The sequence below is a fragment of the Candidatus Afararchaeum irisae genome (assembly GCA_034190545.1).
GTDB classification, from domain to species: Archaea; Halobacteriota; Halobacteria; order Halobacteriales; family Afararchaeaceae; genus Afararchaeum; species Afararchaeum irisae.
On the sequence record JAXIOF010000097.1, the window covers coordinates 1 to 42426 of the forward strand.

The following is a 42426-nucleotide window of genomic DNA, read 5'->3' on the forward strand; positions in this document are numbered from 1 at the left end:
TCACGGTGAGAGACATCTCTACCAAAAAAGGGATAACTCCTGCTATCCGAATACACATAATAGACGAACTGTCTCGAGTATTGGAGTACGATCGACTTGGTCTGACTCCCGACGAAAGGCAGTCATTCCTCGAGATAGTAGTCACCGAGTTTCACGTTGTGAGACCCGATCCAGGTCTCGATATCGACGCAGTCGACGACCCCGATGACAGTGTGTTCTTGGAGTGTGCTGTCTCAGTCGACGTGGACTATGTTATTTCGGGAGACAGACATCTTCTGGATCTCACGGAGTACGACGGTATCCCTATCTTAACTCCTGACGACTTTCTAAAAAGAGACGTCTGATTCTACGCCGACTGCCATTTCTGTATCCTGTCAGCCGAGACGCCGTCGACCTTCTCGGCTAGCTCCTCGGGGTCTGCCTCCTTGAGGTCGTCGACCTCCTCTATTCCGGCGTCGTTGAGCTTCTCCTCTGTCACGTCGCCTATCCCCTTTATCGCCTGGAGACCCTTGTCCTTCTCCTGCTGTTTCTTGTAGTTCTCGTAGTTACAGATAGGACAGCCGAGCTCCCACGGCTCGCTTCCCGAGTGTATCACCATCTCGGGGAGGTCGTGTTCGTCACAGATCTCGTCGGTGATCTCGAGGTCGCCACGTCTCGGTAGAGGGAGTGAGTAGTCACAGTCGGGGTACCGCGTACAGCCCACGAGACGTCCTCCGCTTCTCGTGCGTTTGACCGCTAACTCTCCGCCCTCGTCGTCTCCACATTCGGGACAGTCGCCGATCACCGTCTCCTCGTCGTCCTCCGCTTCCTCCTCCTTACATATAGGACAGCCGTGTATATGTGTCGAACGTCCCGCGAGCATCTTGACCTTCTGGAGCCCGTGTTCGTCACACTCGTCGTCGACTAAGACGGGGTCGCCCTTGTTCGGAAGCGGGTAGGTGTTCTCACAGTCGGGGTAGGCGTCACAGCCTATGAACTGGCTTCCGCCTCTCGTCCTTCTTATCACGAGGTCTCCGCCACACTCGGGACAGTCTCCGAGTGTCCTGTCCTCCTTGAGACCCTCACGGAGAGACTCGCCTATCTCCTCCTCCTTCTCCTCGAGTATCTCGAAGATCCTTTCGAGCATCTCGCGTGACTCCTCCATGACCTCTTCCTCCGAGATCTCCCCTTCGGCTATCCTCTCCATGTCCTTCTCAAGACGTCTCGTCATCTCGGGATCTGTGACTACGTCTGCGTACTCCTCCATCGCCTCTATCACGGCGCGCGCGAGACCCGTCGGACGCGGCGGATCTTCCTCTATGTAGCCGCGGTCGTAGAGTTTCTGTATCGTATTGTGGCGTGTACTCTTCGTCCCGACCCCCATCTCCTCCATCTTCTCGACGAGACGTGACTGACCGTACCTCTTCGGGGGCTGTGTCTCCTTCTCCTCGATCTCCGAGTCTACGACACTGACTGTGTCGCCGGCTTCGAGGTCAGGGAGGCTCGTCTCCTCAGTCGAGAAGTAGGGGTAGTAGGCGTGGTAGCCCTCCTCTATGAGACGTTTTCCGTTCGCCTTGAAGCTCTCGCCGTCGATATCGAAGACAGCCTTGACGTGTTCCCATTTCGCAGCGTCGGCGAGAGTTGCGAAGAACCGTCTCACGACTAGCTCGTATATCTTCCACTCGGCGTCGTTGAGCTCGTCACGTGAGGCGAGCGAAGTGGGATATATCGGGGGATGGTCTGTCGTCTCCTTGTCTCCCGACGTCGGCGTCGGGTCGCTCGCGAGTAGCTCCTCGGCGTCGTCGGAGAAGTCGTCGTGGTTGGCGAGGACTTCTAGGACGCCGTCGATCTCCACCTCGTCGGGGTAGACGGTGTTGTCAGTCCTCGGATAAGAGATGAAACCGTTGGTGTAGAGATCCTCGGCTATGCTCATTGCGTTCGAAGCCGAGAAGCCTATCGCGCCCGCCGCACGTATGAACTGGGTCGTGTCGAAGGGCGTAGGAGGATAGTCGTTTCTCGTACGCGTGTTGACCGAGTCGACTACCGCCTCTTCGGCGTCGGAGACCTTCGAGTAGACCTCGTCGGCGGCGTCGGAGTCCCAGATCCTCTCTTGCTCCTTCCCGTCCTCCTTGTAGAAGTACTGCGACTCGACCTCCTCGTCTCCCTCGTCAGACGGATCGACGTCGGCGTATATCTCCCAGTAAGGATCGGGGTCGAACTCCTCTATCTCCTTCTCCTTGTCGACGAGTATCTTGAGAGTCGGAGACTGAACCCTACCCACCGACAGGAATGCGTTCCCGAGACGGTTTGACGCCAGAGAGATGTACCGTGTCAGAGCCGCGCCCCAGATGAGGTCGATAATCTGGCGCGCCTCACCCGCCGCAGCGAGGTCGTCGTCTATCTCCCCGGGGTTCGAGAAGGCGTCCCTTATCTCACCCGGAGTGAGCGACGAGAAACGGACGCGTTTGACGGGTATGTCGGAGACGTCCTTTATGATCTCGTACGCCTCCTTTCCTATGAGCTCCCCCTCCGAGTCGTAGTCAGTCGCTATTATAGCCCTACGGCTCTCACGTGCGACCTTCTCGACAGCGCCGACTATGTCCTTCTTGCTCGGCTTCTTGGTGACGTCGGCGTCTATGAGGTCGGAGGGATCTGTCGAGTGCCAGTCGTTGTACTCCTCGGTGAAGTCGACCTCGACGACGTGACCCGCGAGACCGATACACCGTCTGTCGTCCCACTCGTAGACGGGAACACCGTTGACCTTCGTCGTCGAGAAGTCCTTCTGACTCAGAACCTCGGAGATACGCCGTGCGGCGTTATTCTTCTCGGCAACTATTAGTTCCACGTTCGTAGCTAAGTTGGGATCGGTATAAAAACATACTGACGCTCACGAGACAAGCCTCTCCCGTGTCGAGGCGTCTCACGCGTGCCGCCGATTTGTAAACGTTTATAGTTAGACAAACCTGATTTGAGAACCCAAGGTGAAACCAATTGTCCATACGTGAGCGCGCTCTCGAACTCCACAGAAAGCGCCAGGGAAAGATATCCGTCGAAAGTAAGGTTCCCGTAGAAAACGGGGACGACCTGTCTCTAGCTTACTCTCCGGGAGTAGCCGCGCCGTGTGAGAAGATCGACGAGAACCCCGACTCTGTCTACGACTACACTATAAAGGGCAATACCGTCGCGATAGTCTCCGACGGAAGTGCCGTCTTAGGTCTCGGAGACATCGGTGCGGACGCCGCCCTCCCAGTCATGGAAGGTAAGGTGGTTCTCTTCAAGGAGTTCGCGGGAATCGACGCCTTCCCCGTCTGTCTCAGGACTGAGAGCGTCGACGAAATCGTCGAGACGGTCGAGAGGCTCGAACCCGTCTTCGGAGGCGTCAACCTGGAGGACATAGGCGCACCCGAGTGTTTCGAGGTCGAGAACCGTCTCAGGAGTAGCATGCAGATACCTATCTTCCACGACGACCAGCACGGAACCGCGATAATCACACTCGCGGGGATACTCAACTCCGCCGACCTCATCGACAAGGACGTAGAGGAGATGACCGTCTCGATAAGCGGCGCGGGTGCGAGCGCGACCGCGATAGCACATATTCTCTTAGATGCTGGAGTCAAGGACGTCTTCATGACTGACTCGACCGGAGTCATACACAGGAGCCGGAGGGATCTCAACGAGGAGAAACGTAAGCTCGCGGGTCTCACGAACGACGAGGGACGTACGGGAGACCTCGAAGACGCGATGCGTGACACAGACGTCTTCATAGGACTCTCTGTCGGAGGAATCGTCGACAAGGAGATGGTCGAGGAGATGGCTGACGACCCCATAGTCTTCGCTATGGCGAATCCCATCCCCGAGATCTGGCCCGAGGACGCCAGAGAGGCTGGAGCACGTATAATAGGTACGGGAAGAAGCGACTACCCCAACCAGGTCAACAACGTCCTAGGCTTCCCGGGGATATTCAGGGGTGCTCTCGAAGTCAGGGCGAGCGACATAAACGAACAGATGAAGGTCGCCGCCGCCGAGGCGATAGCCGAGATTGCCCGCGAGGAAGTCCCCGAGGACGTCCAGGATAGATACCCCGACGAGGATCTGGAAGAGGGCTTCAACGAGGAGTACGTCATACCCAAGCCTTTTGACTCCCGCGTCGTGCCACGTGTCGCCTCCGCAGTCGCTCAGGCTGCTATAGACACAGATGTCGCGCGTCTCAAACGCGACCCCGACGAGATAGAGGACAAGGTTAGACAGAAGATAAGTGAGATGGAGTCGTCCCAGACAGCTACGAGTGCCGACTGACTAACTAAGCTCCGACACCATTCCCTTCTGGAGATGCCTAAGCTCGCGGTTGAATATCCTCTTGAACGCCGACTCGACTCCGGGAATACGTGAGTCGACCTCGAAGACGACTTTGACCTCAACCTCGTCGTCGTCTCCCTCCTCGCGTAACTCGTTGACGCCTCTGAGTGAGACTATCCTGTGTTCTCCCTTGAACTCGACTCTTTTTCCCTCGATTCTCTCTATGTCGTGAGTACGGAAGCTGATAGTGCCTCCCACGACAGGGATATGTATGTCCCACTCGAACTCGCCGTCTCCGAGCGAACGGTAGCCCTTGACTGACGGAAGGAACCTCACCCTGTTGTTGGGATCACTGATGAAGTCCCAGACGCTCTTCTTGGGCGCGCTTATCCTGAAGCTACGTGAGACTTTCACCATACCTGTAGTAAGTCATCCGGAGAAATCAAGCTTGTCCCTGGCTTCGACTACCCTACAACGTCGTTCACGGCATCTCGCTCGCCTGTGACTGGGACTCCGACTCGCTCATCACGCTTATCATACGGTCTACGTCGATGAGGACAATCAGGCTCACCTCCTCCTCCAACTCCTCCGTCTCCTCCTCGTTCTCCTCCGCGGCTCTTATCTCGTCCTCGTTTTCGAGCTCACGTATTATGCCCTTCACCATCTTCTCCTCTATGCCGTGGGTCTGTATGTCCCTGAGCTGTCCGTTCATGTCGACGCGGTCGGTCGTGTAGTCCCTGACCTCTATGACCTCGTCGACACGTATCCCGACCTTCTGTTTGTCGTCGTCCCTGTCGAGTACGAGTATCTCGTAGCTGTCGTCGTCGCGCGTCTCGACGTTGAGGAGCTTCGCGGGGTCTATTATCGCGGTCGTCTCACCTCTCAGGTCGACTATGCCGTCGACTGCGTCTGGAGCCCTCGGGAGACGTGTGACCTTCTTCGACTCCATGTCGACTATGCTGCTGACCTTGTCTATTCCGAGTGCGTAGGTCTCGTCTCCCATCAGGAACTTGACCACGTTTATCTCGTCGGCGTCGCTTGAGGCGTGTGACCCTGTTCTCGTCTTAGAACCTGTCCTAGCTGCCATTACTCCTATATATCCGCGTGTCCATAATAAAGTAAGGGACAAGAGTATTATATACTCGGAACGGGTATTTGTACTACTGCCAGGCTTCGAGGATGTCCGAAACTACTCTGTATAATCTCGAAAAGGACGGAGACGTCGAGGGTCTGATCTCCTACATAAAGGAGAGTTCGAACCCGGCGGTCAGGGCACGTGCCGCCGAGATACTCAGCGACGTCGACGCTGACGGCGATCTTCAGGAGAGGAAGTTCGAGACTCTCATAGACGCTTCTCTCGACGACGAGGACGAGAGGGTACGCAAAGCCGCGGCGGAGTCGCTCGCGTGGTCCGACGACGTCAACGTTGTCAAGCTACTCATAGACAGATACAGAGGCAACTCGGACACCCAACTCTCCGAGACTGCCGACTGGACTCTCGTCAAGCTACTCACCGACGCACTCGAAGACGGGGCTGCGGTTATAAGGATGGACGCCGCCCTTGGACTCGGACGTATAGGCGACGACAGGGCTTTCGAGCCACTCGTCGACGCCTTAGACGATCCCGACCCACAGGTCAGGGAGAACGCCGCATGGAGCCTCGGTGAGCTAGGCGACGAGAGGGCTGTAAAGCCGCTCACTAAGCTACTCACCGACTCGAACCAGGAGGTTCGGAAGCAGGCGGCGACGGCTATAACAGACCTCGGGGGCGAGATGGCTGTCGACTCACTCATAGACGCACTCGAAGACGACTACACCTACGTCCGGAAGCAGGCGGCGTTCGCTCTCGGAACCGTAGGAGGCGAGAGGGTCATAGAACCCCTCCTTGACGCACTCGAAGACGAGGATCTGACTGTGAGGGAGAGTGCGGCGTTCTCACTCATAGAGGTGATGTCGAACGCCCCCGCAGACAAGAGCCACGAGATACGTGAGACCGTCTCGTCACGTCTCGAAGACCTAGAATCCGAGGTAAGCACACAGCCCATAATCTCGGCGCTCGAACAGGCTACTGAGAAGCCCATAAGACGTAACGCGGCGTGGCTCCTCGGACGTGTCGGCGGAAGCGAGGCTGTCGAGCCCCTCGTGTCGGCGCTCGACGACGACGAACAGGTTAGACGGTTTGCGGCTACGAGCCTCGCCGAGATAGGCGAGCACGCGGTCGACGATCTGATAGAGTCGCTCGACCACAAGAACCCCGAGGTCAGGAAGATGGCGGCGTTCGCGCTCGGAAAGATAGGTGACAAACGCGCTCTGGGTCCTCTCAACGAGGTGATAGAGGATGAGGACGAGGAGGTTCGTAAGTTCGTGTTCCGCGCGGTTAACAAGCTCGGAGGTCAGGTAGAGTGAGCAAGTCAGAGAAGAAAGTCGCAGACATAACCGGCAAGTTCATACATCCTCTCATACGCGGCTCGACACAGCGTAAGGACGCCTCTTGGACCAACGGACGCATAATACTCTCGAACAAGAACATCTGGCTCATAACCAGCGATAAGAAGCAGAAGGTTCCCCTGGAGTCACTCAAGAAGATAGGTGAGAGCTTCGACCTCAACCAGTCGATAGTCAGGACGACCAACTACGTCAGCCTCGTCTATGAGCGCGAGGGCGAGAGACACGTCTCACTCGTGACTAGCTCGAACGAAGACAGCCTCTCCGAGCTACGTGACTCGCTCTACAACGTTCTCCTCAACGGAACCATTGTCTACCTCAAACATCCCGTCAAGAGAGGCGGTGTCATACAGGACACGGCTGACTGGCAGAAGGCACAGGCAGCCCTTTCGAGCGAGTCGGTTCGTTTTGCGACTGAGGACGGCGACATAATCAAGGTCGAACTCGACGAGGTACAGAACATAGAGGCTGAGGAGAAGACGATAAAGGGAGACAGGAGGAAGGTACTCGTCGTCGAACACGCCGAGTCAGACGGAACGACCGTTGTCTCACACATCTATGCACCTCCGCGTGAGATCAGTGCTCTCAAGGGATTTATAGGCGCGGAGTTCGAGGAGGAGGTCGAGTCCGACATAGAGCTCAGCGACAGGGACAGACAGGTTCTCACAGCACTCTACTCGGGAGTCTCGCCGTTCGACATACCCGACTTCATAGGAGCCGACGTCGACGAGGTCGAGGAGATTTACGAGGAACTCATAGAGCTGGGTGTACTCAACGAGGTCAGGAAGAGACGTGAGGTCACACTCACTACACGTGGACGTAATCTCGCCTCGAAGTCGATAGGAGAGGACTGACGTGCGTTTGATTTATGTTGCATCCGTGTCTACGGTGTTACAATGAGGTTCAGAGGGTCACGACAGCCACGAAGGGGGTCTGAGTAGATGTCGACGCAGGCTCAGTCACAGGTTCTGGAGTTCGACCTCGGATCTAAGAAGTACTGTGTCGACATCACGGAGGTCTCGGAGATAATAGACAAGGGAAGCCTGACTCCTATTCCCAACTCGGCTCCTCACGTCGAGGGTGTCATGGATCTACGTGGACAGACTACCAAGATAATAAATCCGAAGAAGGTTCTCGGAATCGAGGGAGGAGACGAGAAACGTATAATTGTCTTTGACGGATCGGGGTCTGAGTCTGGAACCGACGAAACCCAGACCGACCTCTCGGGCTGGCTAGTAGACGAGGTTCACGAGGTCATAAAGGTCTCGGAGGACGACCTCGACGAGTCTGTCGGCGACGACAACGTCAAGGGCGTCATAAGAGACGACGGCGACTTCGTTATCTGGATAGAGCCCTCCGGCATAAACTGAGACAGTGACCCGAGACGAGCAAAAAATGTTAAATACAAACACGGGGAAATACGACTTATAGACAGATGGACAGCGGAGAGAAGAAGCTCGCTGACTTCATGGGCGAGTACGTGGCTGGCTCCGAGCTCAATAACACGAATCTTGAGTTTGAGAAGGCACGTATTCTCCTGAGTAACAGACGTCTCGTAGTCGCTGGGAAAGACGACAGGACTACTGTCCCACTCAAGTCGGTTCTAGACGTCGGGAAGAGTAACCTTCCCCCGAGCGTCCAGGACTACATGTCGAACGCCATCTCAGTCGGCTACAAGTCGAAGAAAGACGGGAGACAGCGGTCTGTGATAGTGCGTGGCGACGAGGAGAGGCTCGAGAAGCTACGTGACCTACTCTACAAGGCTATACTCAACTCCGCCGAGGTATACATACAGCATCCCGCGAAGGTCAGCGGACGTGTCATGGGAGCCGACTGGAAGAAGTCGAAGATAGTCGTCAAGAGGGACTCTATAAAGGCGAAGGGTGTCACCGAGATAGACCTCACGACCGTACAGGACGCCGAGATATCCGAGAGGGAGATAAAGGGGAGTAAGAAGACCGTCATAGGAATACGTCACACGACCGACAGGGGAATAGTCACGACACGTATCTATGTCCCCGACAGGAGACATCTCAACATACTCGGACGTTATCTCAGGAAGGAGTACCAGGAGATAGTCAAGGAGGTCGAGGACATATCCCTCTCGGAGTCGGAGAAACGCATAATCGTCGCGCTCTTCTCGGGGGCTACGGAGGATCAGCTTCCGATGGTTCTCGAGGAGGAGGCGAGCGAGGTGAGGAGACTCGTAAACGGTCTCATTGATAAGGAGATACTCATGGAGTCGGACGACGGACTCGAACTCACGAGCAAAGGTAAGGTCTTCTCGAACAGAAACATAGAGGAGGTCAACGCAGGCGCGGGCTCCTCAGTCTAACTAAAAAGAAAGAGAGGTGACTACAACAGATGATTCCGAACTACTACATCCAGACGCAGACGCAGACGCAGACGCAGACTCAGACTCAGACTCAGATGCGTAGAAGAGACAGACTCACAGACACGTATGCCGAACCTCCAAGGGGGGACTACTAATGGCAAACGAAGTAATGGTCGTCGACGACTCGGAGTTCATGCGGAACCTCCTCAAGCAGATACTCGAAGACGAGTTTGAGATAGTCGGTGAGGCGGAGAACGGAGTCGAGGCTGTCGAGATGTACGAGGAGAAGAAGCCAGACCTCGTTATGATGGACATAGTCATGCCTATACGTGACGGCATAGAGGCGACAGCCGAGATAAAGGACAAAAACCCCGATGCTAACGTCATAATGTGTACGAGTGTCGGACAGGAGGAGAAGATGAGGAAAGCCGTCGAGGCGGGCGCCGACGGCTATATCACGAAGCCGTTCCAGAAGCCGAGTGTGATGGAAGCCATAGACGACGTCGTCTGATCGTCTAATGACAGACCTACGCGCGGTAGTCGTCGACGACTCCCAGTTCATGAGGACGGTGATCTCCGACATACTTGAGGACTCGGGGATAGACGTCGTCGCCAAGGCTAGTGACGGCGAGAAAGGCGTCGAGTCTGTCACCTCGGAGAAGCCCGACGTCGTCACGATGGACGTCCAGATGCCGCGGATGGGCGGAATAGAGGCTGTCGAGAAGATAATGGAGGAGGAGCCGACACCTGTTCTGATGCTGAGTGCCTACACAGAGGAGGGAGCCGACGCCACCTTCGAGGCTCTCGACAAGGGAGCGGTCGACTTCCTCCAGAAGCCCGGGGGCGAGGTCTCTATGGACATACAGGATCTGCGTGACAGCCTAGTCGAGAAGGTTAGGACTGTAGCCGAGGCAGACGTCGGGAGACAGACACAAAAGACCACCTCCCGATCTACTTCCACATCCACGTCCACATCCGCGACCGCGTCGCAGAGACGTCCAGAGACACGCGAGGAGTACGTCGACAGCCCCACGGTAGTCATAGGAGCATCGACTGGGGGTCCGAGCGTCCTCGAAGACGTCGTCTCACATCTCCCCGTCGAGGCAGAGATGCGTCTCCTAATAGTCCAGCATATGCCCGACGAGTTCACCCGACGTTTCGCGGAACGTCTCGACTCTGTCACGGAGTACTCGATACGTGAGGCTCAAGACGGAGACAGGATAGGCGGCGGAGAGGGTCTCGTCGCCAAGGGCGACTACCACATGGAGGTCTCGGGATACTCGGGAGGACGTCTGCGTGTGCGTCTCAACCAGGAGCCCAAGATACATGGTGTAAGACCCGCTATAGACGTAACAATGGAGACGGCGTCCGATAGGATCTCCGACAGACTCGTAGGAGTCGTCCTGACCGGTATGGGAAAGGACGGTGCCGAGGGGATAAGGTCTATAAAGGAAGCAGGAGGACATACGATAGCTCAGGACGAGGAGACCTCGAAGGTCTTCGGAATTCCGGCGAGAGCGATAGAGACGGGATGTGTCGACGACGTTCTACCCATAGACGAGGTTGCTCAGGGGATAAGAAGACGGATAACGACAGATAGATGATACGTAACGTAAGAAAACTCAGGAGGTTTCCCAACCCATGGACGACTACCTAAAGGACTTCATACGTGAGAGCGAGGAACAGATAACAGAGCTCAACAACGCTCTCCTCGAACTCGAAAGCGATCCCGGGAATGAGGAGGCGATGGACTCTATATTCCGTATCGCCCACACTCTAAAGGGCAACTTCGGGGCGATGGGGTTCAACGACGCGAGCGACCTCGCCCACGCAGTCGAGGATCTCCTTGACGAGATGCGCCAGGGGGAGATAGAGGTCACCCCCGACGTGATGGACACTGTCTTCGACGGCGTCGACGAGATAGAGGCTCTCCTCGACGAGATAGCCGACGACGGTAATACCTCGACAGACCCGACCGACTCTATCGAGGAGATACGTGGCGTGATAGAAGACGAGGAGTCGGAGTCCGACGGTGACGAGACTCAGGCTACCGCGACCCAAGAGGGCGGTGACGACGAAACAGACACAGATACGGATCCAGATGCTGACTCGGGCGCAGACGTAGACCTCGATGAGGCTCTCGGTTCGGAGTCGGTCGACGTCTCACATATCCGTGATGCCGAAGAGGTCGTCTACGCCGAGGTCAGTACGAAGGCGGGAGAGATGAAAGGCGTCGATGCTATGCTTGCCCTCGACGAGATTGACGGAATCACAGAGATACTTGAGACAACACCCGAGACAGACGAGATACAGGAGGGCAGCTTCGACGAGAGCTTCGGCGTCTTCGTGACCCCCGTCGACGACGTCTCGGGGACACGTGAAGAGATAGAATCGATAGGCAAGGTCGAGTCGGTCGGTGTCGTAGAAGTCCCCGACAGCCTCGAAGAGGGAGCCGAAGAAGAAGACGAAGCAGAGACCGAGTCACCCGACGACTCCGACTCTTCGTCCGAGACGGAGACGACAGAAGAGACCTCAAGCGGCTCCGACGACAAAGACAGTTCGAAGACGAAGACCGAGTCGGTCGATGAGGTACAGTCGATACGTGTCGACGTCGACCAGCTCGACAAGCTTCTCAACCGTGTCGAGGAGCTAGTCACTAGCCGTATAAAGCTCAGACGTGCTGTCGAACACGACGAGCTTGAGGACGCCGAGGACGAGCTAGACGAACTCGACAAGATCTCGTCGAGCCTCCAGGACACTGTGATGGACATACGTCTCGTCCCTCTTGAGAAGATAGTCGGCAAGTTCCCGCGTCTCGTGCGTGACCTCGCGCGGTCACAGGACAAGGAGATAAACCTCGTTATGGAGGGGAAGGACATAGAGCTCGACAGAACCGTCCTCAACGAGATAGGCGACCCTCTGATGCATCTCATACGTAACGCAGTAGACCACGGAATAGAGTCTCCCGAGGTGCGTGAGGAGAAGGGGAAGCCGCGTGAGGGAACCGTCTACCTCCGTGGTGAGAGGGAACGCGACCGGGTCACTATAGAGATAGAGGACGACGGACGCGGTCTCGACAAGGAGGCTATAAAGTCGAAGGCTGTCGACGAAGGGATAATGACGCGTGACGAGGTTGAGGCTCTCGACGAGTCGGAGGTATACGAGCTCATCTTCCACTCGGGGTTCTCGACCACCGACGAGGTCACCGAGGTCAGCGGACGCGGCGTCGGAATGGACGTCGTGAGCAACACGATAAGAAGCCTCGACGGCTCCCTCGAAGTCGAGAGCGAACCCGACGAGGGCACCCTCGTCCGTCTCACACTCCCCGTCACAGTCGCTATAGTCAAGGTACTCCTCGTTGAGACGGGCGACGAGGAGTACGGAATACCCGTTAAGAACGTCGAGGAGATCGGCAGGATGGATGACGTACGTACAGTCGAAGGGGAGGAGGTCACTGTCCACGACGACCAGGTCTACTCTCTCGTCCGTCTCGGTGACGCACTCGACGTTCCCGCAGAGACGAAGAACGGCGACGGAATGCTCGTACGCATAAAGGACTCGGTAAGACAGATCACCGTACACTGCGACTCGGTGTTAGGACAGGAGGAGGTCGTCGTGAAGCCGTTCGAGGGAATTCTGAGCGGAATCCCCGGGATGAGCGGTGCCGCAGTCCTCGGAGAGGGCGATGTCGTCACCATACTCGACGTCGAGACACTCTGACACAGAACACAATACACGACACACGACCTACCATGAGCCTGATGATAGACATAAGGAAGCTGAGTACCTTCAACCGGATGGCGAAGGAGGGAGCCAACACCGTAGCCGACCATCTCAGTCAGATGACGGGAACTGAGACGAGGATGGAGATTACGAAGATCAACTTCGTCGAGACCGACGACCTCCAGAGACACGTCGGAGACGACACTGAGGTCGGCATAAACATACAGCTCACTGAACCGCCGTACGGATACGTCCTGATGCTCTTCACTGAGACGAGCGCGAAGAACATAGCCGACCTCATGATGGGTGGAATGGGAGGCGGAGACCACGACGGCTTCAGCGAGATGGAGATGAGTGCAGTCCAGGAGATAGGCAACATAATGACGAGCGGATTCATCGACGGCTGGGCGAACGTCTTAGACACCACGATAGACATGACTACACCCGAGTTCTCACACAAGCCCGCCGCCGAGATAGTCGACTCTCTCGTGGGCGACAGGGACGACGAGATAGCGATGGTATTCGACTCGCACATATACGCTCCCGACGCCGACGTCGAGGCTAAGATCTACTGCTTCCCCGAGCTAGAGGAGCTAGTCGAGATGATGAACTCGTTAGAGGTGTGACTCGGTGAAGGTAGACGTAGACTCTCTTGGAACCTTCAACCGGATGGCAAACGAGGGTGCCGAGACAGCGGCGAGGTCGCTGTCACAGATGACGGGGATAGAGACACTTGTAGACGTTACCAAGATAAACTTCATTCCGACTTCCGAACTCGGTGAGTCGCCGGTAGAGCCCCCGGGCTCCGACTCCGAAACGGCTTCCGAAGAAACCGACTACGTCGGAGTACGTATAGCCCTCGAAGGCGTCCCGAGCGGTGACATGGTGGTTCTGTTCGAGAGGGACTCAGTCTCACACGTCGTTGAGCTACTCACAGGAGCCTCCGCGGATGAACTCGACGAGATGGGACGAAGCGCAGTCCAGGAGGTCGGAAATATAATCACGAGTAGCTTCATCGACGGCTGGGCGGACGTCCTCGGCACTACGATAGACATATCCACTCCCGACCTCGTAGACGGAAGCCGTTCAGAGGTCTTCTCCGACGTCATCGACAGCTACGACGACGAGTACGCCGTCTTCTTCGAGAGCGAGATAGACTCGCCCGAGACGACTGACACCGACATAGGCTTCGGCGTCTACATGTTTCCCGAACAGAACTCGATGGAGGAGGCGGCGTCGCTCGTCGGCGGCGACCGGAGCATAGACACTAGCCAGCTTGTGACCTTCAACCGGATGACACGTCTCGGAGCCGACCGGGTCTCGGATCACATGACACAGATGACAGGGATCGACACCGACGTCGAGGTTACCTACGTCAACTTCGTGAGGCTCGAAGACGTCCCGAGCGAGGTCGAGGAGGGACGGAAGGTTGGCTTGGTCTTCGAGTTCGAGGGCTTCCTCGGGGGTTACATACTCATACTCCTCGACGACGAGTCGGCGAAGGAGATCACGAGGCTTCTTCTCCCGTCCGCCGCTGAGAACGACAACGACACCGATGTCGGCGACGACGGCTTCGACCCCACTGAGAGAAGCGCTATACAGGAGATGGGCAACATAATGACGAGCGGCTTCGTCGACGCGTGGGCGAACGTCCTAGACGCGACGATAGATATCTCGACTCCCAAGTTCGTCCACGACATGGGACGTGCTATAGCCGACTCGATCACCGCACGTCTCGGACAGAGACAGAAGTACTCGTTCGTATTCGACACGAGGATCAACGCCCAGGATCACGAGTTCGACTGTGAGGTCTATATGCTTCCGTACCAGGACGGCTTCGAGGAGACACTCCAGAGTCTCAACATCGAGGAGGTCGACAGATCCGAGATAGAGCCCGACGACAGCCAGATGATATAGAGATGAAGGTATACGGACGAGACGACTCCCCGCTCGACGACGAAGACGAGTCCTCGGCTACGGGTGAGACTTTCGAGAAGACTGACGCCTCGAAATCCACAGTCAAGGTCGGAATAGCCGACTACGCAGTTACCGACTCGGGCGACTTGCTGACTACGAACGGACTGGGTTCGTGTGTGGGTGTCGCTGTGAGATCGAAAGACAGCTCTGTCTCGGGTCTAGCCCATGTCATGCTGCCGTCGTCGGAGGAGGTCGACGACGAAAATGAGGCGAAGTTCGCCGACACAGCCATACAGGCGATGGTCGACGAGATGAGACGCAAGGGAGCCTCTATCGGCGACATGACTGCGAAGATAGCCGGCGGGAGTAGTATGTTCGACTTCTCGGGCGACGAGAGCATAGGCGAGAGAAACGTCGCCGCAGTGAGACGGAAGCTTGACAGCCTCGGAATACCTATCGAGTCGGAAGACGTCGGGGGTGACTCGGGGAGGTCGATAGAGTTCGACCCCGAGACGGGTGGCTTAACTATAAAGAACGCAAACAGAGAGGTGAAGGAGATTTGAACACAGACAAGACCGCCAAAGACGGAGAACCGGAGGAAGAGAGCTTCGACGAGATACTCGGCTTCGTGGAGGATGAGATGGGCTTTGCCACGAGCCATTACGAGACGAGCTACCTCGACAGACGTATATCTTCGAGGATGAGACGCACGGGTTCTGAGAGCTACGCCGACTACCTCGAAGTCCTCAGAGCCGAGGAAGACGAGAGAGCGGCTCTTCTCGACGCTCTCAGCGTAAACGTCACGAGCTTCTTCCGCAACCCCGAAGTCTGGGAGAAGATACGTGAGATTCTGAGAGATATCACCGACGACCGCAGGTCGGTCAAGCTCTGGAGCGCGGCGTCGTCCGACGGCAGAGAGGCGTACTCGATGGCGATGCTCTCGCTCAAAGACCACGAGATAGACGCCTCTAAGATCTCTATTAAGGCAACCGACATAGACGCCGAGATAATCAAGACTGCGAAGAAGGGGGTCTACGAGACCACGAAGACCGAGGACATCTCCGAACAGCTTTGTCCTCTCGACGACTACAGTCAGTACATAGACAGAGATGGCGACTCGTTCGAGGTTACAGACGAGGTCAAGGAGATGGTGAGCTTCGAACAGCACGACCTCATAAACGGACGCCCCAAGTCGGGGTTCGACCTCGTCGCGTGCCGTAACCTCTTCATCTACATTGACTCCGAGTACAAGGTTCCTATACTCACGACGATAAGGGACTCACTCGTCGACGACGGCTACCTCGTCATAGGAAAGACCGAGTCGCTACCGTCGGATCTCAAGAACGACTTCGAGTCGGTCAACAGCAGACTACGTGTCTACCGTAAGTCGACTTATACTGAAGGATAAGATAGGCGGACTCTCGAAGAAAGTCGGATACGTACCCGACGTTCTCTGTATCCCATTCAGATCACTCTGTCCTTCAGTATAGAAGCTCTTTTCTCTTCCCCGGTAGATTTAATAAAGTTTGGAGCGAATAAGTAGTAGGTCTAACTAAAAAGTGAGTCCTTCATGTCATCTGTAGATGAGATAGCACAGCGTATACGCGGAATGATCTCCGACGGCGAGGAGTCCGAGGACTCTGCTGAGGAGAGCGGTGACGACTTCATGGACGACGACATGGGAGATGATGACCTCTTCGGGGACGAAGGCGGCGAGGCGGACGACGACGACTTCGGCTCACTCGACGACGGATTCGGAGACGAGGGTGACGAGAGGATTACGGAGCTAGAAAACCGCGTCGACGACCTCGAAAACGAGGTCGGGAGCATCTCATCTACGGTCTCGACAGTCAGAAGCGAGAACGAGTCGATAAGCGAGAGCGTCGAGGAGGTCGAGGAGAACGTCAGAAAGCTTCTCGACATATACGAGATGGTGACACGTGGAGTCAACCCGTTCGTCGACGAGGCAGGCGGAATGGGGGAGGGAATCGCAGCCGAGGGTGACGGAGGATTCGGACTCTTCGGGGGCGACGACGACGAAAACGACGAGATCGACGAGGAGCTAGCCGATAAGGACGCCGACTACTTCTTCGAGGAGGACTTCGAGGATCTCGAAGACGACGATGCTATGGGGATGGGTATGGAGGAGGAGTCAGACGACTTCGACGACGAGATGGCTGGCATCGACGACGACATGGGAATGATGGAGGAAGACATGAGCATGGACGAAGGAGGCGAGTTCGAGGACGACATGATGATGGAGACCGACGACGAGATGGGCATGGGGATGGAGGAAGAACAGGAGCCCGAGGACAAGTTCGAGGAGATGAAACAGGAGTTCGAGGAGGAGTCTCAGGAAGACGAAGAAGATCTCGAAGCTGAGGAGGAAGAACAGGAGCCTGAGGACAAGTTCGAGGAGATGAAACAGGAGTTCGAGGAGGAGTCTCAGGAAGACGAGGTCGAGGCTCTCGAAGAGGCTGAGATAGAGACGTCTGAGACCGAAACTCAGGCTGAGACAGATACGGAGACAGAAGACGAGGAGGCTGTTGAGGCGGTTAAGGATGAGACGGAGACGGAAACAGAAGCCGGAGCCTCTACACATACACAGTCGGCTGCCTCTTCCCCCGACACCGAGTACTACCTCGAAAGCCTTTCGAAGAACTACGTCTCCGACATCGTCGCCATGAACTGGGTCGACTTCCTCGTCTGGCGCGTCGGAATCGTAGGTTTCCAGGACACACTCGACTTCTACGTCGACATAGGCTGGATATCCCCGGGAGTGAGGGATCACCTCTCGAAGTACACACGTGCTCTCTCGACTTCGAAACGCCGTCAGTCCGAACGCGACGAATCCCAGACAGCTACTCGGGAGTACGACGTCAAGACGAGACACGGTGACAGCATGGAGGTCGAAGTCGAAGCCGACGACACGCTCAGCGTCGAGGATCACGTCAGATCGCTCCTCTTCATATCGAAGCTCTCACAGCTCGATGTCTCCGACGGATCGAACGGAAGCCTTGAGGGCGACGACCTCTCGGGCGACGTAGACGACATAGAGGAAGAGGTAGAGGAGATTCTAAAGTTACAGAAGTATGGGCTTTAGTGTATCAGCCTCAACCGCGATAATCTTCATAGGAGTCTTAATTGCCGCTAACTCGGTCTACGGCGCGTGGTCCTACTCACAGAAGCAGCTTGAGACTGCACGTGACGACGAGGCACACGACTTACTCGAAAAGCGTCAGACTTCGGTCGAGATAGTCGCGACATCTTACTCCTCGACCACCGACACCTTGACAGTCAACGCCTCGAACACCGGGGAGACGTCTCTCTCGGCTTCGGAGACTACGGCTATAGTAGACGGGGAGTTCGCTCCGAAGGAGACCGTGACTGTCAAAAACTCCTTCGGGAACGAGAAGAACAGTAAACTGTGGCTCCCGGGCGACTACCTCGTTGTCAACGTCACGTCGCCGACTAGCCCTAATAGAGTAAAGCTGACTGCCGAGAACGGTTTCGGCGATGTCGAGGTGAGATAGATGGCGAGTACGAGCATAGACACCATGATAATATTCATCGCCTCGATGCTCGTCGCTGTCTCTGTCTCAGCTGTCTTCACGACGGAGGTTCAGTCGATGGCGGACGCTTCGAGGGACTCAGCCGAGGATCTCTCGGAGAAGATACGGAGTGACATAACCATAATAAACGACCGTACCAACGTTCCCTACGACGACACCGACGGCGACGGAACCAACGACAGTCTCGTCTTCTACGTCAAGAACACGGGCTCGTCGACGTCTCCCGTCGACCCGGATCTGTTCACAGTCCTTATAGACGGTCAGTTCGAAGACGTGAGTAGCGTCAGCTTAATTCAGGGGTCGGGAAGCTGGAGTCCCGGAGAAGTCGTCAGGCTCAATGTCTCGGCTAAGGGACTCTCAGGAGACCACACCGTCAAGATCGACTCCAGGTCTTCGAGCGACACCATAGATATAAGACTCGGATAAACTAAAACCATGCCAGGTAGCAAGCTTTACGACATAGGTCTTGAAGACCGCGACCGTCTCAAGGAGAACCTCGGCGGAGGGGTTCCGAAGGGCTCCATAGTCGTGATAGAGGGCGAGTACAGTGCGGGAAAGAGTGCCCTTTCACAGAGATTCACCTACGGCTTCTGCCGTGAGGGATACACGACGACTCTCCTTTCGAGCGAGCTTACTGTCAAGGGATTCATCGACCAGATGCACTCTCTCGGCTACGACATAGAGGAGTACCTCCTCAACGAACAGCTTCTCTTCCTCCACGCCTATGTCGACCAGCAGAACGAGGATCAGGATCTCCTCTCGCGTCTCATGAACGCCGACACTATGTGGCAGAGTGACATAGTCATAATCGACACATTCGACGCGATACTCAGAAACGACGGAACCTTCGACAGCCTCGTGAGACAGAACGAGGAGCGTCAGGGCGCTCTCGAAATAATCTCTTTCTTCAGGGACGTAATCGGAAACGGGAAGACGATAATACTCACTATCGATCCCACTACACTCAACGAGGAGGTCATGTCACCCTTCCGTGCTATAGCCGACGTACATCTCGAACTCGAGATGACCGAGATAGGAAACGAGACGAGCCGTTCGATAGTCGTCAACAGGTTCTCGGGAATGGGAGAACAGGTCGGAGACATGATTGGATACGGAGTCCGTCCCGACATAGGTATAGTCATAGAGTCGAGAAGCGTCGCATAGACCCCGACTCTGACAGCCGTAAAGCTAAATAAACTCAGTTATTTAAATATACAAAAGGATGTCCGTAACCTCATCTCAGGGAAGCCGTGACATCTCCCCAGAACTCCGCGAGCTGGCGTCACGTAACTCGCATCTCCAGAGCCATCTCGCCGAGTTCAAGAGGATTACGGGCAAGTTCCCGATGCTCGTAGAGGAGCCCGACGACGAACACGAGGTCAGATACCCCAACATACTCTACCAGACGGGCGATGTCCTCTTTACTCACGTCTACGGAGCACAGGGACAGGACACCAAGTACTACGCAGTCGAGCCCACTCTCAACGAGGACGAGGCTGACATATACGACAAGACACGTCGCGCGATCATAGACGAGAGTGTCAACCTCCCCGCCCCGACAGAGGACTCCGAGTTCGACGAGAAGATAGAGACATTACTCGACAGGAACACAGTCATAAAGGACGAGGTCACCGAGGAGAGTCTCTGGGAGAGGATAGTACGTATTCTCAAACGCATAATAGGAGAGGAGAGGATCGAGCTCACGAAGGAGGCGTATAGGAAGATACGTTACCGCCTCAACAGGGACATCATAGGACTCGGTCCTCTCGAACCCATAATGCGTGACCCTCACAACGAGGACATACACGTCGTCGCACCCGATGAGGTCTTCGTCGAACACGACATATTCGGTCTGACGGGCACCACGGTTGACTTCGGCACTGACGACGAGTACGACCAGTACCTCAGGTCGATGGCGGAGCGCATAGGAAAGCCCGTGAGCGACTCGAATCCGATTATAGACGCGACGATGCCCGACGGCTCGCGTCTCAACCTCATATACAGCGACGACGTCTCGATACGTGGACCCTCGATGACACTACGTCAGCAGGAGGAGACTCCTCTGACGATAGCTCAGATTACGAAATGGGGAACATTCTCGCCAATGGCAGCCGCTTACATGTGGATGGCTCTCGAAAACGACATGAGTGCTTTCGTCGTCGGAGAGACTGCTTCGGGTAAGACGACGACACTCAACGCCATCACGTCGTTCATACCTCCCGGCTCGAAGATTTACACCGCGGAGGACACCGCCGAGGTCGTTCCACCCCACGACGCGTGGCAGCAGCTCCTGACACGTGAGAGCGGCGGTGACGAGGAGGAAGCCGGAGACGTGAGCATGTTCAACCTCGTCGAGGCGGCACTGCGTTCACGTCCCGACTACATAATAGTGGGTGAGGTTCGTGGTGAGGAGGGACGTATGGCTTTCCAGGCTATGCAGACGGGACATCCCGTGATGCTGACTTTCCATGCGGGAGACATAAAGAGCCTCATACAGAGGTTCACGAGCTCGCCCATAGAAGTCCCCGAGACCTTCTTCGGCACGCTCAACATAGCTATATTCCAGAACTTCGTACTGCGTAAGGGAGAGGGAATACGACGTGTGACCTCGATACACGAGATAGAGGGCTACTCCGACGAGCTCGACGGAATCGTCACGCGTGAGGTCTTCACATGGGATCCCGTCGACGACGAGATAATCTTCAAGGGAATGAACAACTCGTACATACTTGAGGACAAGATAGCCGAGAAGAAGTCGTACGAGGACACCCGCCGTATTTACGACGACCTCGAACTCCGTAGACGTATAATGGAGAAGATGATACAGGAGGGGATACTCGGCTACAACGAGGTCAACGAGACCATCAACACCTTCCAGCGTGACGGCGTCGAGGGACTCCCCTTCGAAGTCGAGAAGCCCGAAGGGGCGGGTATGTAATGGCAGAGGCTGACTCCGACGCCGAAGCCGAGACGGAGAAGATACCCGACGGAGTTCCGTGGAAACGTGCCCTCCGAACCACGACGGGTGAGTCGGTCTCGGGCTACCTCCTCAAGTACGTCGCTCCGACTGCCCTCGGCGGTCTCGTGGTTTCTGTGGTACTTCTCTTTCTCCTCGGCGACCTACTCGGGAGTCTGAGTCCCGTCGTCTTCGTGATACCCCTATTTCTCACCTTTGTAGTCGGCGTCTATCCCAAGGTGATCGCCGACAGGAGACGTGTCGAGATCGAACAGATGCTCCATCTCTTCATAACAGACCTCGGTGTTCTGAGTTCGACCAACATACCCCGTGTCGATGTCTTCACCGCGTTCGCAGAACAGGAGGAGTACGGCGCGGTCGCCGAGGAGATGAGGAAGATCGTAGAGCTCGTACAGACGTGGAATATGTCTCTCGACGAGGCGGCGAGGTTCCAGGCGAAAAGAACCCCGTCTCCTATTCTCTCCGACTTCCTCGAACGTCTCGCGTACAACATAGGCGCTGGACAGGACATGGAGGAGTTCCTGATGGAGGAACAGAGCGTCGTGATGTCGCAGTACGAGACGATGTACAAGGGGTCTCTCGACAACGTCGACATAGTCGTCGACCTCTTCCTCTCTATGTCTCTCTCGACCTCCTTCGTCATAGTCTTCGCGACTATAATACCTATACTCACGGGGTCGAGCCCTCTGATGCTCCTCGGAGGCGGCGTCGTCCTATATGCCTTCATAGAGGTCGGCTTCCTCTACGGAACCCTCGTCCTCATACCCAACGACCCCGTCTGGTACCATCCCGAGAAGACGACCGATCTCGACAGAAAGATACTCCTCGCACTCGGCGTCGGAATCGGTCTCACGGCTGTCACCTTTCTCGTGGCAGCCGGGGCTTACTTCGGCTACATACCCGACCTCCTTCCGTTCCTCAACATACCTATACCGTTCTACGTCGCGCTTCCGGTTACTCCTCTGATATACCCCGGCGCAGTCGTCTACCTTGAGGAGAAGAAGATAAAGAACAGGGACGAGGAGTTCCCGTCTTTCCTGCGTTCTCTCGGAGCGAGTGAACACGCTAAGCAGTCGACGACGACAAAGGTTCTCGAGACGCTCTCGAAGAAGGACTTCGGAAAGCTCACCGATGAGATAAGGAACCTCTATAACCGCCTCAACATGCGTATCGACCAGGAGCTAGCCTGGGAACATTTCTCGCGCGAGACGAGGTCGTATCTAGTCCAGAAGGGAAGTGAGATGTACAGGATAGGAAGGTCGAACGGAGGAAACACCAAACGTATCAGTAACGTCATATCCGACAACCTCGAGACACTCCAGGAACTCCGTCAGAGCCGTAAGCAGACCGCGGTCAACTTCATGGGTGTGATGTACGGCATGACCGCCGCAAACGTCTTCGCCTTCTTCATAGGAATCGAGGTCGTAGATCTCATGGTACAGATAACCGCCGAGGTGAACCTGCCACAGGACGGTCCCACGGGACAGCTTCTCCACACACAGGTATACGACATAACCTCTGTCACCTTCATAATACTCGCGCTCATACTCGTCAACGCGGTTCTCGGGTCTCTCATGATAAAGGTCGTCGACGGAGGAAACAAGATCAGCGCTTTCGTCCATCTCGTAGCTCTGACATGGGTCGGAGCCTTAGTCGCGACAGTCACACGTATATTCGTCTCTGGCTTCATCTCTGTCGGCTGATCTTTTTATACTCGGAGTCCAACTAAGGAACAAGAACATGAGAGTCCTCGTCACGGGAGCCTCAGGCTTCGTCGGGAGTAACCTGATACCCTCACTCGTCGAGTCGGGACACGATGTCCGGGCGATGGTACGTGACCCCGAGACCTACGAGCCGCCGTCTGAGGTAGACGACGAGATCGAGGTCGTCGAGGGAGACCTCCTCGAACCCGAGACGCTCGAAGGCAACTTCGACGGAGTCGACGCGTCTTACTATCTTGTCCACTCGCTCAAGGCGGGGGAGGAGTTCGCCGAGCGCGACAAGAAGATAGCACGTAACTTCACGCACGAGGCGGAGTCGGCAGGCGTCGACAGGGTGATATACTTGGGCGCGCTCGCCGAGGTCAAGAGAGGTCTCTCTGAACATCTCTCGTCGAGGCGCGAGGTCGAGGAGGTTCTCGAAGACGCCGACTACGCCCTCACGACACTACGGGCGGCGATAATCGTAGGCGACGGAAGTGCGAGCTTCGCCATAATACGTCAGCTTGTCGAGAAGCTCCCCGTGATGGTGACACCCAAGTGGCTTCTCACTCCGTGTCAGCCCATAGGAATTGACGACACAGTCGGCTTCCTCGTCGGTGTCTTGGAAGAGACCCAGACAGAAGGCGAGTCGTACGACATCGGCGGACCAGACGTCTTTACTTATGCGGAGGTTCTGAAGAAGACGGCGAGGCTCACGGGGAAGAGGCTCACGCCTCTGATTCTACCCGTTCCCGTCCTCTCGCCGTCGCTCTCGTCGTACTGGGTAGGCTATGTCACCGACGTCCCGAAGTCGGTCGCCTACCCGCTCATACTCGGTCTCAAGAGCCCCGTCGTGGCACGCGAACAACGTATACTCGAACACGTCGACGTCAACCGGACACCAATCGATGTCGCAATACAGCGCGCTGTTCTTCCCCTCGACGAGGACAAGGACGAGGAAGAAGCAGAATGAACCGCGGGAACGACACGTGGGTCTACGAGAGCATAGTCAGCGAGTTCCCGGGTCTGTCAGTCTCCGAGACGGGTGCAGTCGTCGTCCAGTTCGCAGTCTTTGAGGCTGTCATCGTCTTTCTGGCGTTCGTATACGAGCTTCCGCGTATACTCGTTCCGGGCACCCTCTCGGTCATCGTCGCAGTCGTGGGTAGCGGCTTCATGCTCTACCTCGGTGAGTCGGTGCGTTCTCTCGACTCTCCTGAAGAGTACAGGGCTCTCCTCTTCGACACTAGCATAGAGGTCGTTCTCGGCTTGCTCGCTTTCACTGGCTTCGTGACCTACGTCTTCGTCGTCGATCCCGTCTTCCTGACCTCGGTACTCGGCGAGAGCCCGCCAGCCCCCCTCGTCTATGTCGCCCTCCTCATAGCGTGGGACATCTGTTACCGTATAGGAACAGCGTGGTGGGCTAGCCTCGTAGGACTCTGGAGGTCATACTGGTACGTCTCGGGGTACTCCCTCGACTCTCCGCGTGAGTACGCCTACGCCGACACAGTCAACATAGGCTTCGCCGCCGCACAGCTTCTCCTACTTCCTATAATCTCGGAGAGCCGTCTCCTAGTCGTCGCGCTCGTGGGACACGTCCTCGCCGTGGCTACCGTCTCGGGTATGTCGGTCGTCCTACTCTGGTACTCTTCCACATACTTTAAGTAGATCTGAGTACAAATACGTTTGTACTACATAAAATGGATTTGAACTCGGGCGATGCGACTCGTCGTGAATGTGTCCTTCTCGTCGGACACGGTTCGAGGAGGGAGAAGTCGAACCAGCAGGTTCGTCGGATGGCTTCGATGCTACAGGACAGCCTGGGGATCGAGGTCAAGACGGGCTTTATAGAGCTCGCCGAACCCTCTATAGAGGACGCCGCAGACGAAGCCGCCGACGAGTACGACTCGGTGACAGTCCTCCCGCTGTCGCTCTTCGGTGCTAGCCACGTCAAGAACGACGTACCTCTTGAGGTCAACCAGGCGCGTTCGCGCAACCCCGAGACGGAGTTCTACTACGGACGCCATCTCGGAGTCCATCCCTCGATGGCTAAGATAGTCGACGACCGCGTCGCTGCTGTCGAGGACGAGACGGGTATCGACAGAGACGACGACTTGACCGTCGTTCTCTGTGCGCGAGGGTCGAGCGACCCAGACGCAAACGCCGACGCACACAAGCTGTCACGTCTCGTCTACGAAGGTAGGGAGTACGGTGTCGAGACGTCTTTCATAGGGGTCACCGAGCCCCTCTTAGACGAGACTCTACACACCGTCTCGAAGTCGCGCCCAGACGCCGTCGTAGTCGTGCCTTACATGCTCGGCGACGGCGTCCTGACACAGAGGATACACGATACCGCTGAGGAGTTCGACTCGCGTTACCCCTACATGGACGTTGAGTCGGGCGGACACATAGGAACTGACGATAAGGTAATCGAGGCTCTGATAGACAGATGGGAGGAGGCGAGGAGTGAGTCGGTCGAAATGTCGTGTGACACGTGTAAGTATAAGGTAGAGCTCGAAGGATTCGAGGACGACTTAGGCGGCGCGCGAGCCAGAATGCGCGCCCTCTCGAACAAGGTCGAACACTCATACAGGGACGAGGTCGACGACGACCCACACGTCCACGACAGACAGTCAAAACACGCCGTCGTCTGTACCAACCAGACGTGTGCGAAACAGGGCTCTCTCGAAGTCCTCGAAAGCCTGAGGAACGTGTCGGACGACGACGTCAAGATAACACGGTCGTCGTGTCTCGGGAGATGTGGCGACGGTCCGATGGTCGCCGTCTACCCTGATGGAGTCTGGTACAGCGGTGTCGACGGGGAGGACGCCGATGAGATCGCCCGGAGCCATTTCGAAAACGACGAGGTCGTCGGAAGACTCGTGGATCAGATAATATAATAGACAACACACAACATAAGACAAGACAAAACCAAACTATGTCCTGCCAAGAGATAGAAGCACTCAGACTCGGACTCATGAACGTGATAGGTATAGAAGACAGGTCGGCGGAGAGACACGCCGAGAAGGAGCTCGGAGACGCACTCGAAGAAGACGGTCCTCTCAAGGCACTCGCGAACGCCGAGAGCCTCTCGGAGATACAGAGACATCTCGACGCCGCGATAGTCGACCTAGAGGACAAGGTCGCAAACGCCGACGAGTCGCGCGACGTTCGCGAATCTGAAGATTCGCGTGCACGCGAGGACTCTATGACTCCTCGGGATGACTACGATTACCTCCGCGGTCTCTTACTCACTCTGAGAGAGGCCGAGAAGACTGTCGAACGTCTCTCCGAAAACGCCGAGACCTTCTTCGAGGGTCTGAGCGACTCACACGAGGAGCTCCACGAGACATTTCCTGTCGAAGAGTAAGAATAGTCAAAAAAGAGAACCGATCTTCTTCCTACTCCTACTTAACACTCGGAGTAGCCGCACTCCTCGCACTTGACACAGCCCTCGCTGTAGGTGAGCTGTGATCCGCAGTCGGGACACTCGGGGTTCATGCCGTTCTGGACGAGCTGTTCGAAGTCCGACCTTCCGCTGTCGTCGGTCTCTGCCTCAGTCTCCTCCGTCTCCTCCGTCTCCTCGTCCTCCTTCTCTTCCTCTACGGGAAGCTGTGACTGGACGGGTGAGACGTCTATCTCGTCGTTGCGGTGTCTCTGCATCGCCTTCGCAATCGCGTCGGGCACCGAGTGTATCTGTTCGCCCCTGTCCCACGAGACCTTCGGCGAACGTATGCCCTCAAGCTGGTCTATGACCTGTTCGGCGGGTATGCCCGACCTGAGACACAGCGACAGGAGACGTGCTATCGCCTCTGTGAAGGACGCCGTGTATCCACCCGACTTGCCTATCTGGGTGAAGACCTCGAACATACCTTCGTCGTCCTCGTTTATCGTGACATAGAGACCGCCGTACGACGTGTCGATCTTCTGTGTCGTTCCCTGTATAGTGTCGGGACGGGGACGCGGCTCCCTCTCTCCCGCGCTTATGCTGTCGGTCTCCGTCTCCCGTATCTCGACCTCAGTCGAGTCGGTTGCGGCTATCTCCTCTATGACCTCCTCGGAGTCTATCTCGCCCGTCTCGACGCGGTCACGTAGCTCCTGTATCAGAGCGTCGTTGTCTGCGTCCGAACCGAGCTTGTTGTCGGCGCGCGTCGTGAGAACCTGCTTCGACCTGGTTCCGTCGCGGTAGACGGTGACTCCCTTTCCGCCGTTCTCGTAGATGTAACGGTAGACCTCCTCCATCTCGTCGACTGTGGCGTCGTTGGGGAAGTTACACGTCTTAGAGATCGACGAATCGACCCCGTCCTGGAGAGCACACTGAACGCTTGCGTGCTCCTTGCCCGTGAGATCCTGTGTAGTCACGAAGAGGCTGCTGATCTCGTCGGGGACTGTCGAGAGACCGTCGATTCCGTCGAAGTCGTTGTTCGACATCTGTTCCTTCGCTTCCTCCTTGACCTCATCGACGTCTATGTCGTTCTCCTCAAGCGTCCTGAGGAAGTAGTCGTCGAACTCGACAAGCATCTCGTCTCCCTGGACGTCGTCGCTCACGTTCTTGTAGTAGGCGACGTTGTAGATCGGCTCACAGCCTCCCGTAGTGTTTCCGATCATCGAAGTGGTATTGTGGGTCACGAATCCGTTTGCGACATACGTGTTGTTCGACGGGACACTGATGTCTTTGGTGTATGCAACCTCTTCAGTAACCGACTCGACGGGTGCGGCGTAGAAGTCAGTCAGACGCCGACCGTCGACACGTACCGTCTCGCCTGTCTCCTTCTCGACGTCACGCACGAGCTTCCGACTGACTGAGCCGTTTATGACTGACTGGTTTACCCTGTGTTTCGTCTCTTCTCTGATCTCCTCGTAGCCGTCGAGGCTACGGAGATGTTCGACCACAGCAGGTGGGTACGTGTCGTTTTTGTACGACTGGGATGTGAGCTCTATCTCAGTCGTCTTCGTTATGAAGCCGATCTCTTCGAGGAAACGCTTATCCTCGCGCTTGTTTGCCCCCCGGACAGTATACTGTGGTCTGTCACCGTAGTGGTCGTCTCTCTCTTCTGTCTCAAGCACGTCCTGCACGAAGACACAGCCGAGCGAGAGGAGAACTGTCTGTACCTCGTCGGCAAGCGTCTCCGAGACAGTCGAGAGTTCTACTTTCCGTGAAGCCGTACCGTCCGCCTCGAAGAGCCCGCGCAAGAACGCCTTCGCGCAGTCCTCGTCACTACTCAGAACCTCGTCGGGCACGAACGCAGTTGCGGCACCCTCACCTCTATTTCCGTCGTCCTTCTTCCAGCCGTTGTTCTCGAAGTACCGCGGGAGATGCCGTCCGCCGAAGGTGAGTATGTGACGCGTGTCACGTCTCTCGACGGTCGGCGTCACTCCGAAGACTGACTCACCGAGGTCACGCAGGTATTCGTCGAGTTTCTCGGCGTCGGACTCGACGACGAGCTTCACACCGACCCCTTCGTGGACATAGCCGTCGCCCATGAAGTAGCCTAAGAACTCGGCTAGCTCGGGTGACATCTCTTCGGGAAGTACGAGACTCTCGTCTGTGTTGTGGTGGAAGCTATCACGTTCGCTTGTGTCGAGTCTCGCGCGCGAACTACTGTCGAAGGTGTTACGCTGGAGGACTATCCTGTCACCCGGCTCGAAGCTGTCTGCTTCCTTCCACGTGTACTCGGCTTCTTGAGTGAGTGTCCGGAACCTGTGGTTCGGAGTCGCGGCGACACTGAATCCGCCTTCTGTCTCTAAACGTCGCACGTCTGCGAAGCCGTTGTCGTAGACTGCAGTTGCTGTCTTCGTACCTCCGTCTGTGGTGACACCTTCGTCTATCTCACCCCACTGTTCGAACTCCGCACCTGTGTTATCGAGATCCTTGATGGAGCGCAGACCCTCGTCAGTCGAGACGAGCGAGTCCTCGTCGACACATCCCGTAGGGGCGATTGTCGTCGTGTTGTGGTTCCTGAGGGGATAGCCGTCCTCCCAGTCGTCTGCGGACTCTCCAGTCTGTTTCTCGAACCAGTCGCGGTACTCCGTCGGGTTCGCGTACTTCGAGTTGTCCCACTCGTCGAACCTGCCGCGTTCCTGTGCGAGTTCATGTGACTTCGACTTCGATCCGTGGTTGATACGCGTCATTATCTGACGCGCCATCTCGTTGGCGGGCTCGCTTCCGTACTCGACTCCGAGCTGTATGTAGAGCTGTGCGAGACCCATTATTCCGAGTCCGATCTTCCTCATCGAGGAGACCTTCTCCTCTATCTCTTCTATCGGGAAGTCGGACATCGTGACGACGTTGTCGAGGAAATGGGTACTCGTATCTATACGTCTGTCGAGTTCGTCGAGATCGACGCCCTCCTCGATGAATCTCCCGACGGCTTCTTCGAGGTCGAGGTCGTCGTGGCTCTCACGCCAGTCCTTCCAGTGGGGCGCGTCCTCCGCCGCGAGCGTCGAGAGGTTGATGTGTCCGAGGTTACACGCCTCGTACTCCTCCAAGGGTTGCTCCCCGCAGTTATGAGTTACAATACCGTTTGCGACGAACGAATGTGTGTCGGGCTCGGTGAGGTCGTAGACATCCTCGTGACCGTCGTACTCTACCGACTCGACGGTCGCCTCGAACTTCTCGGAGTAAGGTCCTCTGTCGTAGCTTTCGAGACGCTCCTCAACTGCGTTGTTCTTGTAGTCGAGAAGGAATCCGATCTCCTCGGCGAAACGGACGAGGTTGTCTTTGACTATGACGAGTTCGTGCTGATCTTTCGTCTCGTACTCCCTACTGCCGCCCTTTCCGTCGGGCATTTCCCTCTTACCGGCTTCCTTCCTGTCCTCGTATATCTTCGATGCGATACCGAAGTTGAGGAGGAGTCTCTGTGTATCCTTCAGGAGATCCTTTTGGGTGCTCCAGAGACGTACCGAGACACCTTTCTCGACAGTTCCCTGGACGCTTCCGTCGGCTGTGAAGAGTGCCTGAAGGAAGCCACGTGCCATCTCCTCGGAGCCTCTCATGACGGAGTCGGGAACCTGATGTTTTTCTTCGACGAGACCGCTCTCTTCGGCGATCTCGTACAGACGTGACGACCTAACCCTCTGTTCTACGGCTTCTGCACCGCGGTATCCGTCACCGCGTTTTATCTCGTTGACACCGATCTCGTAGTTCGAGTTGCCAACGGGATCACGTACGACTTCGTTGACGTCCTCGGCGAGGCTCTCAGACAGTTCGGCGTCCTCGTCGTAGAAGTTGAGGACTGCGCGTTCCTCACCGTGTTTGAGATGTCCGTCTCCGACGAGCCATCCGAGGACACGTCCCTCCTCCTCTCTACCGTGGCTGCCGAACTCCCCCTTTCTGTTGAGTATATGTACTGTGTCTCCCTCGTCGAGATTCTGGGCTTCCTTCCAGCCTTCGTGAGTCATCACGCGGTGGTCTGCTGTGAGACGTAGCTCGTATCCCTCGTCCGTACTCAGGCGGTAGACGTCCTTCTCGCCTGTCTTGTAGACGCTGCTGGCTTCCTTTACCTTGTCGTCACTCAGGCGTCCGTCGACGACTACGTCCTGTGCGACGCCTTTCTCGTACAGCTCCTCCGCGGGAACCAGACCGTTCCGGGTGCTTATGACTGTATCACCAGTCACACACGGATTAGTCGCTAGAATACGGTGGTCGGGGTTCTCCTCGACGTCGAACGAGTGTTCCTTGTTGACTCTCTCCAGGTAGATAACTCCGGGCTCTCCGTTCTCGTGGGCACCCTCGACTATCCTGTCCCAGATCTCCTGTGCGGGGACTGAGAGCTCCTCGCCGACCTCGACGTACTCTCCTAAGCCGAACCTGTCGTAGAGCTCCTTCGTGTGTTCGGTGGCTATGTGGGGCTCCTCGGTTCTCGGATTCGTGAAGGTGAACTCCTCTCCGTTTTCGAGAGCCTCCATGAATCCGTCGGTGATACCCACAGAGATGTTGAAGTTCGAGAGATGTCCCTCTGCGGCGTTCCTGAGATGCTCGGGGACACGTCCCTCGTCGTCTATGAGTTCGCGCGCCTCGTCGAGTGCCTCGGTGAAGCTGTTGTGTGTGTAGTCGTCGGGGTCGTTGAGACGTAACGTGTGTGCGAGAGAGACGTCCTTGTTCTTCGCGTGTATGAACTGGATCACGTCGGGGTGTGAGACCCTCATCACTCCCATCTGGGCTCCTCTACGGGTGCCTCCCTGTGCTATCGTCTCACAGTTGTGTACGACTATGTCCTCGGCGACGTAGGTGTGAGTGCCCTCGACCTCGGCGTTGTGGACGGAGCCTTCGTACTCCACCCGGTCAACCGACTCTACCTTAACGACCTCACGTCCGTGTTTTTGGTTGGTTCTGTCTACGGCTCTGAATCCGTCGGGGGTATCCTCGAAGAGGCTTTCGAGAGGAGTGCCGAGTGCCGTACTCACACTCACACCGACGGAGTAGGTCGGCTGTCTCTCCTCGGGCTCACGGTCGTGGCGCGAGAACTGGACGCCACACCGGAGACCCGTCTGGAAGACGAAGTCTATTATTTCCTCGTTGACAAGCTTGAGAGTCGCTCTCTGGCTGTCGCCTCTTTTTTCGAGACGCCCGTCGCCGTCAAACAGGGCTTTCGTCACACGTGCCTGAACCTCGACGGGAGCTTCCCAGAGACCGTCGGGGATCTCTTTCTCCGACGCTCCTGTTCCGAAGGCTCCCTCTATGAACTGGGCGAAGCTAGTGTTCTTGACGTGGACGTGAACCGTGTTTCTGTCCTCGACCTCACGTACGCGTGACGAGACACCGAACGAGTCGAGAGCCTCACGTATCTCGTCGACGAACTCCGTTTCATCGCTGTTGAGTGTGAATGTCACCGTCCCAGGGATGCCGCGCTGGTACCGTATGCTACCTTCGGCGAGGTACCATCCCGCTATCTTTGCGAAGTCATCGGTCGGAACCTCTGAGTCGAACTCGACAGGTGTGGTTCCCTTAGACGCTCCGTAGTACTCTCTGTTGACTCTCAGACCTCCGTCAGTGAAGACGAGTGGCCCCGAAGCGATCCGGGTCATGTCGACTGTGCCGTCGTCTCCTAAGTCGTTCTCACGGCTAGAGTGTCCGAGAACTAAGTAGTCACCCTCGTGTACGTCGCCCGCGTCCACCCACTCGAAGCCGTCTTCACGTGCCACCTTGAATGGATGTTCGCGCGTTGTTCTGAGAGGCTTGTTAATCCTCTCGGGAGTAATCTCGACTATCTCCTCGTTGACGTGTCTCTCCATCGTCTCGGTGACACGCTGTTCGTTGCCGTTTTCGTCTATGACTAGATCGCCTTCTTCGAGACTCTCTATCTCAACCTGTCCTGATGGGGTCAGAACCTTGGTTCCGGGTACGAAACACATCTGATCGTATGTCCGCATAAACGTGATCGGACCCGATGCGATGCCTCCGGTCGATCCAACGGGATCGCCGTACGGACGTAGCTTCCAGAAGGCATACCCCATTCCGCCGCCGCTCTGGAAGACAGCCGCCGCCTCCTTCTCGGTCTCGTGTATGTCGAGTATGTCGTCGTCGGGCGAGTCGACGAAACACGCCGATAGCTGCTGTAGCTCGTCGCCCGCGTTCATCAGAGTCGGCGAGTTGGGTATGAACGAGAGTCCCTCCATAGCCTCCTGGAACTCCTTGCGAGTCTCCTCGACCCTCTCACGTATCTCGTCGTGAAGCTCGGGTACTACCTCGTCGTAGGCGAACTTCTTGACGTTGTCCTCGGTCAGCTTGACGACTGACTCTCCGTCGTCGTCGTCGTCGAAGACCTCGTCTATTATCCCCTCGCGGTTCGAGTGGTCGGGCTTGACCTGGTCGGGCGTCACATAGATCTCCCTGTCTAGCTCGTCGGCGGCATAGACCGCGTCGGCGAGCGCGATGTTCTTAGCGACGCGCTCGAAGAGATCCTCCGGCTCCTCGACTATCTCGCCGTCCTCGTCCTTTTTGAGGTATCTCGCGGGAAGAATCCTGTTGTAGGCGTTCTCCGTAAGACGTTCCTCTAAGCTGTCCCCCGTAACTCGTTTAATAGGTAAATCGACAGACTGCTGGCTCTTGCTCAAATTTACACCTCGTTAAGATCCATCTAACCATGATTCTCAGCCACTATATATCTTGTCTGACTCGTCTAAATGTGTCAGAAAATAGATATGAATCCGGGCTGATAGGCTCCGACCTGCCTAAAGACCTATAGCGTCGTCCGTCTTACGTATACTCTCCTCGGCGTCCTCGAATCCCGTCATGGCTCTTATCGCGTCGACGTTCTCGGGGACGACGTCGCTCTCCTGGTGTATCGCCTGGAAGAGGTAGAGCTCTCCGTCCTCGACAGTTATCGAGTCCTTCCAGACGCAGTTCTCCCACGCGTCTCCACGCGGACGTCCGATGTCTTTCATCATCTCCTTTATCTCACCTGTGCTCGAAATTCCGTTTTCTTCAGAGACAAACCTTATACGTGACTCGTCTTCGAGTGTCTCTATTATCTCTTCCTCGGTCACGTCTCCGACCTCTATGTTGACCGAGTGCATGTGCATCAGTGTCGCGGGAACCTTGAGACCCGTAGTGAATATGTCGACGTCGGGAAGAACAGTATTGACGTCAGGACCGTGGTGAGACGGGAGTCCTATCGGATTCGGGAGTATGTCGTTTATGGGTCCGCGTCCGTGCTGTGGGGGGTCGCCACCCCGTCTCACGAGTGTCGCTCGTACAGTACCGACGCCGAAGCTCTCCTTGAGAGGCTCTATGAGACGTGAGAGACCCGTGGTGTTACACGAGACGACACGTAGAGAGTCGGCTTCGACACAGTCGTCGTAGTTGACCTCGGCGACGAAACTCTTCTCAGCTATTCCGTCGTCCTCTCCTCCCTGGAGTATGTACTTCGTGTCGGCTTCCTCGTACATCGAGGCGTTCTGTTCGCCGACTCCCGAGGGTGTCGCGTCGACTACGACGTCCGCGGTCTCGACCATCTCCGACACCATGCCCTCTATCTCTATCCCCGCGTCCTCGAAGAGGTCGGCGCGATCCTCGACGGCTGCATAGAGCGGATAGCCCTTCTCGACAGCCTGACGAGCCTCGAAGTTGGGCTTTGTCTTGGCGACACCGACGATCTCCATGTCGTCCTGTCGGTCGACAGCGTCGGCGACTCTCTTCCCTATAGTCCCGTAACCGTTGACAGCGACGTCTACCATACTCACGTATCTACACCAGAAGGCTTTATATTTTCTGAGGTGTTCCGGTCACGTCGCGTTATACTTCAGTATCAGTATCGGTATCGTATAGTCACCATCTCCTGAACTCGATGTCGTCCTCCTCCGTCTCTTCTTCTTTCTCCACGGATGACATCTGTATACTCGGAGGCGAAGCGAAGTCGTGGTTCAGCTTCCACGAGACGTATCTACGTGTCTGTCTGCGTATACGTCTGTTAGGATTCGAGTAAGTCATTATCTCGAAGAGGACGTAGAGACCCACAGTTGCGACTACTAAAAACGAAGCCAGGGCAACTATCTTAACTGCGAGAACGTCTCCCTTGGTTTCGAGGTTCCCGTCCTTCCGAGTTACGACATCCGACTCGGTGAAAAAGACCAGACTTACGTAGAAGACCGCAGACAGAACTAGTATTATAGCGAGTATATTTATAACGCGCCTCTTCTCCATCTATAACTTACTTTAGACAGGTCATAGGTATATAAATCTTCGCGCGGCTACGTATCTCAGGCTGAACAGTTCAGATCTTATCCGAGGTTTACGGGTCGACCGACTCGACCATGCCCTCGAAGACACGTCTGCCGTCGTCGCTTCCTATTAGGGATTCACTCGCGCGCTCGGGATGTGGCATCATCACTCCGACGTTTCTGTTCTCTCCTAGGACGCCGGCTATGTTGTCGATGCTTCCGTTGGGGTTCGCCTCGTCTGTCGCCTCTCCGTTCTCGTCGACGTACTTGAAGAGTATCCTGTCGTCGTCGTAGAGAGAGTCGATGTCTTCGGGTATATAACGTCCCTCGGCGTGTGCGATGGGTATCTGTATCACCTCGCCCTCCTCGAACTCCGAGGTGAAGGGTGAGTCGGTCGTCTCTACACGCAGGTTGACCCACTCACACTGGAACTTCGCCGAGACGTTCTGGGCGTACGCCCCCTCGACAATTCCCGACTCACACAGTATCTGCGCGCCGTTACAGATTCCTAGGACGGGCTTTCCGTCGTCGGCTATCTCAACCACGTCTTCCATTATGTCCGTCTCAGAGGCTATCGCGCCCGCTCTGAGGTAGTCTCCGTAAGAGAATCCACCGGGAAGAACGACGCCGTCGTGTCCTTCGAGGCTTTCCTTGTACCAGACCAGCTCGGCGTCCTCTCCCATTGAGTCGAGAACCTTCTTGACGTCGATGTCACAGTTCGAGCCACCGAACTTGAGGACTCCCACGGACGTGGACTCGGACACGGATTCGGATCTGTCTGTCGCAGTCATCTTTATCTATCTATGTCTATGTCTATGTCTATGCGGCTCTTATCTCGACTGTGTAGTCGTGTATTACGGGGTTCGTCAGGAGACGCTCACACATCTCGTCGACCCTCTGTCTCGCGTCCTCCTCCGAGTCGGCTTCGAGGTCTATTATGTACTCGTCGGCGGTACTGAGGTCTTCGAGGTCGAAGCCGAGACGTTCGAGTGACTTCTGTATAGTCTTCGCCTCGGGATCGAGGACGCCCTTCTTGAGTGAGACGCGGACAACAGCCTCGTACATTAGACGTAGCTTCGGGGGTTGTGACAAAAACAGTTGTGTTTCTACCCGTCGAACCAAATCTATAATAGCCTTCTTCCCCTGATATTCGTCTATGTACAACGTGTTACTCGCCGTCGACGAGAACGAGGACAGAGCCATAACAGAGGCGGAGACGATCTCGGAGCTTCCGGGTAAGGAAGACCTCAAGGTCACAGTCCTCTATGTCTTCACCGACAACCCGAGCGGTGCCTCTGCGACACAGATCGCCACGGTGAGGGACGCGATAGAACACCTCGAAGACCACGGAATCGAGACTGAGGTTCTTGAGTCGAGCGGAGATCCCTCGACCGAGATACTCGACACCGCCGAGGAGGAGGACGTCGACATGATCTGTCTCGGTGGCAGAAAGAGGTCTGCGACAGGAAAGGTACTCTTCGGAAGCGTGACTCAGTCGGTGATACTCAACACCGACAGACCCGTGATGGTCACCGGAACTAAGGAGTACGACGAGGGCGAGGTCTAAGTCCACCTCACGTATAAAAGTCCTCGGACTCCGAGATACTTATACTGTAGAGGCTTACGAGGAAGAGACGCCGACTCGTTATAAGAGAAAAGCGATCTAGTAGACCGACTCGATGATCTCTTCTACTTCGTCGGGGCTCGTGTATCCCTCAGTCTTCTCGACGAGCTCGCTGTCGGAGAAGAAGAGAAACGCGGGAGCCACGTCGACCCCGTACTCACGTCTGAAGTCGGCGACCTCCTCGCCGTTTACTCCCGCGAAGCGAACGTCTGTCTCACCTACTACATCTACATCTACATCTGCGAACTCCTCTTTCATCTCGTCACACGGCGCGCAGTCGAACTTCCAGACTGTCACGACTGAGTCGGGGTTCTCGTCGAGGAAGTCGGCGTAGGTCTCGTCGTCTATCTCGTCGATGTACTCGGGAACTGCAGAGACCGGGCTGACCTCTCCGACTACATCCGCCATCACGGTTAACTCGGTCTGGGGGAGGTCGCGGCTGACCTCCGACTTCACAGCCATGTAGGTGATGAAGTCGTCACGTGTGACACCTATCTCCTCTATCCTCTCTGCTGCCTCGTCCCTACTTATACCGAAGACGTCGGCGACGGATCTCTCGAACTCGTCGTCGGAGACCTCCGAGTAGGTGTTGTAGTAGACCGACCGAGTCTTCTCGTACTCCGACGTCGTCGTCACGGTTCCGCCGTCTCCGACTCTCAGAACGCCCTCGTCTATGAGGACGTCGACTCGTTCCTCGGCTCTGTCTCCATCTTCTCCGTCGTCGGTGTCTGTGTTCGTTGACATCTTATACACCCAGGTACTCCTCTCTCGTCTCTGTGTCTTCACGTAGCTCGTCGGCGCTGCCCTCGAAGACTACCTCTCCGTGGTCTACGACGTAACACCGGTCGGCGATCTTCATCGCCGCGACGGCGTTCTGTTCGACGAGTAGGACGGTCTTCCCCGACTCGCTTATGTCGGTGATCGCGTCCTCGACGTTGTCTATTATCTGTGGCGCGAGTCCCTCGTAGGGCTCGTCGAGCATGAGTAGGTCGGTGTTCTGCTTGAGGGCACGCGCTATCGCGAGCATCTGCTGCTCTCCTCCCGACAGAGTCCCGGCTTTCTGTGTCTTCCTCTCTCTCAGACGTGGGAACTCGTCGTAGACCTCGTCGGTTGACATTCCCGTCTTCTCTATGTCGAGTGATCTTCCGAGCGTGTTCGGAAGGTCGGCATAGACCTCCGAGAGATGGAGGTTCTCCGCGACAGTGAGATCCGCGAAGACACGTCTCTCCTCGGGTACGAGTGAGATACCCTTCACGGCTATGTTCTCGGCGGGCTGTCCCGTGATGTCTTCTCCCTTAAACTTCACCGATCCTCCACGTATCTCGGGAGGCGTAGCCCCGGATATCGACCTGAGTGTCGTCGTCTTTCCGGCTCCGTTACGTCCTAGGAGAGCACATATCTCTCCCTCCTTGACCTCCATCGAGAGATCACGGAGTATGTGGCTCTCTCCGTAGTACGAGTCGAGTGAGTCGACTTCGAGAAGGCTCATATCTCAACACCTCCTAGGTAGGCTTCCTGAACTTCGGGGTCTCCCTTCACCTCGTCAGGGGTTCCGTCGGCTATGACCTCTCCCCTGTTGAGGACTATTATACGGTCGGATATGTTGAAGACTATCTCCATGTCGTGTTCGACTAAGAGGAAGGTAAGGTCGAGTTCCTCGTAGACCTCCTCTATAAGTTCGACTGTCGAGGCGGTCTCGTCGGGCGACATTCCCGCTGTGGGCTCGTCCATCAGGAGGAGATCGGGCTCTCCGGCTAAGGCGAGCGCGATTTCGAGACGCCTCTTGTCACCGTACGGCAGATCCTTCGCCGTGACGTCTTTCTGTTCGAGAAGACCCACTGACTCAAGAGAGTCACGTGCGAGTCCGTCGACGTTTCCGTAGTTCCTCCAGTGCTTGAGGAAGTTGAAGCCGAAGGGTCCCTCCTCCGACGCGAGTGCGGCTATCTTAGCGTTCTCCTCGACTGTGAGATCGGGGAATATCGACGCTGTCTGGAACGACTTCGAGACTCCCTTCTGGACGACCTCGTGGGGTTCGAGATCCGTTATGCTCTCGCCCTTGAAACGTATGTCACCCTCGGTGGGGTCGAGACGTCTCGTTATGAGGTTTATGAGGGTCGACTTACCGGCTCCGTTGGGTCCTATGAGGCTGACCCTCTCTCCCTCTTCGAGAGATATATTCACGTCGTCCGTTGCCACGAGTCCGTCGAAAGACTTGACGAGGCTGTCAGTTTCGAGAAGTGCCATTATCTATCACCTCCTGACCGCCGTACTAACGAACGTATCTTCGTGATTGCTCCCCAGACTCCGCTCGGGAAGAAGGCTATCGTGATGACGAAGACGACACCGAGTATGAGGTGCCAGAAGTCGCCAATCACGGGAAGACTGACCACGACGTTCTCGATGTAGAGGTAGACTCCGGCTCCGAATATCGGACCGAAGAGCGACCCCGTTCCTCCGAGTATCGACATTATGACGACCTCACCGCTCGTGGTCCAGTAGAGTGACTCAAGCGGAACGTAGCTTCCGTGGATAGCGAAGAGGCTTCCGGCGACCCCCGCGAAGAAGCCCGATATCACGAACGACATCAGCTTGTACCTTCCGACGTTGAGTCCCACGAACTCCGCCCTCTGTTCGTTCTCGTGTATAGCGTGGAAGACGAGACCGTACGGCGAGTTGAGTATTCTGTAAGCTATTCCTACACAGATCACGCCTATGATCGCCACGAAGACGTAGAGCCAGCCTCCTATGAAGTCTCCTAAGACTATGAACTCGCTTCCCAGGTCGTAGGTTCCGAAGAGCTCTCCGACCTTCATGTTGGTGAAGCCGTTCTCTCCGTTGGTTATGAACGAGAGTGGCGAAGACGCAAGGTAGAACATCATCTGTGCGAAGACGAGTGTGAGTATCGTGAAGTATATGCCTCCACGTCTCAGCGAGAGATAGCCGAGTAGCCACGCCGTCAGAACTGCGACTACGGTTCCGACTACGACTATCAGAATCGGGCTCGACGAGACGTGGGCACTGAAGTATCCCGCCGAGTAGGCTCCGACTCCCCAGAATGCGGCGTGTCCGAACGAGAGGAGACCCGTGTATCCGAGGAGAAGGTCGTATCCCATAGCGAAGATACCCCAGATAAGTATCAGAGAGGCTAGCTCATCCCAGCCTCTCATGTTGTCGAGAAGGCCGGCTATGCCTTCCATTCCCGCGGATTCGAGCGACTCGACTACCATATTCATCACGAAGAAGTCGGTGAGTAGGTACGGGAAGACTGCGAAGACCACCAGAACCGCACCCATCACGAAGAGCTCTCTCTCCTTTATGCTGTCCCAAGTCTGTGCGAGACTCATGCTTCCACCTCCTTACCGAAGAGTCCCTGAGGACGCACGAGTAGGACTACCGCGGCGACTGCGTACATTCCGACCTGTGACCACGGTGCGAAGTTGAGCGTGAACGACCCGATTGTCAGACTTGGAAGAGCTATCAGAGTCGACTCGACGAATCCGAGTAGCAGCCCTCCAACGATGGCTCCGCGGGTACTACCCACACCTCCTATCACGACAGTGATGAACGCAGGTACGAGTATTCCCGTGCCGACGTTCGGGTTGACGAGTTCGAGGGGTCCTCCGACGACTCCCGCGACTCCCGCGAGCGCGGCACCTATTCCGAAGACGATGAGGTACTGTCTGTCGAGTCTGACACCTAAGAGACGTACCATCTCGGAGTCGAGCGTACCGGCTCTGACTATCAGACCGAAGTCGGTGTACTCTATCAGACCAATCACAAGGATCACGAGTAAAGCCGTGATACCTATGACCCAGAGACGCCACTCGGGGAAGTTACCCACCACGGGGAGATTAACTGCGCCGCTCGCCCACTTGGGCTGGCTGAAGTTCTGGGAGTTTCCGCCGAACATCGCTCTGAAGAGCTCCTGGACGATCACTGCGAGACCGAACGTCACGAGTATCTGATCCGTGTCGGGTCTGTCATAGAAGGGTCGCGCGACGAACCTCTCCATAAGGAGCCCTATCACGAACACGAGTATAGGAACCAGAATTAGGGCGGCGGCGTAGCCGAGGTCGAGTCCGATAGTCGACATTCCCCACTCCTGTAACTTTCCGTTGCTCAGACTCATCTCTCCGGCTATCAGAATACCCGCGTACGCGCCTATGAGGTAGAGAGCACCGTGAGCGAAGTTAACAAACTTCAGGGTTCCGAGTATAATCGAGAGACCCACGGCGAGCAAGACGTATATGGCTCCCGTCTGAAGGCTGTTGAGGAGAACACTGGCGATATCGGCTGCCAGACTCATGGGGTCACCTCCTTACCTCTGTCTATACGGCTGTTATGATAGTTCTCTGACATATTTGCTGTTAGATAGATGTATATCTATGTCTATAAATGATGTATTTGGTGGTTTTTGGAGTAGCTACGCAGTCTACTTGTATCCGCCAAGTTCACACTTAGCGGCAGGACCTTCGTCACATCCGTACGATATGTCGTCACGCGGTGTCTGGTTGACTAGCTCGAAGTACTTGCCTTCTTCCTGCTCCGACTTGGGGAGTCCTTTGACGACAGGGATCTTGTGGAACGCCTGATGGTCGCACTTTCTCATCTCTTCTTGACCGTATCCTACGTTGTCGTACTGATGACCCTCAAGCTGCTTTATGACCTCGGGCGGGTAGAAGGTTCCGGCGCGCTCGACCGCGGCGGCGTACTGGAGCGTCTGCGCGTACGCGAGGAGAGCGGGACCCGAAGGTATACGCCCATTGTACTCGTTTCCAAATGCCTCGGTGAAGGCGTTCGAGTACTCGTTGTCTATCAGCGAAGTCCATGCGACTGTGCCGTAGACACCCTCTATCGAATCCGCGGCTGCCTCAGCCATCAGACGGTTATAGAGGGGGACGACTATCTTCATATCCTCCTTGATTCCTGCGTCAACCGCCTGTGGGAGCGAGTTCGCGGCGTCGAGTCCGTAGTGGTTGAGTATGAGCACGTCGGCTCCTGAGTTCGCGGCGTCTGAGAGGTAGTTCGAGAAGTCGCTCGTACCGAGAGGCGTAGCGACGCTGTCGACCTGTTCCCAGCCTGCGACATCTGTGAGGAACTGTTTCATCGAAGCTTGCTGTGTCTGTCCCCACGAGTAGTCGGCGTAGAGCTGGTAAAACTTTAGACCCTCACCGTATTCCTCCTTCAGGACTGGGGCGAGTGCCTTTCCTGTCATGTATGCATTGAAACACTCACGGAACGAGTAACGCACACAGTTCTTACCTGTGGTGTCGTTCGAGTGAGTCATACACGCCATGAACTGAACCTTCTCCTCCTGCGCTAGCCCCTGCTGAGCTATAGCGACAGCACTCGAAGATCCTCCGGAGAACATTATGACGTTGTCACGCTGTATCATACGCGACGCCGACTGTCTTCCGGTGTCGGGGTCTGTTGCTGTGTCTCCGTTGACGGAGGTAACCTTGTTTCCGAGGACACCCTCACCGCTGAGGTTGTCCCAGTCGTCGACCCATCCGCCACCGTTGTTGAGGTGCTTGACAGCGAGCTTATAGGCTCTGAGTTCGTCCTCACCCTCTGCGGAGTAGGATCCTGACTGAGGTACGTTGAATCCGAAGACGACGTCTTCCTCTCCGGCGTCGAGTCCCGGCGTGTAGTTTCCTATCTCGGGGTACTCGGAGCCTCCTCCTCCGTCACTGCCTCCGTCTCCACCGTCGCCGCCGTTTCCGCCGTCTCCTCCGTCACCGCCGTCGCCACCTTCACCGCCACCGCCTCCTCCGGTACAGCCTGCGAGTCCGGTTATTCCTGCGACACTCGTTGCTCCTGCCATCTTCACTACGTCTCTTCTCGAAAGCCCGTCTGAATCTCGAGCTTCGTTGTTATCTCGAGCCATGTGACAAAAAGAACCGGTCTAGGTATTAATAATTACGGTTATGTACGACATTTTATATGATAATAGACGTTTAGGTTAATTGAAGATAATTTAAATTATCGGACTCTATTATAATATTGAACTATTATAAATACGTCTAAAAAAGAGGGTGTTCACTATCCCTGACCGACCATGCGGTCTTCGTCCTCCCACTCCCTCTCACGTAGCTCGTTTTTCTTGACCTTGCCGGTCGCGGTCGTGGGAAGAGAGTCGACGAAATCGGCGTCCTTGATAATCTTGTAGGAGGCGAGGTTTTCGCGGCAGAACTCGATGA

The 42426-nt window shown here is 56.0% G+C and carries 38 protein-coding genes and 3 pseudogenes; 24 read left to right on the forward strand and 17 right to left on the reverse strand.

The window, feature by feature from the left end:
- Positions 1–344 (forward strand): PIN domain-containing protein (locus SV253_09300; protein MDY6776247.1); only part of this gene is annotated, 344 nt, incomplete at its 5' end.
- Positions 345–346: 2 nt separating this feature from the next.
- On the opposite strand, the gene SV253_09305 is transcribed toward SV253_09300, so the two are convergent.
- Positions 347–2824: a DNA topoisomerase I gene (locus SV253_09305; GenBank protein ID MDY6776248.1), complete on the reverse strand. Its 2478-nt coding sequence runs from the start codon at positions 2822–2824 to the stop codon at positions 347–349.
- A gap of 146 nt (positions 2825–2970) precedes the next feature.
- On the opposite strand from SV253_09305, the gene SV253_09310 reads away from it, so the two are divergent.
- A complete protein-coding gene (locus SV253_09310) occupies positions 2971–4275 on the forward strand; it encodes a malic enzyme-like NAD(P)-binding protein (protein MDY6776249.1) in 1305 nt (434 codons plus the stop codon).
- On the opposite strand, the gene SV253_09315 is transcribed toward SV253_09310, so the two are convergent.
- Both SV253_09315 and SV253_09320 read right to left on the reverse strand, forming a co-directional pair.
- The gene (locus SV253_09315) at positions 4276–4692 is read right to left on the reverse strand and encodes an SRPBCC family protein (GenBank protein ID MDY6776250.1); all 417 of its coding nucleotides are present in this window, start codon (positions 4690–4692) and stop codon (positions 4276–4278) included.
- A gap of 64 nt (positions 4693–4756) precedes the next feature.
- Positions 4757–5362, reverse strand: coding sequence for a chemotaxis protein CheW (locus SV253_09320; GenBank protein MDY6776251.1), 606 nt, complete (start codon positions 5360–5362; stop codon positions 4757–4759).
- Between the two features lie 92 nt (positions 5363–5454).
- On the opposite strand from SV253_09320, the gene SV253_09325 reads away from it, so the two are divergent.
- The 21 genes from SV253_09325 to SV253_09425 all read left to right on the forward strand — a co-directional run bounded on the left by SV253_09325 (position 5455) and on the right by SV253_09425 (position 26311).
- Positions 5455–6681: a HEAT repeat domain-containing protein gene (locus SV253_09325; GenBank protein ID MDY6776252.1), complete on the forward strand. Its 1227-nt coding sequence runs from the start codon at positions 5455–5457 to the stop codon at positions 6679–6681.
- Complete coding sequence (locus tag SV253_09330) at positions 6678–7574, forward strand: CheF family chemotaxis protein (GenBank protein ID MDY6776253.1); 897 nt, start codon at positions 6678–6680, stop codon at positions 7572–7574. The genes SV253_09325 and SV253_09330 overlap by 4 nt, the downstream gene beginning before the upstream one ends.
- Before the next feature lie 87 nt (positions 7575–7661).
- On the forward strand, positions 7662–8090 hold the full coding sequence (locus SV253_09335) for a chemotaxis protein CheW (GenBank protein ID MDY6776254.1): 429 nt from the start codon (positions 7662–7664) through the stop codon (positions 8088–8090).
- A gap of 65 nt (positions 8091–8155) precedes the next feature.
- A complete protein-coding gene (locus SV253_09340) occupies positions 8156–9055 on the forward strand; it encodes a CheF family chemotaxis protein (protein ID MDY6776255.1) in 900 nt (299 codons plus the stop codon).
- A gap of 154 nt (positions 9056–9209) precedes the next feature.
- Entirely contained in the window at positions 9210–9566 is a 357-nt protein-coding gene (gene cheY / locus SV253_09345; GenBank protein ID MDY6776256.1) for a chemotaxis protein CheY, read from the forward strand.
- Positions 9567–9573: 7 nt separating this feature from the next.
- Positions 9574–10659, forward strand: coding sequence for a chemotaxis response regulator protein-glutamate methylesterase (locus SV253_09350; protein ID MDY6776257.1), 1086 nt, complete (start codon positions 9574–9576; stop codon positions 10657–10659).
- 37 nt (positions 10660–10696) lie between these two features.
- Positions 10697–12775 (forward strand): chemotaxis protein CheA, encoded by a 2079-nt coding sequence (locus tag SV253_09355; protein ID MDY6776258.1) that lies wholly within the window; start codon positions 10697–10699, stop codon positions 12773–12775.
- A 32-nt stretch (positions 12776–12807) separates the two neighbouring features.
- Complete coding sequence (locus SV253_09360; protein ID MDY6776259.1) at positions 12808–13404, forward strand: chemotaxis protein CheC; 597 nt, start codon at positions 12808–12810, stop codon at positions 13402–13404.
- Positions 13405–13408: 4 nt separating this feature from the next.
- Positions 13409–14695, forward strand: coding sequence for a chemotaxis protein CheC (locus tag SV253_09365; GenBank protein MDY6776260.1), 1287 nt, complete (start codon positions 13409–13411; stop codon positions 14693–14695).
- A gap of 2 nt (positions 14696–14697) precedes the next feature.
- Positions 14698–15258, forward strand: coding sequence for a chemotaxis protein CheD (locus tag SV253_09370; GenBank protein MDY6776261.1), 561 nt, complete (start codon positions 14698–14700; stop codon positions 15256–15258).
- Entirely contained in the window at positions 15255–16103 is an 849-nt protein-coding gene (locus tag SV253_09375; protein ID MDY6776262.1) for a protein-glutamate O-methyltransferase CheR, read from the forward strand. The genes SV253_09370 and SV253_09375 overlap by 4 nt, the downstream gene beginning before the upstream one ends.
- 162 nt (positions 16104–16265) lie before the next feature.
- Entirely contained in the window at positions 16266–17798 is a 1533-nt protein-coding gene (locus SV253_09380; protein MDY6776263.1) for a flagella accessory protein C, read from the forward strand.
- Positions 17788–18228: a fla cluster protein FlaF gene (locus SV253_09385; GenBank protein ID MDY6776264.1), complete on the forward strand. Its 441-nt coding sequence runs from the start codon at positions 17788–17790 to the stop codon at positions 18226–18228. Before SV253_09380 ends, SV253_09385 begins: the two co-directional genes overlap by 11 nt.
- On the forward strand, positions 18229–18693 hold the full coding sequence (locus SV253_09390; protein ID MDY6776265.1) for a flagellar protein G: 465 nt from the start codon (positions 18229–18231) through the stop codon (positions 18691–18693).
- Positions 18694–18702: 9 nt separating this feature from the next.
- Complete coding sequence (locus SV253_09395) at positions 18703–19431, forward strand: ATPase domain-containing protein (protein ID MDY6776266.1); 729 nt, start codon at positions 18703–18705, stop codon at positions 19429–19431.
- Positions 19432–19489: 58 nt separating this feature from the next.
- The gene (locus tag SV253_09400) at positions 19490–21205 is read left to right on the forward strand and encodes a type II/IV secretion system ATPase subunit (protein ID MDY6776267.1); all 1716 of its coding nucleotides are present in this window, start codon (positions 19490–19492) and stop codon (positions 21203–21205) included.
- The gene (flaJ, locus tag SV253_09405) at positions 21205–22947 is read left to right on the forward strand and encodes an archaellar assembly protein FlaJ (protein ID MDY6776268.1); all 1743 of its coding nucleotides are present in this window, start codon (positions 21205–21207) and stop codon (positions 22945–22947) included. The genes SV253_09400 and flaJ overlap by 1 nt, the downstream gene beginning before the upstream one ends.
- 37 nt (positions 22948–22984) lie before the next feature.
- Positions 22985–23917, forward strand: a complete 933-nt coding sequence (locus SV253_09410) for an NAD(P)H-binding protein (GenBank protein MDY6776269.1) — start codon at positions 22985–22987, stop codon at positions 23915–23917.
- The gene (locus SV253_09415) at positions 23914–24609 is read left to right on the forward strand and encodes a hypothetical protein (GenBank protein MDY6776270.1); all 696 of its coding nucleotides are present in this window, start codon (positions 23914–23916) and stop codon (positions 24607–24609) included. The genes SV253_09410 and SV253_09415 overlap by 4 nt, the downstream gene beginning before the upstream one ends.
- A gap of 32 nt (positions 24610–24641) precedes the next feature.
- Positions 24642–25841: a CbiX/SirB N-terminal domain-containing protein gene (locus tag SV253_09420; GenBank protein MDY6776271.1), complete on the forward strand. Its 1200-nt coding sequence runs from the start codon at positions 24642–24644 to the stop codon at positions 25839–25841.
- Between the two features lie 38 nt (positions 25842–25879).
- Positions 25880–26311, forward strand: coding sequence for a DUF3209 family protein (locus SV253_09425; protein ID MDY6776272.1), 432 nt, complete (start codon positions 25880–25882; stop codon positions 26309–26311).
- 41 nt (positions 26312–26352) lie between these two features.
- Here the strand turns inward: SV253_09425 and SV253_09430 are convergent, their stop codons facing one another.
- From SV253_09430 to purS, 8 genes and pseudogenes are all read right to left on the reverse strand, one after another.
- A complete protein-coding gene (locus tag SV253_09430) occupies positions 26353–28881 on the reverse strand; it encodes an LAGLIDADG family homing endonuclease (protein ID MDY6776273.1) in 2529 nt (842 codons plus the stop codon).
- A pseudogene (locus SV253_09435) lies at positions 28867–31140 on the reverse strand (LAGLIDADG family homing endonuclease). The gene SV253_09430 and the pseudogene SV253_09435 overlap by 15 nt, the downstream one beginning before the upstream one ends.
- A pseudogene (locus SV253_09440) lies at positions 31141–32313 on the reverse strand (LAGLIDADG family homing endonuclease).
- Positions 32290–32997 (reverse strand): annotated as a pseudogene (locus SV253_09445) (ribonucleotide reductase N-terminal alpha domain-containing protein). The pseudogenes SV253_09440 and SV253_09445 overlap by 24 nt, the downstream one beginning before the upstream one ends.
- 117 nt (positions 32998–33114) lie before the next feature.
- Positions 33115–34119 carry a type II glyceraldehyde-3-phosphate dehydrogenase gene (locus SV253_09450; GenBank protein ID MDY6776274.1) on the reverse strand — a complete coding sequence of 335 codons (1005 nt, stop codon included), beginning with the start codon at positions 34117–34119 and terminating at the stop codon, positions 33115–33117.
- Between the two features lie 91 nt (positions 34120–34210).
- Complete coding sequence (locus tag SV253_09455; protein MDY6776275.1) at positions 34211–34585, reverse strand: hypothetical protein; 375 nt, start codon at positions 34583–34585, stop codon at positions 34211–34213.
- Between the two features lie 88 nt (positions 34586–34673).
- Positions 34674–35393 (reverse strand): phosphoribosylformylglycinamidine synthase I, encoded by a 720-nt coding sequence (gene purQ, locus SV253_09460; GenBank protein ID MDY6776276.1) that lies wholly within the window; start codon positions 35391–35393, stop codon positions 34674–34676.
- A gap of 28 nt (positions 35394–35421) precedes the next feature.
- Complete coding sequence (purS, locus tag SV253_09465; GenBank protein ID MDY6776277.1) at positions 35422–35667, reverse strand: phosphoribosylformylglycinamidine synthase subunit PurS; 246 nt, start codon at positions 35665–35667, stop codon at positions 35422–35424.
- Positions 35668–35758: 91 nt separating this feature from the next.
- Here purS and SV253_09470 point away from each other — a divergent pair, with 91 nt between their 5' ends.
- Positions 35759–36169 carry a universal stress protein gene (locus SV253_09470; protein MDY6776278.1) on the forward strand — a complete coding sequence of 137 codons (411 nt, stop codon included), beginning with the start codon at positions 35759–35761 and terminating at the stop codon, positions 36167–36169.
- A 96-nt stretch (positions 36170–36265) separates the two neighbouring features.
- Here the strand turns inward: SV253_09470 and SV253_09475 are convergent, their stop codons facing one another.
- From SV253_09475 to SV253_09500, 6 genes are all read right to left on the reverse strand, one after another.
- Complete coding sequence (locus tag SV253_09475) at positions 36266–36970, reverse strand: thioredoxin family protein (protein ID MDY6776279.1); 705 nt, start codon at positions 36968–36970, stop codon at positions 36266–36268.
- 1 nt (position 36971) lies between these two features.
- Positions 36972–37715, reverse strand: a complete 744-nt coding sequence (locus SV253_09480) for an ABC transporter ATP-binding protein (protein MDY6776280.1) — start codon at positions 37713–37715, stop codon at positions 36972–36974.
- Positions 37712–38470: an ABC transporter ATP-binding protein gene (locus tag SV253_09485; GenBank protein ID MDY6776281.1), complete on the reverse strand. Its 759-nt coding sequence runs from the start codon at positions 38468–38470 to the stop codon at positions 37712–37714. The genes SV253_09480 and SV253_09485 overlap by 4 nt, the downstream gene beginning before the upstream one ends.
- On the reverse strand, positions 38470–39570 hold the full coding sequence (locus tag SV253_09490; protein ID MDY6776282.1) for a branched-chain amino acid ABC transporter permease: 1101 nt from the start codon (positions 39568–39570) through the stop codon (positions 38470–38472). The genes SV253_09485 and SV253_09490 overlap by 1 nt, the downstream gene beginning before the upstream one ends.
- Complete coding sequence (locus SV253_09495) at positions 39567–40532, reverse strand: branched-chain amino acid ABC transporter permease (protein ID MDY6776283.1); 966 nt, start codon at positions 40530–40532, stop codon at positions 39567–39569. Before SV253_09495 ends, SV253_09490 begins: the two co-directional genes overlap by 4 nt.
- Positions 40533–40658: 126 nt before the next feature.
- Positions 40659–42050, reverse strand: coding sequence for a substrate-binding protein (locus tag SV253_09500; protein ID MDY6776284.1), 1392 nt, complete (start codon positions 42048–42050; stop codon positions 40659–40661).
- Between the last annotated feature and the right edge of the window lie 376 nt (positions 42051–42426).

What these genes read in the sequence shown, in the direction of transcription:
- SV253_09315 (MDY6776250.1), bottom strand. Translation starts at nt 4,692, where the DNA reads ATGGTGAAAGTCTCACGTAGCTTCAGGATAAGCGCGCCCAAGAAGAGC.
- SV253_09320 (MDY6776251.1), bottom strand. Translation starts at nt 5,362, where the DNA reads ATGGCAGCTAGGACAGGTTCTAAGACGAGAACAGGGTCACACGCCTCA.
- SV253_09325 (MDY6776252.1), top strand. Translation starts at nt 5,455, where the DNA reads ATGTCCGAAACTACTCTGTATAATCTCGAAAAGGACGGAGACGTCGAG.
- SV253_09335 (MDY6776254.1), top strand. Translation starts at nt 7,662, where the DNA reads ATGTCGACGCAGGCTCAGTCACAGGTTCTGGAGTTCGACCTCGGATCT.
- SV253_09340 (MDY6776255.1), top strand. Translation starts at nt 8,156, where the DNA reads ATGGACAGCGGAGAGAAGAAGCTCGCTGACTTCATGGGCGAGTACGTG.
- cheY (MDY6776256.1), top strand. Translation starts at nt 9,210, where the DNA reads ATGGCAAACGAAGTAATGGTCGTCGACGACTCGGAGTTCATGCGGAAC.
- SV253_09350 (MDY6776257.1), top strand. Translation starts at nt 9,574, where the DNA reads ATGACAGACCTACGCGCGGTAGTCGTCGACGACTCCCAGTTCATGAGG.
- SV253_09355 (MDY6776258.1), top strand. Translation starts at nt 10,697, where the DNA reads ATGGACGACTACCTAAAGGACTTCATACGTGAGAGCGAGGAACAGATA.
- SV253_09360 (MDY6776259.1), top strand. Translation starts at nt 12,808, where the DNA reads ATGAGCCTGATGATAGACATAAGGAAGCTGAGTACCTTCAACCGGATG.
- SV253_09370 (MDY6776261.1), top strand. Translation starts at nt 14,698, where the DNA reads ATGAAGGTATACGGACGAGACGACTCCCCGCTCGACGACGAAGACGAG.
- SV253_09380 (MDY6776263.1), top strand. Translation starts at nt 16,266, where the DNA reads ATGTCATCTGTAGATGAGATAGCACAGCGTATACGCGGAATGATCTCC.
- SV253_09385 (MDY6776264.1), top strand. Translation starts at nt 17,788, where the DNA reads ATGGGCTTTAGTGTATCAGCCTCAACCGCGATAATCTTCATAGGAGTC.
- SV253_09390 (MDY6776265.1), top strand. Translation starts at nt 18,229, where the DNA reads ATGGCGAGTACGAGCATAGACACCATGATAATATTCATCGCCTCGATG.
- SV253_09395 (MDY6776266.1), top strand. Translation starts at nt 18,703, where the DNA reads ATGCCAGGTAGCAAGCTTTACGACATAGGTCTTGAAGACCGCGACCGT.
- SV253_09400 (MDY6776267.1), top strand. Translation starts at nt 19,490, where the DNA reads ATGTCCGTAACCTCATCTCAGGGAAGCCGTGACATCTCCCCAGAACTC.
- flaJ (MDY6776268.1), top strand. Translation starts at nt 21,205, where the DNA reads ATGGCAGAGGCTGACTCCGACGCCGAAGCCGAGACGGAGAAGATACCC.
- SV253_09410 (MDY6776269.1), top strand. Translation starts at nt 22,985, where the DNA reads ATGAGAGTCCTCGTCACGGGAGCCTCAGGCTTCGTCGGGAGTAACCTG.
- SV253_09415 (MDY6776270.1), top strand. Translation starts at nt 23,914, where the DNA reads ATGAACCGCGGGAACGACACGTGGGTCTACGAGAGCATAGTCAGCGAG.
- SV253_09420 (MDY6776271.1), top strand. Translation starts at nt 24,642, where the DNA reads ATGGATTTGAACTCGGGCGATGCGACTCGTCGTGAATGTGTCCTTCTC.
- SV253_09425 (MDY6776272.1), top strand. Translation starts at nt 25,880, where the DNA reads ATGTCCTGCCAAGAGATAGAAGCACTCAGACTCGGACTCATGAACGTG.
- SV253_09450 (MDY6776274.1), bottom strand. Translation starts at nt 34,119, where the DNA reads ATGGTAGACGTCGCTGTCAACGGTTACGGGACTATAGGGAAGAGAGTC.
- SV253_09455 (MDY6776275.1), bottom strand. Translation starts at nt 34,585, where the DNA reads ATGGAGAAGAGGCGCGTTATAAATATACTCGCTATAATACTAGTTCTG.
- purQ (MDY6776276.1), bottom strand. Translation starts at nt 35,393, where the DNA reads ATGACTGCGACAGACAGATCCGAATCCGTGTCCGAGTCCACGTCCGTG.
- purS (MDY6776277.1), bottom strand. Translation starts at nt 35,667, where the DNA reads ATGTACGAGGCTGTTGTCCGCGTCTCACTCAAGAAGGGCGTCCTCGAT.
- SV253_09470 (MDY6776278.1), top strand. Translation starts at nt 35,759, where the DNA reads ATGTACAACGTGTTACTCGCCGTCGACGAGAACGAGGACAGAGCCATA.
- SV253_09475 (MDY6776279.1), bottom strand. Translation starts at nt 36,970, where the DNA reads ATGTCAACGAACACAGACACCGACGACGGAGAAGATGGAGACAGAGCC.
- SV253_09480 (MDY6776280.1), bottom strand. Translation starts at nt 37,715, where the DNA reads ATGAGCCTTCTCGAAGTCGACTCACTCGACTCGTACTACGGAGAGAGC.
- SV253_09485 (MDY6776281.1), bottom strand. Translation starts at nt 38,470, where the DNA reads ATGGCACTTCTCGAAACTGACAGCCTCGTCAAGTCTTTCGACGGACTC.
- SV253_09490 (MDY6776282.1), bottom strand. Translation starts at nt 39,570, where the DNA reads ATGAGTCTCGCACAGACTTGGGACAGCATAAAGGAGAGAGAGCTCTTC.
- SV253_09495 (MDY6776283.1), bottom strand. Translation starts at nt 40,532, where the DNA reads ATGAGTCTGGCAGCCGATATCGCCAGTGTTCTCCTCAACAGCCTTCAG.
- SV253_09500 (MDY6776284.1), bottom strand. Translation starts at nt 42,050, where the DNA reads ATGGCAGGAGCAACGAGTGTCGCAGGAATAACCGGACTCGCAGGCTGT.